The 50,097-nt window shown below is 69.6% G+C and carries 47 protein-coding genes (1 of these 47 cut by a window edge); 11 read left to right on the forward strand and 36 right to left on the reverse strand.

Annotation, left to right across the window (positions count from 1 at the left end):
- The 4 genes in view from dinB to gatC are tightly spaced (at most 49 nt apart) and all read right to left on the reverse strand, a layout consistent with a single transcriptional unit that may run on beyond the window.
- Positions 1-72, reverse strand: the 5' end (the start) of a protein-coding gene (dinB, locus tag ACFC3F_RS05870) for a DNA polymerase IV (protein ID WP_376127556.1). It extends 1,188 nt beyond the left edge of the window; 72 of the gene's 1,260 nt are visible here — the first part of the coding sequence; it begins with the start codon at positions 70-72; its stop codon lies beyond the left edge, outside the window.
- 49 nt (positions 73-121) lie between these two features.
- Entirely contained in the window at positions 122-1,651 is a 1,530-nt protein-coding gene (gatB, locus tag ACFC3F_RS05875; protein WP_376127558.1) for an Asp-tRNA(Asn)/Glu-tRNA(Gln) amidotransferase subunit GatB, read from the reverse strand.
- Positions 1,651-3,174 carry an Asp-tRNA(Asn)/Glu-tRNA(Gln) amidotransferase subunit GatA gene (gene gatA / locus ACFC3F_RS05880; protein ID WP_376127560.1) on the reverse strand — a complete coding sequence of 508 codons (1,524 nt, stop codon included), beginning with the start codon at positions 3,172-3,174 and terminating at the stop codon, positions 1,651-1,653. Before gatA ends, gatB begins: the two co-directional genes overlap by 1 nt.
- Entirely contained in the window at positions 3,171-3,470 is a 300-nt protein-coding gene (gene gatC / locus ACFC3F_RS05885) for an Asp-tRNA(Asn)/Glu-tRNA(Gln) amidotransferase subunit GatC (RefSeq protein WP_376127562.1), read from the reverse strand. Before gatC ends, gatA begins: the two co-directional genes overlap by 4 nt.
- A 55-nt stretch (positions 3,471-3,525) precedes the next feature.
- Between gatC and ACFC3F_RS05890 the strand changes: the two genes are divergently transcribed.
- On the forward strand, positions 3,526-5,226 hold the full coding sequence (locus tag ACFC3F_RS05890; protein ID WP_376127564.1) for a long-chain-fatty-acid--CoA ligase: 1,701 nt from the start codon (positions 3,526-3,528) through the stop codon (positions 5,224-5,226).
- Positions 5,227-5,379: 153 nt separating this feature from the next.
- Here ACFC3F_RS05890 and ligA read toward each other — a convergent pair whose 3' ends face one another.
- The 3 genes from ligA to ACFC3F_RS05905 form a co-directional block, all read right to left on the reverse strand.
- Positions 5,380-7,764: an NAD-dependent DNA ligase LigA gene (gene ligA / locus ACFC3F_RS05895; protein WP_376127566.1), complete on the reverse strand. Its 2,385-nt coding sequence runs from the start codon at positions 7,762-7,764 to the stop codon at positions 5,380-5,382.
- Between the two features lie 164 nt (positions 7,765-7,928).
- Entirely contained in the window at positions 7,929-9,026 is a 1,098-nt protein-coding gene (gene mnmA, locus ACFC3F_RS05900; RefSeq protein WP_376127568.1) for a tRNA 2-thiouridine(34) synthase MnmA, read from the reverse strand.
- Positions 9,027-9,098: 72 nt separating this feature from the next.
- Positions 9,099-10,262 (reverse strand): cysteine desulfurase family protein, encoded by a 1,164-nt coding sequence (locus tag ACFC3F_RS05905; RefSeq protein WP_376127569.1) that lies wholly within the window; start codon positions 10,260-10,262, stop codon positions 9,099-9,101.
- A gap of 53 nt (positions 10,263-10,315) precedes the next feature.
- Here ACFC3F_RS05905 and glgX point away from each other — a divergent pair, with 53 nt between their 5' ends.
- Genes glgX through glgB form a run of 3 tightly spaced genes read left to right on the forward strand, consistent with a single transcriptional unit; the run spans position 10,316 to position 16,716 of the window.
- Positions 10,316-12,403 carry a glycogen debranching protein GlgX gene (gene glgX / locus ACFC3F_RS05910; RefSeq protein WP_376127571.1) on the forward strand — a complete coding sequence of 696 codons (2,088 nt, stop codon included), beginning with the start codon at positions 10,316-10,318 and terminating at the stop codon, positions 12,401-12,403.
- A gap of 57 nt (positions 12,404-12,460) precedes the next feature.
- Positions 12,461-14,545, forward strand: coding sequence for a maltotransferase domain-containing protein (locus ACFC3F_RS05915; protein WP_376127573.1), 2,085 nt, complete (start codon positions 12,461-12,463; stop codon positions 14,543-14,545).
- Positions 14,542-16,716 (forward strand): 1,4-alpha-glucan branching protein GlgB, encoded by a 2,175-nt coding sequence (glgB, locus tag ACFC3F_RS05920; protein WP_376127575.1) that lies wholly within the window; start codon positions 14,542-14,544, stop codon positions 16,714-16,716. Before ACFC3F_RS05915 ends, glgB begins: the two co-directional genes overlap by 4 nt.
- Positions 16,717-16,724: 8 nt before the next feature.
- On the opposite strand, the gene ACFC3F_RS05925 is transcribed toward glgB, so the two are convergent.
- Positions 16,725-17,663 (reverse strand): tetratricopeptide repeat protein, encoded by a 939-nt coding sequence (locus ACFC3F_RS05925; RefSeq protein ID WP_376127577.1) that lies wholly within the window; start codon positions 17,661-17,663, stop codon positions 16,725-16,727.
- On the reverse strand, positions 17,660-19,492 hold the full coding sequence (locus ACFC3F_RS05930) for a glycosyl transferase (protein WP_376127579.1): 1,833 nt from the start codon (positions 19,490-19,492) through the stop codon (positions 17,660-17,662). Before ACFC3F_RS05930 ends, ACFC3F_RS05925 begins: the two co-directional genes overlap by 4 nt.
- A 167-nt stretch (positions 19,493-19,659) precedes the next feature.
- On the opposite strand from ACFC3F_RS05930, the gene ACFC3F_RS05935 reads away from it, so the two are divergent.
- Positions 19,660-20,727: an AI-2E family transporter gene (locus ACFC3F_RS05935; RefSeq protein WP_376127580.1), complete on the forward strand. Its 1,068-nt coding sequence runs from the start codon at positions 19,660-19,662 to the stop codon at positions 20,725-20,727.
- Between the two features lie 5 nt (positions 20,728-20,732).
- Here ACFC3F_RS05935 and ACFC3F_RS05940 read toward each other — a convergent pair whose 3' ends face one another.
- The 9 genes from ACFC3F_RS05940 to rpsB all read right to left on the reverse strand — a co-directional run bounded on the left by ACFC3F_RS05940 (position 20,733) and on the right by rpsB (position 27,505).
- Positions 20,733-21,455: an alpha/beta hydrolase gene (locus ACFC3F_RS05940; RefSeq protein ID WP_376127582.1), complete on the reverse strand. Its 723-nt coding sequence runs from the start codon at positions 21,453-21,455 to the stop codon at positions 20,733-20,735.
- A gap of 1 nt (position 21,456) precedes the next feature.
- Entirely contained in the window at positions 21,457-21,741 is a 285-nt protein-coding gene (locus ACFC3F_RS05945) for a hypothetical protein (protein WP_376127584.1), read from the reverse strand.
- Between the two features lie 10 nt (positions 21,742-21,751).
- The gene (locus tag ACFC3F_RS05950) at positions 21,752-22,348 is read right to left on the reverse strand and encodes a transglycosylase SLT domain-containing protein (RefSeq protein ID WP_376127586.1); all 597 of its coding nucleotides are present in this window, start codon (positions 22,346-22,348) and stop codon (positions 21,752-21,754) included.
- A gap of 197 nt (positions 22,349-22,545) precedes the next feature.
- Positions 22,546-23,109, reverse strand: a complete 564-nt coding sequence (locus ACFC3F_RS05955) for a DivIVA domain-containing protein (RefSeq protein ID WP_376127588.1) — start codon at positions 23,107-23,109, stop codon at positions 22,546-22,548.
- On the reverse strand, positions 23,106-24,158 hold the full coding sequence (locus ACFC3F_RS05960) for a phosphatidate cytidylyltransferase (protein WP_376127590.1): 1,053 nt from the start codon (positions 24,156-24,158) through the stop codon (positions 23,106-23,108). The genes ACFC3F_RS05955 and ACFC3F_RS05960 overlap by 4 nt, the downstream gene beginning before the upstream one ends.
- 7 nt (positions 24,159-24,165) lie before the next feature.
- The gene (gene frr / locus ACFC3F_RS05965; protein WP_376127592.1) at positions 24,166-24,720 is read right to left on the reverse strand and encodes a ribosome recycling factor; all 555 of its coding nucleotides are present in this window, start codon (positions 24,718-24,720) and stop codon (positions 24,166-24,168) included.
- Positions 24,721-24,771: 51 nt separating this feature from the next.
- Positions 24,772-25,491, reverse strand: coding sequence for a UMP kinase (gene pyrH, locus ACFC3F_RS05970; protein ID WP_376127594.1), 720 nt, complete (start codon positions 25,489-25,491; stop codon positions 24,772-24,774).
- A gap of 91 nt (positions 25,492-25,582) precedes the next feature.
- Complete coding sequence (gene tsf / locus ACFC3F_RS05975; RefSeq protein ID WP_376127595.1) at positions 25,583-26,410, reverse strand: translation elongation factor Ts; 828 nt, start codon at positions 26,408-26,410, stop codon at positions 25,583-25,585.
- Positions 26,411-26,506: 96 nt separating this feature from the next.
- Positions 26,507-27,505 (reverse strand): 30S ribosomal protein S2, encoded by a 999-nt coding sequence (gene rpsB, locus ACFC3F_RS05980; protein WP_376127597.1) that lies wholly within the window; start codon positions 27,503-27,505, stop codon positions 26,507-26,509.
- 300 nt (positions 27,506-27,805) lie between these two features.
- On the opposite strand from rpsB, the gene ACFC3F_RS05985 reads away from it, so the two are divergent.
- Complete coding sequence (locus ACFC3F_RS05985) at positions 27,806-28,330, forward strand: peptidoglycan DD-metalloendopeptidase family protein (RefSeq protein WP_376127599.1); 525 nt, start codon at positions 27,806-27,808, stop codon at positions 28,328-28,330.
- Between the two features lie 5 nt (positions 28,331-28,335).
- On the opposite strand, the gene ACFC3F_RS05990 is transcribed toward ACFC3F_RS05985, so the two are convergent.
- From ACFC3F_RS05990 to ACFC3F_RS06030, 9 genes are all read right to left on the reverse strand, one after another.
- Positions 28,336-29,238: a tyrosine recombinase XerC gene (locus ACFC3F_RS05990; protein WP_376127601.1), complete on the reverse strand. Its 903-nt coding sequence runs from the start codon at positions 29,236-29,238 to the stop codon at positions 28,336-28,338.
- A gap of 49 nt (positions 29,239-29,287) precedes the next feature.
- The gene (dprA, locus tag ACFC3F_RS05995) at positions 29,288-30,466 is read right to left on the reverse strand and encodes a DNA-processing protein DprA (protein WP_376127602.1); all 1,179 of its coding nucleotides are present in this window, start codon (positions 30,464-30,466) and stop codon (positions 29,288-29,290) included.
- Positions 30,463-31,989: a YifB family Mg chelatase-like AAA ATPase gene (locus tag ACFC3F_RS06000; RefSeq protein ID WP_376127604.1), complete on the reverse strand. Its 1,527-nt coding sequence runs from the start codon at positions 31,987-31,989 to the stop codon at positions 30,463-30,465. The genes dprA and ACFC3F_RS06000 overlap by 4 nt, the downstream gene beginning before the upstream one ends.
- Entirely contained in the window at positions 31,986-32,354 is a 369-nt protein-coding gene (locus ACFC3F_RS06005) for a YraN family protein (protein ID WP_376127606.1), read from the reverse strand. Before ACFC3F_RS06005 ends, ACFC3F_RS06000 begins: the two co-directional genes overlap by 4 nt.
- A gap of 96 nt (positions 32,355-32,450) precedes the next feature.
- Positions 32,451-32,774 carry a DUF2469 domain-containing protein gene (locus ACFC3F_RS06010; protein WP_376127607.1) on the reverse strand — a complete coding sequence of 108 codons (324 nt, stop codon included), beginning with the start codon at positions 32,772-32,774 and terminating at the stop codon, positions 32,451-32,453.
- Between the two features lie 48 nt (positions 32,775-32,822).
- Positions 32,823-33,482, reverse strand: a complete 660-nt coding sequence (locus ACFC3F_RS06015; RefSeq protein ID WP_376127609.1) for a ribonuclease HII — start codon at positions 33,480-33,482, stop codon at positions 32,823-32,825.
- Positions 33,479-34,249 (reverse strand): signal peptidase I, encoded by a 771-nt coding sequence (gene lepB / locus ACFC3F_RS06020; RefSeq protein WP_376127611.1) that lies wholly within the window; start codon positions 34,247-34,249, stop codon positions 33,479-33,481. The genes ACFC3F_RS06015 and lepB overlap by 4 nt, the downstream gene beginning before the upstream one ends.
- A 162-nt stretch (positions 34,250-34,411) precedes the next feature.
- Entirely contained in the window at positions 34,412-34,759 is a 348-nt protein-coding gene (gene rplS, locus ACFC3F_RS06025) for a 50S ribosomal protein L19 (protein WP_376127612.1), read from the reverse strand.
- Between the two features lie 181 nt (positions 34,760-34,940).
- Complete coding sequence (locus tag ACFC3F_RS06030; RefSeq protein ID WP_376127613.1) at positions 34,941-35,435, reverse strand: MFS transporter permease; 495 nt, start codon at positions 35,433-35,435, stop codon at positions 34,941-34,943.
- A 112-nt stretch (positions 35,436-35,547) separates the two neighbouring features.
- On the opposite strand from ACFC3F_RS06030, the gene map reads away from it, so the two are divergent.
- On the forward strand, positions 35,548-36,330 hold the full coding sequence (gene map / locus ACFC3F_RS06035; protein WP_376127615.1) for a type I methionyl aminopeptidase: 783 nt from the start codon (positions 35,548-35,550) through the stop codon (positions 36,328-36,330).
- Here the strand turns inward: map and trmD are convergent.
- Genes trmD through rpsP form a run of 4 tightly spaced genes read right to left on the reverse strand, consistent with a single transcriptional unit; the run spans position 36,327 to position 38,373 of the window.
- Positions 36,327-37,064 (reverse strand): tRNA (guanosine(37)-N1)-methyltransferase TrmD, encoded by a 738-nt coding sequence (gene trmD, locus ACFC3F_RS06040; RefSeq protein ID WP_376127617.1) that lies wholly within the window; start codon positions 37,062-37,064, stop codon positions 36,327-36,329. The two genes, map and trmD, sit on opposite strands and share 4 nt — an antisense overlap.
- 1 nt (position 37,065) lies before the next feature.
- Positions 37,066-37,716 carry a ribosome maturation factor RimM gene (rimM, locus tag ACFC3F_RS06045; protein ID WP_376127618.1) on the reverse strand — a complete coding sequence of 217 codons (651 nt, stop codon included), beginning with the start codon at positions 37,714-37,716 and terminating at the stop codon, positions 37,066-37,068.
- Positions 37,716-37,946, reverse strand: coding sequence for an RNA-binding protein (locus tag ACFC3F_RS06050; protein WP_376127620.1), 231 nt, complete (start codon positions 37,944-37,946; stop codon positions 37,716-37,718). The genes rimM and ACFC3F_RS06050 overlap by 1 nt, the downstream gene beginning before the upstream one ends.
- Positions 37,947-37,950: 4 nt before the next feature.
- Complete coding sequence (rpsP, locus tag ACFC3F_RS06055) at positions 37,951-38,373, reverse strand: 30S ribosomal protein S16 (RefSeq protein WP_376127622.1); 423 nt, start codon at positions 38,371-38,373, stop codon at positions 37,951-37,953.
- 189 nt (positions 38,374-38,562) lie between these two features.
- On the opposite strand from rpsP, the gene ACFC3F_RS06060 reads away from it, so the two are divergent.
- Entirely contained in the window at positions 38,563-39,720 is a 1,158-nt protein-coding gene (locus ACFC3F_RS06060; RefSeq protein ID WP_376127624.1) for a glutamate--cysteine ligase, read from the forward strand.
- Positions 39,721-39,755: 35 nt separating this feature from the next.
- Here the strand turns inward: ACFC3F_RS06060 and ffh are convergent, their stop codons facing one another.
- Positions 39,756-41,312: a signal recognition particle protein gene (gene ffh, locus ACFC3F_RS06065; protein WP_376127626.1), complete on the reverse strand. Its 1,557-nt coding sequence runs from the start codon at positions 41,310-41,312 to the stop codon at positions 39,756-39,758.
- Positions 41,313-41,488: 176 nt separating this feature from the next.
- Positions 41,489-42,460, reverse strand: coding sequence for a TetR family transcriptional regulator (locus ACFC3F_RS06070; protein WP_376127628.1), 972 nt, complete (start codon positions 42,458-42,460; stop codon positions 41,489-41,491).
- A gap of 52 nt (positions 42,461-42,512) precedes the next feature.
- Here ACFC3F_RS06070 and lipB point away from each other — a divergent pair, with 52 nt between their 5' ends.
- Together lipB and lipA are read left to right on the forward strand one after the other, a co-directional pair.
- Positions 42,513-43,169 (forward strand): lipoyl(octanoyl) transferase LipB, encoded by a 657-nt coding sequence (lipB, locus tag ACFC3F_RS06075; protein WP_376127630.1) that lies wholly within the window; start codon positions 42,513-42,515, stop codon positions 43,167-43,169.
- Complete coding sequence (gene lipA, locus ACFC3F_RS06080) at positions 43,166-44,182, forward strand: lipoyl synthase (RefSeq protein WP_376127632.1); 1,017 nt, start codon at positions 43,166-43,168, stop codon at positions 44,180-44,182. Before lipB ends, lipA begins: the two co-directional genes overlap by 4 nt.
- A 179-nt stretch (positions 44,183-44,361) precedes the next feature.
- Here the strand turns inward: lipA and ACFC3F_RS06085 are convergent, their stop codons facing one another.
- From ACFC3F_RS06085 to smc, 3 genes are all read right to left on the reverse strand, one after another.
- Entirely contained in the window at positions 44,362-44,862 is a 501-nt protein-coding gene (locus ACFC3F_RS06085; RefSeq protein WP_376127634.1) for a DUF2004 domain-containing protein, read from the reverse strand.
- Positions 44,863-44,934: 72 nt separating this feature from the next.
- Positions 44,935-45,807, reverse strand: a complete 873-nt coding sequence (gene ftsY, locus ACFC3F_RS06090) for a signal recognition particle-docking protein FtsY (protein WP_376127636.1) — start codon at positions 45,805-45,807, stop codon at positions 44,935-44,937.
- 52 nt (positions 45,808-45,859) lie between these two features.
- Positions 45,860-49,384 (reverse strand): chromosome segregation protein SMC, encoded by a 3,525-nt coding sequence (smc, locus tag ACFC3F_RS06095; protein ID WP_376127638.1) that lies wholly within the window; start codon positions 49,382-49,384, stop codon positions 45,860-45,862.
- A gap of 436 nt (positions 49,385-49,820) precedes the next feature.
- Between smc and ACFC3F_RS06100 the strand changes: the two genes are divergently transcribed.
- Positions 49,821-50,087 (forward strand): hypothetical protein, encoded by a 267-nt coding sequence (locus ACFC3F_RS06100; RefSeq protein ID WP_376127640.1) that lies wholly within the window; start codon positions 49,821-49,823, stop codon positions 50,085-50,087.
- Positions 50,088-50,097 lie beyond the last annotated feature (10 nt).

Here is a 50,097-nt window from a genome sequence, read left to right on the forward strand (position 1 = left end):
CAGGATGCCGGTGCCGGTGTCATCCGCACCCTGCGGTGACACCATCCGTCCGCTGCCGTCGCCTCGCCCCATGCGTCCATTCTCTCCTCGGGCACCGACATCCGGCGCCCGAGGAGAATGGTCATCCTGCCGCGCGCTCGAGGATCAGCTCGCGCACCCGCGCGGCATCCGCCTGTCCTCGCATGGCCTTCATGACGGCGCCGATCACGGCACCGGCGGCCTGCACCTTGCCGTCGCGGATCTTGGCGAGCACGTCCGGCTGCGCGGCGAGCGCGTCGTCGATGGCGGCGATGAGCGCACCGTCGTCGGACACGACGGCGAGGCCGCGCGCATCGACGATATGCTGCGGCGTACCCTCTCCCGCGATCATGCCCTCGAGCACCTGACGAGCGAGCTTGTCGGTGAGCGTGCCCGCGTCGACGAGCGTCTGCAGCTCGGCGACCGCCGCGGGCTCGACGAGCTCGGCGGGCTCTTTGCCCTCGGCGTTCGCGACGCGCGAGAGCTCGCCCGTCCACCACTTGCGCGCGGCGGCGGGAGACGCGCCGGCGGCGACCGTGGCCTCGACCTCGGCCAGGAGTCCGGCGTTGACGACGTCCTGAAGCTCGAGGTCGGTGAAGCCCCAATCGCCCTTCAGACGCCGGCGACGCACGGCCGGCGGTTCGGGCAGCGCTGCGCGCAGCTCGTCGATCAGCTCGAGCGACGGGGCGACGGGCAGCAGATCCGGCTCGGGGAAGTAGCGGTAGTCGTCGGCGTCCGACTTCGGACGACCCGGAGAGGTCGTGCCGGTGTCCTCGTGCCAGTGGCGGGTCTCCTGCGTGATCGTGCCGCCCGCCGCGAGGATCGCGGCCTGACGCTGGATCTCGTACCGGACGGCCCGCTCGACGGAGCGCATCGAGTTGACGTTCTTCGTCTCGGTGCGCGTGCCGAGCGGTGCGGCGGGCTCACCGGCCGCGACCCGGGGGCGCAGCGACACGTTCGCGTCGCAGCGCAGATTGCCCCGCTCCATGCGGGCCTCCGAGATGCCCAGCGAGATCACGATGTCGCGGATCGTCGCGACGTAGGCCTTCGCGATCTCGGGCGCACGGTGCTCGGCGCCGAAGATCGGCTTCGTGACGATCTCGACGAGCGGCACTCCGGCGCGGTTGTAGTCCACGAGCGAGTACTCGGCGCCCTGGATGCGGCCGGTCGCCCCGCCGACGTGCGTCAGCTTGCCGGCATCCTCTTCCATGTGCGCGCGCTCGATCGGGACGGTGACGATGTCGCCGCCGGCGAGCTCGATGTCGACGGACCCCTCGAACGCGATCGGCTCGTCGTACTGCGAGATCTGGTAGTTCTTGCCCAGATCGGGGTAGAAGTAGTTCTTCCGCGCGAACCGGCTCGAGGGTGCGATCGAGCAGCCGAGTGCGAGCCCCAGGCTGATCGAGTAGCGCACGGCGGTCTCGTTGACGGTCGGCATCGCCCCCGGCAGGCCCATGTCCACGGGAGCGACGAGCGTGTTCGGCGCCGCGTCGTGGTTCGCGGAGTTCGCAGGGTTCGCCGCCGACGAGAACATCTTCGTCTCGGTGTTGAGCTCGACGTGCACTTCGAAGCCGAGCACCGGCTCGAACTGCTCAAGCGCCTTGTCGAAATCCATCAGTTTGGCCTTCGCCATCAGAGAGCACCTCCGCTCGCATCGAGGGACGGTGCTCTGTCGAGAAGCGGTCCACCCCAGGAATCCACGAGAAGCGCCTCGACGGCGGCCCCCACTCGGTACAGGCGCGCGTCCTCGCGGGTCGGGGCGAGGAACTGGATGCCGACGGGCAGGCCGTCCTCGGCCGCGAGACCGGATGGGATCGAGATGCCCGGCACGCCCGCGAGGTTCGCCGGGATCGTCGTCACGTCGTTGAGGTACATCTGCAGCGGGTCGTCGATCTTCTCACCGAGCCTGAACGCCGTCGTCGGTGCGGAGGGCGTCGCGATGACGTCGACCTGCGCGAACGCCTCGTCGAAGTCGCGCTGGATGAGGGTGCGGACCTTCTGCGCCGAGCCGTAGTAGGCGTCGTAGTAGCCGGCCGACAACGCGTACGTGCCGAGGATGACGCGGCGCTTGACCTCGTCGCCGAAGCCGGCTTCACGCGTGGCGGCCATGACCTCTTCGACCGTCGCGGATGCGTGCGGCGTGACCCGCATGCCGAAGCGCACGGAGTCGAACTTCGCGAGGTTGCTCGACGCCTCGGCGGGGAGGATCAGGTAGTAGGCGGCGACGCCGTACTCGAAGTGGGGCGCGCTGACATCGACGATCTCGGCGCCCTGCGCCTCCATCGCCGCAAGCGCCTGCCGAAACGACGCCGCGACACCCGACTGGAAGCCGCTGTCGGGAAGCTCCCGGATGACGCCGACGCGCAGCCCCTTGAGGACGTCGCCCGATGCACCTTCGCGGGCGGCATCGGCGAACGACGGCCAGGCATCCGTGAGCGACGTGGAGTCGTGGGGATCATGTCCCCCGATGACGTCGTGGAGGAGTCCGGCATCCAGCACCGTCCGCGTGACGGGCCCGACCTGGTCGAGTGAAGAGGCCAGTGCGATCGCACCGTAGCGGCTCACGCCGCCGTACGTGGGCTTCATGCCGACGGTGCCCGTCACGTGTGCGGGCTGACGGATCGATCCGCCGGTGTCGGAGCCGAGCGCGAGCGGCGTTTCGAACGCCGCGACGGCCGCGGCGGACCCTCCGCCGGATCCACCCGGGATCCGCTCGAGGTCCCAGGGGTTGCGCGTCGGTCCGTACGCGGAGTGCTCCGTCGAGGAGCCCATCGCGAACTCGTCCATGTTCGTCTTGCCGAGCGGCACGAGTCCCGCCGCGCGTGAACGCGCGACGACGGTCGCGTCGTAGGGCGACATGTAGCCCTCGAGGATGCGCGAGCCGCTCGTGGACGGCATGTCGGTCGTCACCAGGACGTCCTTGATCGCGAGCGGGACGCCCGCGACGGGTCCGAGCCGCTCCCCCGCCGCACGGCGACGGTCGATGTCGGCCGCGACATCGAGCGCGTGATCGCTGACATGCAGGAACGCGTGCACATCGCCGTCGACGGCCGCGATCCGGTCGAGGTGCGCCTGCGTCACCTCGACGCTGGACACGTCGCCCGAGGCGATCCGGGCCGCGAGGTCTGCGGCGCTCAGCCGCGTGAGGTCGCTCACTGCTCCTCCCCCAGGATCGCCGTGACGCGGAAGCGGTCGTCCGCGGCATCCGGAGCATTCTGGAGCACCTGAGCGATCGTCAGCATGTCGCCGGGGACATCCGAGCGGAAGACGTTCTGCAGCGGAACGGGGTGACTCGTCGCGGGCACGTCGGGCGTCGCGACCTGCGACACCTTCGCGATGTTGTCGACGATGACGTCGAGCTGACCCGTGAGGCGCTCGACCTCCTCGTCGCTCAGCTGTATGCGGGCGAGCACGCCGAGATGGCGCACGAGATCTGGGGTGATTTCCGACACCCCTCCATCCTACGAGCGCGCGCGGCGCGCACCCGACCGGAATAGGCTGTCCGCCGTGACGACATACAACCCGCCCCGCCCGTGGATCGCCAGCTACGCCGAGGGAGTGCCTGCCGACCTCGATCCCGTCTCCGGCTCGCTCGTCGACATCGTCGACGCGTCGGTGCGGGACTATCCGGATGCCGTCGCCCTGCAGTTCTTCGGACGCGAGACGAGCTACCGGCACATGCACGAGCAGATCGAGCGCGCGGCGGCGGGACTCAAAGCGCTGGGGGTGCGCGCGGGTGACCCCGTCGCGATCGTGCTGCCCAACTGCCCGCAGCACATCGTCGCGTTCTATGCGATCCTGCGGCTCGGCGCCGTCGTCGTCGAGCACAATCCGCTCTACACGCCGCGAGAGCTGCGCAAGCAGTTCGAGGACCACGGCGCGAAACACGCCATCGTGTGGTCGAAGGTCGTCGCGACGGTGCAGGAGTTCCCGGCCGACCTCTCCGTGAGCTCGATCGTCTCGGTCGACGTCACGAAGGCCATGCCGTTCGCGACGCGTCTCGCTCTCAAGCTGCCGATCGCGAAGGCCCGCGAGGCCCGGACGGCTCTTCACGAACGCGTATCGGGGACCATCCCCTGGGATCAGGTCGTCGCCTCCGCGCCGCTGCCGGCGACGCATCCGCGGCCCGGTACGGACGACCTCGCGCTCATCCAGTACACGAGCGGCACGACCGGCACCCCCAAGGGGGCCGCGCTGACGCACCGGAACCTCCTGTCGAACGCCGCGCAGGCGCGCGCCTGGGTGCCGTCCATCGTGCGGGGTCCCGGATGCGTCGTGTACGCCGTGCTGCCCATGTTCCACGCCTACGGGCTGACGCTGTGTCTGACCTTCGCGATGTCGATGGGCGCGCGGCTCGTGCTGTTCCCACGGTTCGACCCCGACATGGTGCTCGAGGTCACGAAGAAGCACCCCGCGACCTTCCTGCCGCTCGTCCCGCCGATCGCCGACCGGCTGCTCGCAGCCGCGCGAGAGAGGGGCGTCTCGCTCGCGGGGACCGAGGTCGCGATCTCGGGCGCGATGGCGCTTCCGCACGAACTCGTCGTGCCGTTCGAGGAGGCCACGGGCGGCTATCTGGTCGAGGGATACGGCCTGAGCGAATGCTCGCCCGTCCTCATGGCCAATCCCGTCGCCGCCAACCGCGTGCCGGGGACGGTGGGGCTTCCGCTGCCCGGCACCGAAGCGCGCGTCGTCGATCCCGACGAGCCGACCGTCGACGTCCCGCCGGGCGAGCGCGGCGAACTGATCGTCCGCGGACCCCAGGTGTTCCAGGGCTACTACGGCAAGCCCGAGGAGACCGAACGGGTCTTCGCGGACGGGTGGTTCCGCACGGGAGACATCGTCCAGATCGACGATGCCGGCTTCGTGCGCATCGTCGACCGGATCAAGGAGCTCATCATCACGGGCGGCTTCAACGTCGCTCCGACCGAGGTCGAGATCGCCCTGCGTCAGCATCCCCAGGTCGAGGATGCCGCCGTCGTCGGGCTGCCCAGCGAACACTCCGGCGAAGAGGTCGTCGCGGCGATCGTCGTGGACGGCGGCGAGGACGTCGATGTGGACGCGATCCGGGAGTTCGCTCGCGGCATCCTCACGCCCTACAAGGTGCCCCGCCGTGTCTTCGTCGTCGATGAACTGCCGAAGTCCCTCATCGGCAAGGTGCTACGCAGGCAGGTGCGGGACCGGCTGCTCACCCTCACGTCCGGCTCCTAGTCGCAGCCGCCGCCCAGCGCCGAGACGAAGATCACTCGGACTCCATGAGCTTGTGCAATGTCTCCAGCCGTCGTGCGCGAGTATCCGCGTCCGATGCCCCTCTTCTCTCGATGGCAGAGGAGGAGACCATACCTACGACACAGGCTCGTGCCGCTACCCCGCGTCGGGGTCGAGCACGTCGAGGGCGGCGGGCCCCTGCTCGACGAGGATGCGGAACTGCGCCGCATCGATGATGCGCACGCCGAGGTCCTCCGCCTTGGCGAGCTTGGATCCGGCGCCGGGGCCCGCCGCGACGAAGTCGGTCTTCTTCGAGACACTCGACGCGGCCTTGCCACCCGCCGCGATGATCGCTTCCTGAGCGCCTTCGCGCGTGAAGCCGTCGAGCGATCCCGTCGCGACGACCGTGAGCCCCTCGAGCACACCGCCCGCCGAGACCGCACCCGGGCCCGGATGACCCGGCGTCGCCCACCGGACACCCGCATCCGACCACTGCCGCACGATCTCCCGGTGCCAGTCGACGGCGAACCAGTCTCGCAGCGACACCGCGATGATGTCGCCCACGCCCTCCACCGCGGCGAGATCTTCGAGGCTCGCGTCACGGATCGCGTCGAGCGACCCGAACCACTGCGCGAGCGCACGGGCGGCGACAGGGCCGACGTGACGGATGTTCAGAGATACGAGGAGCCGCCACAGCTCTTTCGTCTTCGCCTTTTCGAGTTCGGCGAGCAGCTTGAGCGCGGCTTCCGACGGGAGGACTTCTCGGTGGTCCTTGCGGATGCCCGCGCGACGCCGGGCTGCGGCATCCAGCTGTTCGCTCCCTGGCGGATACTGCGCAGGCCCGAGCTTCTGAAACGGCGTGCGCCGCACGGGCTCGCCCGTAGTCTCGTCGATCTTCGGCTGGCCCGTCTCGGCGTCGCGAACGATCACGGAGATCGGCACGAGGTCTTCGAGCGTCAGCGAGAACAGACCGGCCTCGGTCACAAGCGGTGCGACGGCCGGAGGCTCCGCCTGCGTGAGCGCGGCGGCCGTCACTTCGCCGAGGACCTCGATGTCGAGTGCGCCGCGCGACCCGATGTGCTCGACGCGACCGCGCACCTGGGCCGGGCACGATCTCGTGTTCGGGCAGCGCAGGTCGATGTCGCCTTCCTTCGCGGGGGCGAGCAGCGACCCGCACTCGGGGCACCGCTCGGGCATGACGAACTCGCGCTCCGTGCCGTCCCGCAGCTCGACGACGGGCCCGAGCACTTCGGGGATGACGTCGCCCGCCTTGCGCAGCACGACGGTGTCGCCGATCAGCACGCCCTTGGCACGCACGACGTCCTTGTTGTGGAGCGTCGCCTGACGCACGACCGATCCCGCGACGTGCGCGGGCGCCATGACGGCGAACGGTGTGGCGCGTCCCGTGCGGCCCACTGAGACGACGATGTCGAGGAGTGTGGTCTGGACTTCTTCGGGCGGGTATTTGTAGGCGATGGCCCAGCGCGGTGCGCGGCTCGTCGCGCCGAGCTCGGCATGATCGGCGAGGTTGTCGACCTTGACGACGATGCCGTCGAGTTCGTGCTCGATATCGTGACGGTGCTCGCCGTAGTGGGCGACGAAGTCGGCGACCTCGTCGATGCTGTCGCACACCTTCGTGCGCGGACTGGTGGGGAGCCCCCAAGCGGCGAGGAGTCCGTAGACCTCGCTCTGCGTCGCAACCGGCGGTTCCGACCACGCCCCGATGCCGTGGACATAGAGCCGGAGGGACTCGATCCGGATGATGCCGGCTTCGAGTTCGAGCCCTTCCTTCTTGCCGAGCTGCTGCCGCAGACCGCCGCTGGCCGCATTGCGCGGATTCGCGAAGGAAGGGAAGCGTCGGGCCGCTGCGATGCGTGCCTTCTCCTCGTCGAACGGCTTCTTCGCGGTCGTGCGGGCGTCCCACCGTGCGAGCGACTCGGCGAATGCCCGCTCGCGGAAGTCAGCCTGCGCCGCGTTGAGCTTCTCGAAGGCGGCAACCGGGATGAAGACCTCGCCGCGCACTTCGACGATCGGCGGATGCCCGGTGCCCGTCAGCCGCGCGGGCATCCCCGTGACCTTCACCGCGTTCTCGGTGACGATCTCGCCGACGCGTCCGTCACCGCGTGTGGCCGCCGATGTGAGCACTCCGTCCTCGTAGCGCAGGTTGATCGCGAGTCCGTCGATCTTGAGCTCGGTGAGCCACGCGACCTCGCGACCGACCGCCGCTTGGGTCTTGCCGGCCCACTCCCGCAGCTCATCGATCGAGAACACGTTGTCGAGGCTGAGCATGCGCTCGGCGTGCTCGATCGTGTCGAGGCCCGTCGATTCAGCGGCACCGACCATCTGCGTGGGTGAGTCCTGCCCCTGCAGCTCGGGATAGAGCCGCTCGAGCTCGGTGAGGCTCCGCATCCACCCGTCGTACGTGGCGTCATCGACGATCGACGTGTCGCGCCCGTAATAGGCGTCCTTCGCATCGAGGATGAGCCCCGTCAGGCGCTCAGCCTCAGCCCGGGCGTCTTCTCGCGAGATGTTCTCCGACACGTCCGCAAGTCTACGAGCGGGCTCCGACGCGAACGGAATGCTCAGAACCGCCGGTCAGGCCGTTCTCACCGGTGCAGCCCACGACGCGGCCGGAAGACCTGTCCGATGCCCTGCCCGATCCCGTCCATGCCCCGTGTCGTCGGTGACATCGAGGATCGGCCCTCTCACCCCGCGACGGGCACGGCGGACTCGGCCCGGTCGATCGTGAACTGACCGATGACGCGGGTGCCGTCGTAGAGCACGGCGGTCTGGCCGGTGGCGACGCCGTCGAACGGGGTGTCGGGCGTGACCGTCAGACCGGAGTCGTCGAGTACCGCGACAGCCGGCACGGGGTCGGCATGGGCGCGGATCTGCACGTGGCAGGGGAACTCCCCCGCGGCCTGCGGGCGACCCGCCCACGTGTACCGGTCGCCGCCGATGCGCGCGGTCGCGAGGGCTTCCTTCGGTCCGACCACAACGGTGTTCGAGACGGGCCTGACCTCCAGGACGAACCGCGGCTTGCCGTCGGGTGCGGGCACACCGAGCTTGAGGCCTCGCCGCTGCCCGACCGTGAAGGCGTGCGCACCGTCATGCGAACCGACGACGGCACCTTCGCGGTCCACGATCTCGCCGGTCTCGGCGCCGACGCGCTCGGCGAGCCAGCCGCGCGTATCGCCGTCGGGGATGAAGCAGATGTCATGGCTGTCGGGCTTCTGCGCGACCGTGAGCCCACGCGCCTCCGCTTCGGCGCGCACGAGCGCCTTCGACGGAGTGGCGCCGAGCGGGAAGTACGTGTGCGCGAGCTGCTGGGCCGTCAGCACCCCGAGCACATACGACTGATCCTTCGCCGCATCCGATGCCCGGTGCAGCTCGAGGCCGTCGGCACCGTCGACGAGCGTCGCGTAGTGGCCGGTGCACACGGCGTCGAAGCCGAGCTCGAGCGCGCGCTCGAGGAGGGCGGCGAACTTGATCTTCTCATTGCAGCGCATGCACGGGTTCGGTGTGCGACCGGCGCGGTACTCGGACACGAAGTCCTCGATGACGTCATCGCGGAAGCGCTCCGAGAAGTCCCACACGTAGAACGGGATGCCGAGCCGGTCGGCCGCGCGGCGCGCGTCCATGGCATCCTCGATCGTGCAGCAGCCGCGGCTTCCCGTGCGCAGTGTGCCGCCGGCTCGCGAGAGCGCGAGATGCACCCCGACGACCTCGTGGCCTGCCTCGACGGCGCGCGCGGTCGCGACGGCGGAGTCCACACCGCCGCTCATCGCCGCCAGAATTCGCATCGTTCCAGTGTAAGAGCTCGCCGATCGGTGTTCGCTGAGATCAGGAGATCCAACGTGGAGCCCGGGTACGGCTCAGCGCGCCGCGCGCGCCCGTTCGACGACCTCGGGGAGCACCGCGAGCACGGCCGAGATGTCGGCAGCGGTCGTCGTGCGGCCGAGCGTGAAGCGCAGCACCTCTCTCGCTTCGGCGTCGCTGCGACCGAGCGCCCGCACGACGTGCGACGGCTCGGGGACGCCCGCCTGGCACGCCGAGCCGGTCGAGACGGCGATGCCGCGCTGGTCGAGCAGGAACAGCAGCGTCTCGCCCGCGGCGCCGGGAAACAGCACGTGCGCGTTGCCGGGGAGGCGATCATCCGGATCACCGAGCAGCTCGACAGTCGGAACAGCCGAGCGGATGCCGCGAACCAGGTCGTCGCGCAGCGCTGCGAGCCGCGCCGCCTCCCGCCTCATCTCAGCCGCTGCGAGCTCTGCCGCGGTCGCGAACGCCGCGGCACCGGCGACGTCCTGCGTGCCGGCGCGCAGGCGGCGCTGCTGCCCGCCCCCGTGCACGAGCGGCGCGATCCGGGCGGTGCGTGCGGTCACGAGCGCTCCCGTGCCGACCGGCGCGCCGATCTTGTGGCCCGACACGCTGAGCGCGACGAGTCCGGTCGCCGGCGCGGCATCCCCCCGCCACGTCGAGAACGCGACGGGAACGTGACCGAACGCCGCGATCGCGTCGAGATGAAGAGGCACACCCGCCGCGGCCGCCGCCGAGGCGAGCGACGCCGCATCGTTGAGCGTGCCCGTCTCGTTCGCCGCGACGAGCGCGGTCGCCACGGCGGCTTGCGGCAGCGCGAGCCGCCACGCATCGATCGGGATGCGTCCCCATCCGTCGAGGGACACCGGTCGGATCTCGGCGTCCTGCGCCGCGGCGAGCCATTCGGCGACATCGATCGTCGCGTGGTGCTCGCCGTCGGGCAGCACGAGCGCATCGCGACCCGGCTCCCGCGCCCACCACAGGCCCTTGAGGCCGAGGTTGACGGCCTCGGTGCCGCCCGAGGTGAACACGATCTCGATGGCGTCGCAGCCGAGGACGACGGCGAGCCGCTCGCGCGACTCCTCGAGCAGTCGCCGCGCGGCCTGTCCCTCGCCGTGGATCGACGACGCGTTGCCCACGAGCTCGGCAGCCCGCAGCCACGCTTCGCGCGACTCGGGGCGCAACGGCGCCGTCGCCGCGTGATCGAGGTAGACCGTCATGGCCCCTCCCTTCCCGCGTCGGGCACCGGCGGAGCGTTACTACTCTAGAACGCATGCATGACCCGGACGCTCCCGACTCCGCCGTGCCCTCACCGGGCCTGCTGCGTCCTGAACTCGACCGCCTCGGCGTCACGCAGGGACCCGACGGCGGCACTCTGCGCGTATGGTCGGGCGCGGCCGACGCCGTCGAACTCGTGATGTTCGACAGCGGCGATCTGGACTGGATCACCGACGAACTGCCCCTCTCGCCCCTCGGCGGAGGCGTCTGGAGCGTGACGACGCCGCTGCTGCGCCCCGGCGCACGCTACGCGATCCGCGTCGACGGACCGCACGCGCCGGGCAACACCTTCAATCGGGGCACGCTGCTGGTCGAGCCCTACTCGCGGGGCTTGGACAGCGCGGGCTTCGAGGACTGGCGCTCGGTCGTCATCGACGGCGCCTTCGATTGGGGCGGAGTCGGCAAGCCGCACGTGCCGCTGGACCGCACCGTCATCTACGAGGCCCACCTCAAGGGCCTGACGAAGCGGCACCCCGCCGTGCCGCCCGCGCTGCACGGCACCTACGCGGGGCTCGGCAACCCCGCCATGATCGAGCACCTCGTCGACCTCGGCGTGACGAGCGTGCAGCTGCTGCCCGTCCACGCGTTCGCGACCGAGCCGCGTCTGCTGCAGCACGGGCTCACGAACTACTGGGGCTACAATTCGGTCAACTTCTTCACGCCGCATGCCGCCTACGCGAGCGAAGACGCCCGACGCGAAGGGCCCGAGGCCGTGCTCCGCGAGTTCAAGGGCATGGTCCGCCTCCTCCACGAAGCGGGGCTCGAGGTCATCCTCGACGTCGTGTTCAACCACACCTCCGAAGAGGGTCTCGGCGGCCCGCGCACGAGCCTGCGCGGCATCGACAACCGCGCGTACTACCGGCAGAGCGAGGACGGCGCCTACATCGACGTGACCGGATGCGGCAACTCGGTCGACACCGCGACGGATGCCGCCGCGCGACTCGTGCTGGACTCGCTGCGCTACTGGGCGAACGACGTGCAGATCGACGGCTTCCGGTTCGATCTCGCCACGACCCTGGGTCGCGACGCATCCCACGCCTTCACCCCCGACCATCCGCTGCTCCAGGCGATTCTGCACGACCCTGCGCTGGCGGGGGTCAAGAAGATCGCCGAGCCGTGGGACGTCGGCATGGGCGGCTGGCAGACGGGGAACTTCGGCGACGGCTGGCACGAGTGGAACGACCGGTATCGCGATCTGGTCCGGAACTTCTGGTTGAGCGACATCGACTACGCGCGTCGCGCTTCAACGTCACCGGTCGGCATCGGGGGCTTCGCGACACGGCTCGCGGGCTCGTCGAACACCTTCAGCGCCGAGCGCGGGCCGCTCGCGAGCGTCAACTTCGTCACGGCCCACGACGGTTTCACACTGCGCGATCTCGTCTCGTACGACGTCAAGCACAACCTCGGCAACGGCGAGCAGAACCGCGACGGCGCCGACACGAACCGCTCCTTCAACCACGGCGCCGAGGGGCCGACCGACGACGAGGGCATCCTCGCGACGCGCCGCAAGGCGATGCGCAACCTGATGGGCACGCTGCTGCTGTCCTCGGGCATCCCCATGATCACCGCGGGCGACGAGTTCGGGCGCACGCAGCGCGGCAACAACAACGCGTACTGCCACGACTCGCGCCTGACGTGGCTGTCGTGGGAGCACGCCCCGTGGCAGCAGGACCTGCACGCCCACGTGCGGCGGCTCACGCAGCTGCGCCGCGAGAACCCTGCGCTGCGACCGAGCCGGTTCGCGCGGCTCGGCGAGCACACGCCCTCGGCATCGGTCATGGAGTGGTACGACGAGCACGGTGAGACGATGTCGGGCGAACGCTGGACCGATCCCGCGCACCGCACGCTGCAGTACGTCGCGACGTCGACACCCGAGACCGAAGAGCTCAACCGCGTCCTGCTCATGGTCCACGGGTTCGAGCGACCGATCGACGTGACCCTTCCGCACATCGACGGGGTCACGCGATTCGTGTCGCTCTGGTCGAGCGTCGACGAACGCCCTGCCGGCGAGCACGACGTGCACGCGCCGGGTGAGACCGTCCGGCTCGAGGGCACCTCGATGCAGCTGTTCCGCGCGGAGTAGGCCGGCGCCCACCGCGAAGGCCTGTCGCGCGCGGAGGCGGTTCGATAGGTTCGAACCGTGGTGAAGCCGTCGCGTACCGAACCCTCCCGCTCCTGGCGGAGTGCCGACGAGATCCCGCTGCGCGAGACTGCGCACGGCTCGCCGGACCGCGACACCGTGACGGCGCGAATCCCGCTCTCGCTCCCCACGCCGGCTGTCCCCGGCGGCCGCTTCCGTCCGAAGGCGTTCCGCGGCGAAGTCGTGCCGTTCCGCGTGACGGCCTTCCGCGAGGGGCACGACCGCATCGGGGTCCATGTCCGGCTCAGCACCCCGTCCGGCGCGATGTCGCTGCACAGGCTCCGCCCCCTCGGCGACGGATTCGATCGCTGGGAGGCGCTGATCGCACCCCTCGAAGAGGGCGTGTGGACCTTCCGATTCGAGGCGTTCGGCGACGACGTCGGCACGTGGCGGCACGCCGCCGATCTCAAGATCGCAGCGGGAGTCGACGCACCCCTCATGCGTGAGAGCGGCGCGCTGCTGTTCGACCGCGCCGCCGGCGAGAAGACCAGGCCCGCCACCGAACGGCGCGCGCTGCGCGTGGCGGCGGCCTCGCTGCGCGACCCCGAGACGACGGATGCCGCGGCCCTCGACATCGTCCGAGACTCCGACATCGCCGGGTTCTTCGAGGCACGGCCGCTCATGTCGCTCGTCACGATCGGTGACGACCACGCGCTGCTCGTCGAACGCGAGCGCGCCGGCGTCGGCGCCTGGTACGAGTTCTTCCCGCGGTCGGAGGGCGCCGTGCGCCTTCCCGATGGGACAGTACGCAGCGGCACTTTCCGCACGGCGGCCGAGCGTATTCCGGCCGTCGCCGCGATGGGCTTCGACGTGCTGTATCTGCCGCCGATCCACCCGATCGGCAGGCGGAATCGAAAAGGGCCCAACAACACGCTCGAGGCAGGACCGACCGACCCGGGCTCGCCGTGGGCCATCGGCGCCGCGGAAGGCGGCCACGACAGCGTGCACCCCGACCTCGGCACGCTCGAGGACTTCCGGGCGTTCGTGCGCGCCGCCCGCGATGAGCGCGTCGAGATCGCGCTCGATCTCGCACTGCAGGCCTCACCCGACCATCCGTGGGTCACCGAGCATCCGGAATGGTTCACGACGCTTCCCGACGGGACGATCGCCTACGCCGAGAACCCGCCTAAGAAGTACCAGGACATCTATCCGGTCAACTTCGACAACGACCCCGAGGGTATCCGCGCCGAAGTCCTGCGCATCGTCGAGCACTGGATCGCACAGGGTGTCGAGATCTTCCGCGTCGACAATCCGCACACCAAGCCGCTGCAGTTCTGGGAGTGGCTGATCGATGCCGTGACCACGCGGCATCCGGGGGTCGTGTTCCTCGCGGAGGCCTTCACGCGCCCCGCCCCGCTGCAGGGCCTCGCGGCGGTGGGATTCCAGCAGAGCTACACCTACTTCACGTGGCGCAACACGAAGCAGGAGCTCGAGGAGTTCCTCACCTCGATCAGTCAGGACACGGCCGACTTCCTGCGCCCCAACCTGTTCGTGAACACCCCCGACATCCTCACCGAGTACCTCCAGTTCGGCGGACGTGCCGCCTATCGCATCCGTGCGGCGATCGCGGCGACGGCCGCACCCGCGTACGGCGTGTACGCGGGCTACGAACTCTACGAGAACGTGGCGCGACCGGGGTCGGAAGAGAACATCGACAACGAGAAGTACGAGCTGAAGGTCCGCGACTGGGCGGCGGCCGAAGCGGGCGGCGACTCCCTCGCGCCCTTCCTCACGCGTCTCAATGAGATCCGGCGAGATCACCCCGCGCTGGGTCAGCTGCGCAACCTCACGGTCCACTGGAGCGACGACGACGCGATCCTCGTGTACGCCAAGCACGTGGATGCCGCGCTCACGCCGACCGGCCGCAGCGACACGATCATCGTCGTGGTCAACGTCGATCCGCACTCGGCACGTCAGACGACGGTGCATCTGGATACCCGCGTGTGGGGGGTCGAACCGAATGAGCCCTACGAGGTCGAAGACCTCGTGACCGGCGCGACGTGGACCTGGACGGATCACAACTTCGTGCGGCTCGACGCATTCACCGAACCGGTGCACATCCTCCACGTCACGGAGCGCACATGATCGACGAGCACGTCCTCGACACCGTCGCGACCGGTTCGCATCACAACCCGCACGGGGTGCTGGGTCTGCACCCTGCGGCCGACGACGAGGGTGCGTCCGGCTGGGTCGTCCGCGCACGCCGGCCGCTCGCGCGCAGCGTCACCGCGGTGTTCGGCGACGGTACGCGCGTTCCCCTCGAACACGTGCGCAACGGGATCTGGGAGGGCACGCGCGGGGGTTCTGCGGGGGCGTATGAGCTGGTCACACACTACGAATCCGGTGCTGATCACGTCATCGACGATCCCTACCGGCACGGACCGACTCTCGGCGAGCTCGACCTGCATCTGATCGGCGAAGGTCGCCACGAAGAGCTGTGGCGGGTCCTCGGCTCGCACGTGCGCACGCTCGGCGACGTCACGGGGGTCGCGTTCGCCGTCTGGGCTCCGAACGCTCGTGCCGTCCGCGTCGTCGGCGACTTCAACGGCTGGGACGGCCGGGGCCACGCCATGCGCTCGATGGGCGCGAGCGGTGTCTGGGAGCTCTTCGTTCCCGGCCTCGGCGCCGGCACCGCCTACAAGTACGAGCTCCTGACGCGCGGCGGCGCATGGATCATGAAGGCCGACCCGATGGCGCGCTGGGCAGAAGTCCCCCCGGCCACGGCGTCGGTCGTGACCGAGTCGACCTACGCGTGGCGGGACCGCGACTGGATGGTCCGACGTGCCCGCACAGCCCCCGTGACGGAGCCGATGTCGGTGTACGAAGTGCACCTGGGTTCGTGGCGCCCCGGGCTGTCGTATCGCGACGCGGCAGAACCGCTCGTGGACTACGTCACCGAGCACGGCTTCACGCATGTCGAGTTCATGCCGCTGGCCGAACACCCGTTCGGCGGGTCGTGGGGCTACCAGGTGACGGGCTACTACGCGCCGACGAGCCGGTACGGCACGCCGGACGACCTCCGGTACCTCATCGATCAGCTGCACCAGGCGGACATCGGCGTGATCATGGACTGGGTTCCGGGGCACTTCCCCAAGGACTCGTTCGCCCTCGCGCGGTTCGACGGCGAACCGCTGTACGAGCACGCAGACCCCCGCCGCGGCGAGCACCGGGACTGGGGAACCTACATCTTCGACTACGGCCGACGCGAAGTGCGCAACTTCCTCGTCGCGAACGCCCTGTACTGGTTCGAGGAGTTCCACGTCGACGGGCTGCGCGTCGACGCCGTCGCGTCGATGCTGTACCTCGACTATTCACGGGAGCCGGGCGATTGGGAGCCCAACGTGCACGGGGGCCGGGAGAACCTCGAAGCGATCGCGTTCCTGCAGGAGGTCAACGCGACGGCGTACCGGCGCTATCCCGGGATCGCGATGATCGCGGAGGAGTCCACGAGCTTCCCCGGCGTGACGACGCCGACCCATCAGGCCGGCCTCGGGTTCGGGTTCAAATGGAACATGGGCTGGATGAACGACTCCCTCGAGTACATCGCCCGCGACCCGATGCACAGGTCGCATCACGAGGGTGAACTGTCGTTCTCGTTCGTCTACGCCTTCAGCGAGAACTACGTCCTGCCGATCAGCCACGACGAAGTGGTGCATGGAAAGGGCAGTCTGTTCGGCCGCATGCCCGGGGATCACTGGCAGAAGCTGGCGAACATGCGTGCGTACCTGGCCTATATGTGGGGCCATCCGGGCAAGCAGCTGCTCTTCATGGGCCAGGAGTTCGGTCAGCCCTCCGAGTGGTCCGAGGGCCGCGGGCTCGACTGGTGGATCCTGGAGCAGCCGTCGCACGCGCAGCTGCTGACCTTCGTCGGTGCGCTCAACCGCACGTACCGGGCCGAGCCGGCGCTGTGGTCACGCGACAGCGACGGGTCCGCGTTCGCACGCATCGGCGGTCCGACGTGGAACCCCGACGTCATCGCGTTCACGCGTCGGGATCGGCACGGCCGGACGGTCGCGATCGTGTGCAACTTCTCGGGTGCTTCGCTCGTCGGGTACCGGCTGGATCTGCCCGGACACGGTGTCTGGCACGAGATTCTGAACACCGATGCGCACGAGTTCGGTGGCTCGGGCGTCGGCAACGCAGGCGTCGTGCATGCCGATGCCGAAGGACGCGCCTCGCTCGCACTGCCGCCCCTCGGGGTGCTGTGGCTGCGCCACGAGCCCGACACGCACATCCCGACGCCGACACGTGGCTGACCGCGGCGTCAGAACATCAGGTTGGCCAGACGCCCCCGGGCGCGCAGAACACGAGAGTCGGCATCGCCGACCAGGTCGAAGAGCTCGAGAAGCCGCTCGCGCACCGGTCCGCGCTCGTCGGACGGCAGCGCCGCGAACAGTTCGAGCAGGCGCTCGAACGCGTCGTCGATGTGCCCGCCCGTGACATCGAGATCGGCGACGGCGAACTGCGCGGCGACACCCGTGGGCGCAGCCGCGGCCTCGGCGCGCGCCTGTTGCAGATCGAGGTCCTTGACCCGGTCGAGGAGGCGCACCTGACCGAGGCCCGCACGGGCATCGGCATCGCGGGGGTTCTCGTTCAGCGCCTGCTCGTAGGCGGCGATCGCGCGCGGGTAGTCGCCTTCTTCGATCGCGGCGAAAGCCTCGGCGTGCAGCGGCGGCAGCGGCGGTTCGACCTCTTCTGCCGGGGCGACCTCGTCGGCGTCCGCACCGGCGACGGGGACCGTGCCCGTCACTCCGTTCTGCGCCGCCAGCTGCAGCAGCTGGGCGAAGACGTCGCGCACCTGCTGCTCGGGCACGGCGCCGGTGAACAGGGGTACCGGCTGACCGCCCACGAGAGCGAGCACCATCGGGATCGACTGCGCCCGGAAGGCCTGCGCCAGCTGCGGGTTGGCGTCGACGTCGACCTTGCCCAGCACGAGCTTGCCGGCGAGTTCGGTGACGACCTGTTCGAGGATCGGTCCGAGCTGTTTGCAGGGTCCGCACCATTCCGCCCAGAGGTCGATGACGACAGGCACCGTGCGCGAGAGCTCGAGAACCTGCGGGAAGGTGGCATCGGTCACGTCGAAGACGAGCGACGGCGCCGCAGGCGCATCGCCGGACTCGGCGGTGGGGGCGGCGGGCCGGTTGCGCAGCGCGGACAGGTCGACGGCGCCGCGCAGTGCCGCGGCGGGAGTGGGATTGGTCAACTGATCACCTTCGCATCGAGGATGGCGGAGCCGTAGCCGAGGAGACGGATCTTCTCGGATGAGCCTTGGCCGGGGACGTAGAAGAACAGCTGGTCGCTGTAGGTCGTGCTGAATCCCGTCGACGACTGGTCGGCGCCCGCGAGCGTCTGCACGGTCGGGTTCGTCTCGAGTTTGATCACGGCGTCGGTATTGGTCGGCTTGACCGTGTCGACTTCGTGGATGTTCACAGCGACGATTGCTCCGCTCTCGAGCGTAGCGATCGCGAACGGCGGCTGCGCGCCGGCGACCGCCTCGAACGTGAGGCTTCCCGTGTTCGTCGCGGTCTGGTTGAACGCGTCGAGACGAGCCTGCCTGTCGGCGGCGATGCTCGTTCGGAACTGGTCTCCCTCGGGCTCGAACAAGCCGGCGAACTCGCTGTCCTCACCGTTGTCGACGATGTCGGCGTAGGCCGCCGCGAGCTTTTCGGGAGCCATGATGAGAAACGACGAGTCCGGCGGGATCTGCGATGCTCCGACGTACGATGCGGCCAGATCCGGCATGAGCGTCGCCGCCTCCAGGCTCGCCTGGTAGGTGAGCTTGTACGACGCCCAGGGGTCGGCCTGCGTCATGATCATGATGCTCGAGGTCTTGGACGCCTCGTCGTCGACGACCGCCATGATCGATCGCGGCCAGCCGTCGTAGGCCTGCGGCAGCAGGATCTCGACGGGCTTCGTGATGATCGGCTGCGGTGCCGCGTAGTCGGCGATCGCCCCCCGGAGGGTGTAGTTCGTCTCGCGTGTGGCCAGCACGGCGCCGTCCAGTCGCGTGGCAGCGAGCTCCGCGTCCATCGCCTGGTCCGCTTCGGCGACCGTCTCGCCGATGCGGGCCAGGATGCGCTCAGCCTGCGCCTTCGTCACGGCGGGAGACTGCTGCCCCTCCGGAACGATGACCGTCGGGGTCGGGGTGGGCGTGGGCGTCTCGCCCAGCTGCGGCCAGGCATCCGCGGTGCATCCCGAGAAGAGCAGGGCGGAGATCGTGACGACGGGAATCGCCGCGAAGGCGCGCCGCCCGCGCTCCACAGCACGGGGCTTCGGCTCGCCGGCGGAGATGACGCCCTTGTCGGGGTCCTCCAGCGCGAGATCGATCGGCTCGGTCACGGGCATGGGCAGTCCCTTGCGTCGCGGTCCGCGGGCGCGCCGCACGTGTCGGATGCCGAGGATGTACAAGACGATGCCGGCGGCCATGAAGATGCCGCCCACGGCGATGAGGGGTCCGGCCCACGGTGTGCTGTTGTCGATGGGCCACGAGATCGACACCGCGGATGGCGCGGGCTGCGTGCCGTCGGTCGCGACCAGGACGCTCATTTCGGCCGGCAGCTGCAGCGGCGCGATCAGCACGTCGCTCTCGAGGAACTCGTCGAGCCACAGATCCGATCCGATCGGCGATCGTGCCGGCGCCGCCTCGCTCTCTTCTGCTGCAGCGTCGTCTTCGGCCGTGGCCTCGTCGGATTCATCGACCACCGGCGGTTCGGGTTCGACGAGGTCGACGACGGGGGCGCCCTCGCTGTCGAGCGTGACGCTGTTGTACGGGGTCTCGGCAAGCCACGAGACCATGTCGGAGGTCCGGCCGTAGGCGGCGAAGATCTCGCCGGGGCCCTGCGTTCGCAGCGTCTGGGTGCCCGGCATCGCGCCGAGCACGCTGCCGTCGACGAGCAGATACGGCGCGTCTTCGCTCACCGATATCTCGGTCGTCGTCGTCTTCGGGCCCTGGAAGACCGTGCGCTGGGCGATGCCCGCGCCGATCAGCACGGCGGCAAGGACGAACGCCGCCACAGCCCATACGAAACGCACGAAACACACCTCTTCCGGGTCCGCACCTGGCCTGGCGAACCCACGATCCGACATTTCAGACTAGCGAAACACGGCTGGACATCCTCCGAGAGGGAGCAATCCCGTGGCTGAGGGTCTGCACTGCGTATCCTTACGGAAGCAATCGCAGGAAAGGCGGGCCGCCGACGATGAAGGTGCACAACCCATTCCGGACGGCGTTCGTGGCGACCCTGGGGGTCGGTCTCGGACTGGTGCTCATCGGGAGCATCGAGAACCTGTCGACGATCCTGCTCTACGTCGGAACCGCCCTGTTCCTCTCCCTGGGTCTGGATCCCATCGTCGGCTGGCTCGAACGACGCAAGATGCCGCGCTGGGCGGCTGTTCTCATCACGATCTTCCTCGTCCTGGCGCTGTTCGCGGGGATCGTGCTGCTCGTGCTGCCGATCATCCTGGCCCAGATCGCACAGCTCATCGAGGTCATCTCCGACTACCTGTTCAGCCGCGACTTTCCCCAGTTCCTCGAAGAGACCACGGCCTGGCTGCAGTCGATCTTCCCCGGGCTGGATCCGGCGTTCATCCTCGATGTGCTCGACAACATCGAATCCTGGCTCATGGACAACTGGGGTTCGATCACCGGCGGTGTCATCGGTGCCGGGATGACGATCGTCGCCGGCCTCATGGGTGCATTCATCGTGCTCATCCTCACGATCTACCTGACGGCGTCGACCCCGAGCCTGAAGCGTTCGGTCTACCAGCTCGTCCCGGCATCCAAGCGTGAGCGGTTCGTCGACCTCGGTGAGCAGATCACCGATTCGGTCGGCTACTACGTCATCGGGCAGCTGAGCCTCGGCGTCATCAACGGCATCCTGAGCGCGATCTTCCTCACGATCATCCAGGCGCCGTTCCCCGCCGTGCTCGCGGTCGTCGCGTTCTTCTTCTCGCTCATTCCGCTGGTGGGAACCCTCACCGGATCGACCATCATCGTGCTGACGTGCCTCATCCCGGGCCTCGGTTCGCCCGCCACCGCCATCACGGCGGCCGTCTGGTACCTCATCTACATGCAGGTGGAGGCCTACATCGTCTCGCCGCGCATCATGAACCGCGCCGTCTCGGTACCCGGTGCGGTCGTGGTCATCGCGGCCCTCGCCGGCGGCTCGCTGCTGGGCCTGCTCGGGGCGCTCATCGCCATCCCCGTCGCCGCGAGCCTGCTCATCATCTATCGGCAGGTGGTCATACCCCGGATGAACGAGCGCTAGCTGCCCTACGCGCCTTCGGCCGGCTCCCACGTGGTGGGCAGGGGCAGCGCGTCGGGGTTGACGGCGGCGACGATCTCGGTGAGCACCCGCCGGGTCTGGTTCTCGCCGACCCACAGGTGCTTGCCGCCCTCGACGGCGATGAGCTCGGCGTCCGGAACGCTCGCGAACTTCTCGGCGGCAGCATCCGGTCGCAGATAGTCGTCGAGCTCGGGCACGAGGATGACGAGCTTGCGCGGGTCCGCGTGCCACGCCGCGACCTCATCCGGCGTCGCGCGGTGCAGCGGGGGCGAGAGCAGCACAGCGCCCTCGACGTCGTGGTCGCGCCCGTACTTCAGCGCCAGTTCCGTGCCGAACGACCAGCCGACGAGCCACGGCCGGGGAAGCCCGCGCTCGGTGACGAACGCCATCGCTGCGGCCACATCGAACGCTTCGGCCGCCCCGCCGTCGAACTCGCCCTCGCTCGTTCCGCGAGGCGACGTCGTGCCTCGCGTGTTGAAGCGGAGCACGGCGAGGTCGGCGAGTGCCGGAAGCCTGCCGGCGGCCTTGCGCAGGATGTGCGAATCCATGAAGCCGCCCGCCGTGGGCAGGGGGTGCAGCGTCACGAGGGTGGCGACGGGTTCGCGCTCGAGGGGCAGCGCCAGTTCGCCGACGAGCGTCAACCCGTCGAGCGTCTGCAGCTCGATGTCCTCGCGCCGCGCGGGGAGCATGATCGGTCCGCGGATCTCCATGTCAGCTGATCCTCCAGCAGTGTTCGTGCCAGTGTCGCCGTGCCGCCAGATCGGCCGCATCGCCCATGACCCCGCCGCTACGCCACGCCACGACATGCGCCGTGCCGGACTCGATCGAGCCGCGGCATCCGGGGCACGTGTAGGCCTTGAGCGACTTCGCTGCAGCGACCGGCTGCACGCTCCATTCGACTCCGCGACGCGTCTCGGTGCGCTTCCACCCGGCGAGGAGGCGCTCGAACGACTCGTCGCCACCATCATCGCGCCGACGGCGGTTGGACCTGGGCATCGTCAGCCACCTACCACCAGTGATTGCGGATCCAGAAGTCGTGCGCGCCTGCCCAGCTGCCGTAGCGTCCCGTCGCGTAGCCGTTGGCCCACGTGAGGTTCACCACCGGGTCGTAGGCGTTCGCGAGCTTGCCGCAGGGATAGACCTGAACGAGGCCGCATGCGCCGGAGGAACGGTTGGTCGCGTTGGGATTCCAGCCGCTCTCCCGTCCGACGATGAAGTCGACATAGCCCCAATCCGCTTCGGCGATGCCCGCAGCGGCCATCCATTCGGCGGGTGAGCCGCCGCCGCTGTACACGGGAGGAGGAGCCGGAGCGGCAGGAGCGACGCCCTCGCGTGCCGTCGGCGTCGGTGTCGGCGTCGGCGTCGGCGTCGGTTTGGGGGTGACATACACCGAGTAGCCGTCGCGGCCGAGATCGAGAAGCCCCTCCGCCTCGGCGGCGCTGGCCGTCATGACGCCCTCGTACGTCTGCACGTGCTCGAGCGATGCGGCGTACAGCGACGACGCGGGCTCTTCGGCGTTGGCCTGCGAGACGGCCATGCCCGCCGTGCCCGCGTATGCGGCGACGAAACCCACGGCGGCGAACGCCGCGAAGACTCCGAGCACGCCCCGCCTTCGCGACCAGCGCGGCGTCATGGCTGACGAGCGACGCGACGGTGGCGCAGAAGAAGCGGTCGCGACGTCCTGGCGGGCGGAACGCCGCGCGCGGAACATCTCATCGCCGGTAGTCACAGTGCCGCCGAGTCTACCGGCCGGTCCGGCGCCGTGCCATTCGCGTGCGGATGCTGCGCATGAGCGTCCTCTCACGTGACGGCGAGCATGACCTCGACGACCGCATCGAGCACGGCGTCGACCTGCACTTCGCGATATCCCCCGCGCTGCATGCGGAACGCGACCGAGCGCACCTGTTCGATCGTCAGCGGCTCACCTCTCTCGAGGTAGCGCGCCAGCTTGTCGGCGACGAGGTCGACCTCGTCGATGCGGTACCCGTACCGCAGGACGCCGACGGTCGCGAACCGCTTGCCGTTCGGACGGGACAGCCGGTCGAGCACGACCTGAGCGGTCTCGCGCGCGTGGTCGACCCAGGCTTCCGCGCCGAGCCGGGCCAGAGCCGCCTCCCGCTCGCGGACGGCGAAAGCGTCTTCGATGCGGCTCAGCGCCGCATCGACCGCCGCTATGGAATAGCCCTTGCGGACCAGCGGGAAGGCGACCTGGCGCACCTCGGCTGCCGTGACCCGGCCCGGGTCGTCGTCTTCGAACGCGCGGCGGGCGCGCGCGAGGAAGGCGTCGACGGCGCGCTTCTCGTAGCCTTTCGCCCGGCCGCGGCTCTGCGGGAACGCGGTCGGTGTCGTCTCGGTCGTCGTCATGAGGCCACCAACGGAGTGAAGAGGTAGTAGAGCGCGAGCGCCGCCGTCGCGGACGGGAGGATCGAGTCGAGCCGGTCGAGGACTCCCCCGTGTCCGGGAAGCCACGAACTCATGTCCTTGATGCCGAGATCGCGCTTGATCATCGATTCACCCAGGTCGCCGATCGTCGCGGTGGCGAGGATGACGAGGCCGAAGACCACGCCCATCCACCATTCGATGCCGATCATGAACATCGCGATGAGCACGCCGGCGACGACGGCGGCGACCACGGCTCCGCCGAAGCCCTCCCACGTCTTCTTGGGGCTGATGCGCGGTGCCATCGGGTGGCGCCCGAAGCTGATGCCGGCGACGTACGCACCGGTGTCCGAGGCGACGGCGACGATGATGAAGCCGAGCACCCACCATTCCCCGCCGTCCTGGCGAAGCAGAACGAGCGCGAGGCTTGCGAAGAAGGGCACGTAGAGCTGGACGAACGCACCGACGAGCACGTCGGTGAGGACGTCACCGTACGTGCGGCCGTCGTGCGCGGTCATCTGCGCCAGGAGGCGCCAAATCACGATGACGGCGATGGCGACGAAGACGACGACCCACAGCAGCCACGCGTCGAGGAAGAAGCCCGCCGCGATGACGGCGGTCGCGGAGATCAGCTGCGGGATGACATCGATCCGCCAGCCGGCGGCGATGAGAGCGCGTGAGAATTCGAAGACCGCCAAGAGAGCGGCCGCGAGCGCGAAGACGGCGAAGCCCCACGAGAACAGCAGCAGCGACGCCAGCAGAACGCCGCCGATCGCGACCGCGATGACGATGGCGACGAGCAGGTCACGCCCCGTGCGCTGCTTGATACGCTCGTTGACCTCTTCGAAGTCGGTGCGCGCCTGCGCGATCTGATGCTCGAACTCGCTGCGCGCGGCTCGCACGTGCGATTGGAAGACAGCGGTGGGATCCGCCCCGTCGTCAAGGTGTCGGCGAGACTCCGCGGCATCCTTCCGCGTCTGCGGCGGAACCGGAGCCGGGGTGTCTCCCGGGTCTGATCCGGATGCCTCGGTCATGGGTTCGTCAGACCTCGAGCAGCTCTGTCTCTTTGCGCTTGAGCGCATCGTCGATCGCGTCGACGTGGGTGCGTGTGAGCGCGTCGAGGTCCTTCTCGGCCCGCACGAGTTCGTCCTCGCCGACGTCTCCCTTGAGCGCGTCGAGCTCGTCCTTCGCCTTGCGACGCAGTCCGCGCACGTGCACCTTCGCGTCCTCGCCCTTGCTCCGCACGAGCTTGACGTACTCCTTGCGACGCTCCTCGGTGAGCTCGGGCAGCGTGACGCGGACGATGTTGCCGTCGTTGGTCGGGTTCGCCCCGATGTTCGGCTGGTCGCGGATCGCCTGCTCGATGGCCTTGAGGGCCGACTTGTCGTAGGGCGTCACGATGATCGTGCGCGCCTCGAGGTTGTTCAGCGACGCGAGCTGATCCAGCGGAGTCGGAGTGCCGTAGTAGTCCACCGGGATCTTCTGGAACAGCTGAGGATTCGCGCGACCGGTGCGAACCGTCGCGAAGTCCTCCTTCGCTGCCTCGACGGCGCGGTCCATGCGCGCTCCGGCATCGGTCAAGACGTCCGCGATCACAGTGTCTCCTTCGCGTAGTGGTGCGGGGGCAAGTCTATCGGCGTGGTCCCGTCACGCCGTGACGAGTGTGCCGATCGGTTCTCCGAGCAGAGCGCGCGTGACGTTGCCTGCCGGCTCCATGCCGAACACGCGCATGTCCATGCTGTTGTCCATGCACAGGCTGAACGCCGTCGAATCGACGACCTTGAGGCCGCGCTGAAGCGCGTCGAGGTAGGTGATCCGGTCGATCTTGGTCGCCGTCGCGTCGGTCTTGGGATCCGCCGTGTAGACGCCGTCGACGCCGTTCTTGGCGACGAGCACCTCACGAGCGCCGATCTCGAGCGCGCGCTGCGCCGCGACGGTGTCGGTCGAGAAGTACGGCAGGCCGGCGCCGGCACCGAAGATCACGACGCGTCCCTTCTCCATGTGGCGCTCGGCGCGCAGCGGGATGTAGGACTCGGCGACCTGTGTCATCGAGATGGCGGACTGCACGCGCGTGGCGGCGCCGGCCTGCTCGAGGAAGTCCTGGAGCGCGAGCGCGTTCATGACGGTTCCGAGCATGCCCATGTAGTCGGCCCGGCCGCGTTCCATGCCGCGCTGGCTGAGCTCAGCGCCGCGGAAGAAGTTGCCCCCGCCGACGACGATGGCGATCTCGACACGGTCGACCGCCGCGGCGATCTCGCGTGCGATCTGGCTCACGACGTCGGGGTTGACCCCCAGCTGCCCCGCTCCGAATGCTTCGCCCGACAGCTTCAAGAGGACGCGGCGGCGTCCCGTGGCTTCATCGATCACTGTTTTCCTCTCGCCGTGTACAAACTACCCTCCGCGAACTCCGTGCATGCGAAGGGCCCGCATCGCCGAGGATGCGGGCCCTTGCGATGTCTTACGCGCCGACCTTGAAGCGGGCGAAGCCGGTCAGGGTGAGACCGGCCTCTTCGGCGACCTTCGCCACCGAGAGCTTGTTGTCCTTCGCGTAGTCCTGGTCGAGCAGCGACACCTGCTTGACGAAGGCGTTCACGCGACCGTCGACGATCTTCGGGAGCGCAGCCTCGGGCTTGCCCTCGTTGCGCGAGATCTCCGTGACGATCTCACGCTCGCGCTCGATGTCGGCGGCGGGCACCTCATCACGCGACAGGTACGAGGGGTTGGCGAACGAGATGTGCTGCGCGATGCTGCGCGCCGTCTCGGTGTCCGATCCCGTGTACGCGAGGACGACGCCGACCTGCGGGGGCAGGTCCTTGCTCGTCTTGTGCAGGTAGATCTCGAAGGCGTCACCGGTCAGCGTGCGAACGCGACGCAGCTCGACCTTCTCGCCGATGATGGCGGCCTCGTCCGAGATGAGCTCGGCGATCGTGCTGTCGCCGGCGGGCGCGGCGAGAGCGGCCTCGGCCGAGTCGGCGCCGGCGGCGATCGCGGCGTCGAGAACCTTGTCGGCGAGGGCGATGAAGCGCTCGTTCTTCGCGACGAAGTCGGTCTCGGTGTTCAGCTCGATGATCGTGACGGTGTCACCGGACTGCTTCGCGGCGACGAGGCCTTCGCTCGTGGAACGATCGGCACGCTTGGCGTTGCCCTTCGCCCCCTTGAGGCGCAGGATCTCGACGGCCTTCTCGAGGTCGCCGTCGGCCTCCTCGAGCGCCTTCTTGGTGTCGACCATGCCGGTGCCGAGCTGCTCACGCAGCGTCTTGATGTCGGCGATCGTGAAGTTTGCCATGTGGCGGCTCCTTGGTTGTGTGAGTTCTCGGGGATGTCCCGGGCCGGGTGGGGGCGGTGCACCGCACCCGGCCGGGACCTCGTCGTGTGGGGAGTCTTACTCCGCTGCTTCCTTGACGGCCTCTGCCTCGTCGGCGGCGACCTTCGCTGCGGCCTCGTCCTTGACGGGCGCCGCGGCGTCCTGGCTCGCCTCGTCGGCGGCTTCGGCAGCCTCCACGGCAGCCTCGGCCGGCGCGGCTCCGGCAGCGGCGTCGTGCGCGGCAGCACCGGCAGCGTCGGCGGCCGACTCGGTCGCGGCGATCTCGACGGCGGCGACGTCGGTCTCGACCGGCGCACCCTGCTCGAGCAGCTCGCGCTCCCACTCGGCCAGCGGCTCAGCGGCCTCTGCGGTCTCGCCCTGCGGCTGGTGACGCTGGATGAGGCCCTCGGCTGCGGCATCCGCGATGACACGCGTGAGCAGGCTCACCGAGCGGATCGCGTCGTCGTTGCCGGGGATCGGGTACTGGAACTCGTCGGGGTCGGCGTTGGTGTCGAGGATGCCGATGACGGGGATGCCGAGCTTCGTGGCCTCGTTGACCGCGAGGTGCTCGCGCTTCGCGTCGATGACCCAGATGGCCGACGGCGTCTTCTGCAGGTTGCGGATGCCGCCGAGCGACTTGTGCAGCTTGTCGAGCTCGCGCTTCTTGAGCAGCAGCTCCTTCTTGGTGAAGGGGCTCGAGGCCGGGTCGTCGAAGTCGAGCTCTTCGAGCTCCTTCATGCGGGCGAGGCGCTTGGACACCGTCTGGAAGTTGGTGAGCAGGCCACCGAGCCAGCGCTGGTTGACGTAGGGCTGGCCGACGCGGGTCGCCTGCTCGGCGATGATCTCCTGCGCCTGCTTCTTCGTGCCGACGAAGAGGACCGTGCCACCGCGGGCGACCGTCTCCTTGACGAACTCGTACGCCTTGTCGATGTACGACAGCGACTGCTGCAGGTCGATGATGTGGATGCCCGAGCGCTCGGTGAGGATGAAGCGCTTGACTTTCGGGTTCCAGCGGCGGGTCTGGTGTCCGAAGTGGACGCCGCTGTCGAGCAGCTGGCGGATCGTGACGACGGCCATGGCCGTTCTCCTGTTCTGGCGCTCGCGCGCCTCTTGCGGTTGTTTTCCGCCGACATAGGTCGGCGAGCCTGGTGCCCGGCGCACGCCCGCTCTTCATCGAAGAGACCGGTGGGAGTGGATGCCGCGCCGTCCGGTTCCGGGGAATCGTCGGCGCTCTGGGCACGCGTAGTCATCTCGATAGACGAGATGCGCCTCCAGTGTAACAGCCGGCGCTCCTCCCCAACGGGCCGTCGGACGCCGTTTCGCACGGGTTCCGGAGTGCTCGCATCTGCCGTTCGCGACGCCGCGAGAATCATCCGGGTGGAGACGAAGGCGGATGCCGCGCGCGCGAGGCGCGTCGTCGCGTTCGTGTTCGTCCTCGCGTGCTGTCTCGGCGGTGCGCAACCCGTCGGCGCATCCGGCCCTGCCGCGGACCCGTTCGATGGGTGGGACTGGCCGCTGGCCGCCTCGCGCATCGTGGCGCCGTACGCGGCTCCCGAGCACCGCTACGCCCCCGGTCATCGCGGCATCGACGTGCGGCCCGTCGGCGACGCGACCGTCGTCGCTCCCGAGGCGGGCGTCGTCGCGTTCGCGGGCGTCGTGGTCGACCGCAGCCTCATCACGATCGATCACGGTGGCGGGGTCGTGTCGACCCTCGAGCCGGTGGAGCCCGTGGTCGCGGTCGGCGCCGTCGTCGAGCGCGGCGCGATCATCGGTGCGGTGTCGGCGGGCGGACACGCGGCGACGGGAACGCTCCACCTCGGGGTCCGGGTGGACGGCGAGTACGTCAATCCTCTGCTGTTCCTCGGCGGCGTGCGTCGCGCCGTGCTCCTCCCCTGCTGCTGAGGGTGTCAGGCGCGGGGGTGGGCCTGACGGTAGCTCGCCGTGAGCCGCTCGCTCGACACGTGCGTGTAGATCTGGGTCGTACCGAGGCTCGCGTGACCGAGCAGCTCCTGCACGGCGCGCAGATCAGCCCCGCCATCGAGCAGGTGCGTGGCCGCCGAGTGCCGCAGCGCGTGAGGCCCGACCGTTCCGCCGGCGATCGGCGACACTGCTCGGGCGACGACATCGTAGACGGCGCGGGGTCCGACCCGTCCTCCGCGGGCACCGAGGAACACGGCGCGTGCGGGGCCGGTCTCGGCCCGCGCCGCCAGCACGGGGCGCGAGCGGACGAGGTAGGCGTCGAGGGCGTTCGCGGCGGGAACGCCGTACGGCACGACGCGTTCCCGGTCGCCCTTGCCCACGACGCGCGCCGTGCGTCGCTCGCGGTCGACGTCGTCGATGTCGAGCCCGCACAGCTCGGCGACGCGCATGCCCGAGCCGTAGAGCAGCTCGAGCACGGCGTGGTCGCGCAGGGCGAGCGGGTCGCCGTCGGCGGCGGCCGCGCGCGCGGCATCCAGCATCGACGCGAGGGCGTCCGCGGCGGCCACCCGGGGAAGCGTGCGGCCGCGCTTTGGTGCGACGAGTCGCACCGTCGGGTCGGCGGTGCACAGGCCGTTCTCGAGCGCCCACGCGAAGAACCCGCGGACGGACGCCGTGCGCCGTGCGATCGTCGACCGCGCGTCACCGCGCTTGGTCGCGTGCCAGAGCCATTCCCGCAGCTGCTCGAGGTCGATCCCGGCGACATCGACCTCGCCGACGACGCGCGCGAGGTCCGCGAGATCCGCGCGGTACCCGCGCACCGTCGCGGGAGACAGTCGGCGGACGTCGGCGAGATGCCGCGCCCACCGGTCGATCGCCTCGTGCACGTGCATGTCCCCAGCATGCGGGGCACGGACGGCGCGATCGCGGCGGCTCGCCGTCTCACCGCCGGCAGCCCGACACCATGCGCCAGCCGCGTGCGTCGCGCTCGACCTCTCCCGTCAGCTGAAGCAGGCCGAGGACGGACTCCACCTCGCCACCGCTCATGCCGGTGCGCCGGGCGACGTCGGCGGCGTCGCGCCACGAGCGCGTGCTCAGCGCGTCGCGGACGCGGCTCGTGTCGTCGGTCGGCGGGCGGTCGTCCGGCGGCACGTCCGGCAGCATCGCGCGGTAGCCGAGCATCTCGAGCACGTCGGCGCTGCTCGTGATGCACTCGGCATCGAATTCGCGCAGCAGTCGATGGCAGCCCACCGACGACGCGCTCGTGACCGCGCCCGGGACGGCACCGAGCGGCCGGCCCATCGCTGCGGCGTGCCCTGCCGTGTTGAGCGATCCGCTCCGCGCCCCCGCTTCGACGACGACCGTCGCGTCGGCCAACGCGGCGATGATCCTGTTGCGCTGCAGGAAGCGCCACTTGGTGGGTGCGGCGCCGCACGGCACTTCGCTCAGGAGCGCGCCGGATCCGGCGATCGCGTCGATGAGACCGCTGTGCCCGCGAGGATAGGCCTGATCGACACCGCCGGCGAGTGAGGCGATCGTCGTGCCGCCCGCGCGCAGGGCGGCACGGTGCGCGCTGCCGTCGATCCCGTAGGCGGCGCCCGAGACGATCGTGACGCCCTGACCGGCGAGCTCCGCCGCGAGCTCGGTCGCCACATGATCTCCGTACGAACTCGCCGCGCGTGCTCCCACGATGGCGACCGACGGCGCCCCGCTCGCGAGCAGGCGCGGATCGCCGCGCACCCACAGCGCGAGCGGCGCGTGCTCGCCGAGGTCAGCCAGCGCTGCCGGCCACTCCGCGTCGGAGGGCACGATCAGGCGTACGCCGGCGGCCGCGGCGTTGCGCAGCGCGTCGGTGATCGGCCGCTGAACCAGGCGCGGCACCCAGCGGCCGATGTCGGCATCGCTGCGCGCCGCGTCGGCCCGTGCGCACACGTGACGCAGAGCGCCCACGGCACCCTCGGCGGCGACGATGCGTCCGGCCGCACCGTCGCCGGGTTCGACCAGGCAGGACCACACGGCGCGGGCGTGGCGTTCCATGACGACCGCGTCATCGTCGCCGTCGCGAGCGAGCGAGGTGAGGGCGGCGCGGGCGGCATCGGGCGAGAGATCGATCCGGCTCACAGCATGAGACCTTTCTTCAGATAGAGGGCGCGTCCGACGTCGTCCAGCCCGAGCTGAGCGCGCCCGGCGAGGTCGGCGAGACTCCAGGCGACGCGCAGCACGCGGTCATAGCCGCGCAGAGTGATCCCGCCGCGGTGCAGCGCCGTATCGAGCGGTCGGCGCACCGTCGGCGACGGAGCGTGCGGGCCATCGCGCAGCCACGCGCCCGAGACGGCGACGTTCACGGTCCAGGGCGTGTCGCGCAGACGGTGCGCGGCCCGCGCCCTCGCGGCGATCACGCGCTCGCGCGCTTGCACCGTCGTCAGCCGAGGATGCCGCGAGTCCCGCGTCGCGACCGAGACGCGTTCGAGGTGCAGCTCGATGTCGATGCGATCGAGCAACGGCCCCGACAGGCGCCCGAGATACCGCCTGATCGCCATCGGCGTGCAGACGCACGATCCGCCGCGCACGCCGTACTGTCCGCACGGGCACGGATTGGTGGCGAGCACGAGCTGGAATCGCGCCGGGAACGCCGCCGTCACGCCGGCCCGATGGATCTCGATCGCTCCCTGTTCGATCGGTTGGCGCAGCGCATCGAGTGCGGAGCCGGCGAATTCGCCTGCTTCGTCGAGGAACAGGATTCCGCCGCTCGCACGAGCGATCGCGCCGGGCCGCACGACGCGCGACCCACCGCCGACGAGCGCGGCCATGCTGGCGCTGTGATGCGGTGCCTCGAAGGGCGGCGTGCGGGACAGCTCGGCGACGGGCCGCCCCGAGAGCGAGAGGATCGACGCGCATGCCAGCGCCGCACGATCGTCGAGGTCGGGCAGGATGCCGGGCATCCGACGCGCGAGCATCGTCTTGCCGGCACCGGGCGGTCCGGACATGAGCACGTGGTGCCCGCCGGCCGCCGCCACCACGATCGTCTCGACCGCGTCGGCCTGCCCCACGACATCGACGAGATCGAGGGGCGCTGACGGGGGCGTCACGCGCGCATCCAACGCGACGGGCGTCTCGTCATGCGCTTCGACGTCGGCGCCGTGTCGCGCGGCGACCGCGGCGAGGTTTACCGCGCCGTGCACGTCGATGCCGTTGACGAGCCGCGCCTCGGCGAGGTTCGCGTGGGGCACGACGACGCGCTGCATCCCCGCGCGTGCTGCGGCCACGACGGCCGGCAGCACACCCGGGACGGGGCGAAGACGCCCGTCGAGGCCGAGCTCGCCCACGTGCACGGTGGACGCCACCGATGCCGCGTCGAGACCGCCCTCGGTCGCGAGGGCGGCGACCGCGATCGCGACATCGAAGCCCGAGCCCTGCTTGGGCAGTGCCGCGGGCGAGAGATTCACCGTGAGACGGCGGCGGGGAAGATCGAGCCCGCTGTTCGCCGTCGCGTTGCGCACGCGCAGCACGGCTTCGCCGAGCGCCTTGTCGCCCAGGCCGATGATCCGGAAGTCGGGAGTCTGATTGGTCAGATCGGCCTCGACCTCGACGAGATGACCGTCGAGTCCCGTCAGCGCGACCGCCCACGTGCGCGCGACGGTCACGTCAGGTCCAGATCGTCGATGAGCTCGAGCCGACCGCGCGCGGGGTCGTCCCCCACGATGCCGACCGCGGCGAAACGCAATCGACGCCCTTGGACGAGCTCGCGATGCCCGGCGATCCACGCCATCGCGAGCCGCCAGAGGCGGGCGCGCTTGCGCGCGTCGATCGCTTCGAAAGGATGCCCGAATCCCTCGCCGCGTCGCGTCTTCACCTCGACGATGACGATGTCACGGGCCGTCAGCGCGACGAGATCGAGCTCACCCCCGCGGCACCGCCAGTTCCGGTCGACGATCGTGTACCCGAGGTGTTCGAGGTGCTGGGCCGCGCGTGCCTCTCCCGCGCGCCCGAGGTCGTCTTTGGCAGCCATCGACCCAGCATCGGCCGTGCGCCATCACCGCGAACGTCGTCGGCGAGATCGGTGGACCGATTCGCGAACCGGCCGCCTCGGGAGGAACCGTTGTGGTCAGCTGTCGAGCGAGAGCTCGTCGGGGAGCTGGAAGTCGCGGCGCGTGAGCTCTTCGACGTTGACGTCCTTGAACGTCAGCACCCGCACGCTCTTGACGAACCTGTCGGCGCGATAGATGTCCCACACCCACACATCGCTCATCGAGATCTCGAAATAGAAGTCGTGCTCGGTATCGCGGCGAACGACGTCGACGTCGTTGGCGAGGTAGAACCGACGCTCGGTCTCGATGACGTACTGGAACTGCGAAACGACGTCGCGGTACTCCTTGTAGAGCGCAAGCTCGAGCTCGCGATCGTAGTCCTCGAAAACGTCGTCATCCATGGTGGCTCCAGCTTAGACGCGCCGCGCCGAGGGGGCGGCATCCGTGGCTCAGAACAGCGCAGGCGCGTCGGCGATCGACCAGGATGCGCGATGGTGCGGGCTGATCCCGTGCGAGCGGATGGCCTCACGATGGCTCGGGCTCGCGTATCCCTTGTTGCGGGCCCAGTCGTACTGGGGCAGCTCATCGTGCAGCCGTGTCATGAGGGTGTCGCGGGCGACCTTCGCGATGACGGATGCCGCGGCGGCGCTGGCGCAGTCCCGGTCGGCCTTCACGACGGGTCGAACCTGCAGTCCGACGGCACCCGCCGGCGTGATGTAGTCGTGGTTGCCGTCGAGCAGCACGATCGCCTCTTCGGGGACGACCCCGTGCGCACGCAGGTCGGCGAGGGCGCGGATCGTCGCGAGGCCGAGTGCGCGCATGATCCCGATCTCGTCGATCTCGGCGGAGCTCGCCCATCCGACCGCGCTGGCGGAGACCCACTGCGCGGCACGCGCGGCGACGGCTGGGCGGCGAGGCTCGGAGACGAGCTTCGAGTCGCGCAGCCCCTCGGGCACCCGCTGACGCGAGCGCCGGGCGTCGATGACGGCGGCGCCGACGGCGACGGGACCGGCGAGTGCCCCCCGGCCGACCTCGTCGCAGGCGATCACGAGCGCGTGCTCTTTGAGCAGCCGCCGTTCCAGCGTGAGACGCGGTGCGATCACCGTCACGGCGCGTCGACCTCTTCGTCGTCGGGCACACCGGAGAAGACATCGTGGTGGAAATCCAGCAGCGAGAAGCGATCGAAGGGCCACGTGATGACGAACGCGCGGCCCACGACGTTGTCCAGCGGAACGAATCCCTTGCCCGGCTGGTTCGTGTTGTACCGCGAGTCCTTCGACCGGTTCCGGTTGTCGCCGAGCACCCACAGGCTGTCTTCGGGAACGACGACATCGAACGTGTCGGCCGAAGCGGGGCTCCCGCCGGGCAGCTTCGTGTACGACGTCTCGTCGATCGGAACGCCGTTGACGGTGAGCTGGCCGAGGGCATTGCAGCAGACGACGTGGTCCCCCGGCAGCCCGATGATGCGCTTGACGAGGTGGTCGTCGCTGTCGGGCGCGGTCAGTCCCACGAAGCCGAGGATCCCGTCGATCGCCTCGATGAACGGCGACCGTGCCGGCTGCGTCGTCAGGGGCAGCCAGCCCCCCGGATCGCGGAAGACGACGATGTCGCCGCGCTCGTAGCCGGTGAAGCGCGGCGTGAGCTCGTCGACGAAGATCCGATCGTTGACGACGAGCGTGTCTTCCATCGAGCCGGACGGAATGTAGAAGGACCGTACGACGAACGTCTTCACGAGGAAGGACACGAGCACCGCCACGAGCACGATCACGATCACGTCGCGCAGGAAGATGAGCCATCCGCGGCGACCGCCGCTCTCACTCGCCGCGTCCGCCGATGACCGAAGCGGTTCAGCCGGCGCCGTCTGCTCGGTCGTCATGGAGATCCTTCGCGGGGAGAACGCCGGGCGGCGGCGGAACCGTCCTCCAAGGTTCGCATACTCGGAGGCCGGGTGACGGCCAGGCGCGATGGATTCGGCCCGTTCCGGTCGCAGAGACGACGATGCCCCGGACACGCGGTCCGGGGCATCGTGACGGGAACGTCAGTTCTCGCGCTTCTCCTTGATCTTGGCCTTCTTGCCACGGAGGTTGCGCAGGTAGTAGAGCTTGGCGCGACGCACGTCACCGCGGCTCACGATCTCGATGTGGTCGATCACGGGGCTGTGCACCGGGAAGGTGCGCTCGACGCCCACCTGGAAGCTGATCTTGCGGACCGTGAAGGTCTCGCGCACGCCGTCGCCCTGACGGCCGATCACGATGCCCTGGAACACCTGGATGCGCGAGCGGCTGCCTTCCGTGATGTTGACGTGCACCTTGACGGTGTCGCCGGGGGCGAAGGCGGGAATGTCGGAGCGCAGCGATGCTGCGTCGACGGAATCGAGGATCTGCATGATCGTATCTCTCTGCGGCCGCCACAGGTCGACCGCGGGAAGGAATGGAAAGGATGTCGTGTGTCCGAAGCCATCGGCATGGATCCGAATGGCGGGCTCCCCTGAGGCAGAGCCGGATCAGGACACAAACAGCTATTCTGCCACGAATGACGGATGCCGCCAAAATGAGGCGGCCGCGAGGTCAGCCGCGTGTCGTGCCGGGCTTCTCGGTGATGATGATGACGTCCTCCGGCTCGGGGTCGGACCTGGTCGTCGTGGGCGGGATGTAGCCCACCCCGCTCGTGGTGCGCAGCAGGAAGCCCGAGGGCTTGGCCTGACTCCACAACTGGGACAGCTCGAACCAGAACAGACCAAGGCCCACGACGATCGCGGCGACGAGGGTGAGCGCCCACCAGTTCGGATCGAAAAAGCCCAGGGCGATGACGAGCAGGTGCCACACCGTCAGACCGGCGACGTCGGGCCAGGTCACGGCGCGATGCGCGCGGACGGTTCCGCGCGCACGGATGAGCAGGGTCAGCACGAGCTGCCAGACGAACACGCCGGGGATCGCGAGGAAGAGCACCCAGAGGAAAGCCCACGCGCCGGCATTGAAGACGCCCCACCCGATGAGCAGCCACAGGGGCAGCACGAATGCGGCCGGGATGAGCCAGCCGAAGAACGCGCGTCGCAACCACATGTCCTCGATGCTACGCCGCGCTCGAGGCGTGCGGCGCGGTGCGCCGGCAAGGACACAGCAGATTCCCCGCGATGCGTCCGACAGAATGGACGAAGTCGATGAGAGGACACCCATGATCGAACTGCGCACTCCCGCCGAGATCGAAGCGATGCGACCGGCAGGACGATTCGTCGCCGAGACCCTGGCGACGTTGCGTGACGAGACCAGGGTGGGCACGAACCTCCTCGCGATCGATCGCCGCGCGCATGAGCTCATCCGCCGCGCCGGAGCCACCTCGTGCTACATCGACTACCACCCCTCGTTCGGCGCCAGCCCGTTCGGCAAAGTGATCTGCACGTCGATCAACGATGCCGTGCTGCACGGTCTCCCCCACGACTACGCGCTGCGCGACGGTGACCTCGTGTCGCTCGACTTCGCGGTCTCGGTCGACGGCTGGGTCGCCGACAGCGCCATCTCGTTCGTCGTCGGCACGCCCCGCGACGAAGACCTCGCCCTCATCGACACGACCGAACGCGCCCTGAGCGCAGCGATCGCCGCGGCGGGCGTCGGGCACCGTGTCGGGGACATCTCCCACGCGATCGCCGAGGTCGCTCGCGCGGACGGCTATTCGATCAACACGGATTTCGGCGGCCACGGAGTCGGCCGCATCATGCACGGCGACCCGCACATCCCCAACGACGGCAAGCCCGGTCGTGGATACCCGCTGCGCGCGGGCCTCGTGGTCGCGCTCGAGCCGTGGTTCCTGCAGACGACCGACAAGCTCGTGACCGATCCGGACGGATGGACCCTGCGCTCGATCGACGGATCGCGCGGTGCGCACTGCGAACACACGATCGCCGTCACGGAGGACGGACCGGTCGTGCTCACCGACCGCTCGTTCCTCGGCGTCTCCTAGTCGGCCAGCAGGTCGGGCCGACGTTCGCGGGTGCGTTCGAGCTGCTGATCGCGGCGCCACTGCGCCACTTTGCCGTGGTGGCCGCTCAGCAGGACGTCCGGGACGTCGTGCCCCCGCCACGATGCCGGCTTGGTGTAGGACGGGTACTCGAGCAGCCCGTCTTCGTGCGACTCCTCGACGAGACTCTCGGGGTTCCCGACGACGCCGGGGATGAGCCGGCCGGCGGCCTCGATCATCGCCATCGCGGCGACCTCTCCCCCGTTCAGGACATAGTCGCCGAGGCTCACCAGCCGCACCTCGCCGAGGGTCGCGGCATACGCGAAGACACGCTCGTCGATGCCCTCGTAGCGACCGCAGCCGAAGACCAGGTGCGGCGCGGCGGCGAACTCCCGTGCGGTCGCCTGACTGAATCGCTCGCCGGCGGGCGACGGGAACACGAACAGGGGTGCGGATGCGGCATCCGCGACGATCGCATCGAGGGCGTCGCCCCACGGCTCGGGCTTCATCACCATGCCCGCACCACCGCCGTACGGTGTGTCGTCGACCGTGCGATGACGATCGTGCGTGTGCTCGCGCAGGTCGTGCACGCGGATATCGAGCAGGCCCGCGCCTCGGGCCTTGCCCAGCAGCGAGACCTCGAGCACGTCGAAGAACGACGGGAAGATCGAGACGACGTCGATGCGATGTGCTGAGCTCGCCGAAGTGCGATGTGCTGAGCTCGCCGAAGTGCTCACGTCAGTCCTCCGCGGACTCGTCCTCGGCGGCGGGCTGAGCGGCCGCGTCGTCGACCGTGAGGTCTTCGAAGAGCCCGGCGGGCGGTGTCACGACGACCCGCCCGGCGGCGATGTCCACATCCGGCACGATCGCCGACACGAAGGGCACGAGCACCTCGCGGCCGTCGACGAGGCCGACGACCAGCAGATCCTGCCCCGGCAGATGATCGACGCGCACCACGCGACCGACGACGGTCGCATCGCGCACGACGTCGAGGCCGACCAGCTGGTGGTCGTACCAGGCATCGTCTTCGGCCGAGACCGCCGCGGCATCCTGATCCACCCAGAGGATCGCGCGGATGAGCTCTTCGGCGGCGGAACGGTCATCGACGCCCTCGAAGAAGGCGACGGGGTGCGAGTTCATCCACCGGAACTCGCGGACGGTGAGCTGCTTGCCGTGCCACGGGGAGGAATCGGGCACCTGCAGCGTGAAGGCCGCTCCTGGAACGAACCGCCCGTCGGGGTCGTCGGTGTAGAGCTCCAGCTTGAGAGCACCCTTGAGGCCGTGCGCCTTGACGAGGCGGCCCACACGGAGCTGGGTGCGGCCAGCGGGTGCCGCGGGCTTGGGCGAGCGGTCGTCGTGCGCCGGGGTCGCCGTGGGTTCCTCGGTCATCAGTCGTCCGCGACGTCGACGCGCACGCGGCGTCCGTCCGCGAGCGACGAGATGAGCGTGCGCAGCGCCTTGGCCGTTCGGCCGCCGCGCCCGATCACACGCCCCCGGTCGTCCGGGTGCACGCGCACCTCCAGGACGTCGCCTCGGGGCGACGTGGACGACTGGATGCGGACATCGTCGGGATGATCGACGATGCCCTTGACGACGTGTTCGAGCGCGGCGGCGAGCAACGTCTTACTCTGCGTCGGTCGCGTCGGCGGCGGGCGCTGCGGCCTCGGCCTCGGCCGCGGGCTCTTCGGCCTTCTTCTCGGCCTTGGGCTTGACGACGGACTTCTTGGAGGCGTCGATCTCGAACGGCACCTTCTCGGCAGCCGTGCGCACGGTCGACACGGCGTTCGCGTCGCCCTTGAACTTGCCCCAGTCGCCCGTCAGCTTGAGCAGCGCGAGGACCTGCTCGGTCGGCTGCGCGCCGACGCTCAGCCAGTGCTGGGCACGGTCGGAGTCGACCTCGATGATCGAGGGCTCCTCGGTCGGGTGGTACTTGCCGATCTCTTCGATGACACGGCCATCGCGCTTGGTGCGCGAGTCTGCGACGACGATGCGGTAGTAGGGCGCACGGATCTTGCCGAAACGCTTGAGACGGATCTTGACAGCCACGATTCTCCTGAAGTGTGGAAGCGGATGAACGTCGCCTGGAGCGTGGGGTGCACACCCGGCGGGAGCTCGGAGGTGGATCGCCGCATCGGATAGAGGGTCGAATGAGGCGTCCAGCCCTCTATTCTGCCAGATGACACGGGATGCCGCGAAACCACGGAGACGCGTGTCGACGCGTGCGAGACTGAGCGGATGACGGTGGCCTTCGCGACATCTGCCCGTTCTACTGTCGGGCTCGAATGGGAGCTCATGCTCGCCGACCGGGAATCGGGTGATCTCGTTCCCCGGGCGCCCGCGGTTCTCGACGCGCTCGGCGACTCCACGGCGCTCGAGCGGCACACCGTCACGGGAGAACTGCTCACGAACACCGTCGAGATCACCAGCGGCATCGGGAGCACGGTCGCCGCCGCGGTCGACGACATCGCCGATGCGATCGCCGCGATCCGCACGGTCACCGATCCGCTCGACATCGAGTTGCTGTGCGCGGGCAGCCATCCGTTCGCGCAGTGGTACGACCAGCAGGTCACCGAGAAGACCCGCTACCAGACGCTCATCGAGCGCACCCAGTGGTGGGGCCGCAACATGATGATCTGGGGCATCCACATCCACGTCGGCGTCGACGACGTCACGAAGGTGTTCCCCATCATCAACGCCCTCTCGGTCTACCTTCCGCACCTGCAGGCGCTGTCGGCCTCGAGCCCCTTCTGGGCGGGTGAGCGCACCGGCTACGCATCGAACCGCAGCCTGGTCTTCCAGCAGCTTCCGACGGCCGGACTGCCCTGGCCGCTGCGCGACTGGGCCGAATACGAGGAGTACCTGCGCGGGATGATCGCGACCGGCGTCATCGCCGACCCGACCGAAGTGCGCTGGGACATCCGGCCCGCACCACGCTGGGGAACCATCGAGGTCCGCGCGTGCGACGGCATGTCGACGCTTCCCGAGCTGGCCGCTCTCGCGGCCCTCGTGCAGACCCTCGTCGAGCACTTCTCGCGCGAGCTCGACGCCGGTCGGGAGCTCACGACCCTCCCGCCCTGGTTCACGCGCGAGAACAAGTGGCGCGCGGCCCGCTACGGCCTCGAGGCCGATGTCATCATCGACCGCGAGGGCACGCAGCGTCCCGTCACGGAGCATCTGCGCGAGACGATCGAACGCCTCGACGACGTCGCCGTCGAGCTCAAGTGCGCGCGCGAGTTCGGCGGTCTCGAGTCGATCCTCAGCGAGGGTTCGAGCGCAACGCGCCAGACGCTCGTCGCGGATGCCTCCGACGGCGACCTGCGCGCCGTCGTGCAGCACCTCATCCACGAGTTCCGCACCGGCCCGACGCTGCGCGAGCACCTGGCCCAGCACTGAGGATGCGCTGAGCGCGCAGCATCCGGAATGCGAGGTCAGCCGCGGCCGAGCATCTTCTGCAGTTCGGCGAGATCCTCTTCGCTCGGCGCGCCCTTCGCGCCGCCGAGCCCGAACCCCGAGCCCGTCGGAGCGGACGGCTCGGCCGCGATCCCGGCATTCTCGGCGGCGCGCTTGGCGGGGTTGCCCGAACGCGAGCCCTTGGCCTTCTGCTTCTTGCCGCGCTTGGACGTCGCGCCGGGACGACCGCCGCCGGGGACGGGACCCATGCCCGGAATGCTCGGCACTCCCCCGCGCGCGACGGTCTTCATCATCTTCGCGGCCTGGTCGAAGCGCTGCACGAGCTGGTTGACGTCGGTCACCGTCATGCCGGAGCCGCGCGCGATGCGCAGCCGCCGCGATCCGTTGAGCACCTTCGGGTTGCGGCGCTCGACCGGCGTCATCGAGCGGATGATGGCCTCGGTGCGATCGATCTCGCGCTCGTCGAAGTCGTCGATCTGCTGCTTCATCTGGCCCATACCCGGGAGCATCCCGAGCATCTTCTTCATCGAGCCCATCTTCTTGATCTGCTGCATCTGCTCGAGGAAGTCCTCGAGCGTGAAGCTCTCGGTCGCGAGCTTCTCGGCCATCTTCATGGCCTCGTCCTCGTCGAAGGCCTGCTGCGCCTGCTCGATGAGGGTCAGGATGTCGCCGAGGTCGAGGATGCGCGACGCCATGCGGTCGGGGTGGAACGCCTCGAGGTCGTCGAGCCCTTCACCGGTGGAGGCGTAGATGATGGGGCGGCCCGTGATCGATGCGACCGACAGCGCGGCGCCACCGCGGGCATCGCCGTCGAGCTTGGACAGCACGACGCCGGTGAAGTCGACGCCGTCCTGGAAGGCCTTGGCCGTGTTGACGGCGTCCTGGCCGATCATGGCGTCGATGACGAACAGGACTTCGTCGGGATCGGTCGCCTTGCGGATGTTCGCGGCCTGCTTCATGAGCTCGGCATCGACGCCGAGGCGACCGGCCGTGTCGATGATGACGATGTCGTGCTGCTGGCGCCGCGCGACCTCGACGCCGTCCTTCGCGACCTTGACGGGGTCGCCCACGCCGTTGCCCGGCTCGGGCGCGTAGATGGCGGCGCCCGCGCGCTCGGCGACGACCTGCAGCTGATTGACGGCGTTCGGGCGCTGCAGGTCGGCGGCGATCAGCAGCGGCGTGTGGCCGTCCTTCTCGAGCTGGTGGGCGAGCTTGCCGGCGAACGTCGTCTTGCCCGAGCCCTGCAGGCCCGCGAGCATGATGACGGTCGGCGGGTTCTTCGCGAACTGCAGGCGGCGCTGCTGACCGCCGAGGATGGCCACGAGCTCCTCGTTGACGATCTGCACGACCTGCTGCGCGGGGTTGAGCGCGCGGTTGACCTCGTCGCCGAGTGCGCGCTCGCGCACCTTGGCGGTGAAGTCCTTGACGACGGGCAGCGCCACGTCGGCGTCGAGGAGCGCCCTGCGGATCTCGCGGACGGTGCCGTCGACGTCGGCCGGAGTGAGCTGTCCCTTCTTCCGGAGATTCCGGAAGGTCTCGGTCAGCCGGTCGGAGAGTGTGCCGAAAGTCGCCATGATGCCCCAAGTTTACGCGTCCCCGCACCCGACCGCCGAGCCACCCTCCGTTCGCTCACGTGCCACCGGTCGCTGAGCCTGCAGAAGCGTCGTCGGCGAGCAGCTCGGGGGTCATGCCGCCGTCATCGTCGGGGTGATGCCACCCTGTCGGTGTCCGGCATCCCGGGTTCGTCCGGTTACGCGGGTCCGAGCTCCTGGAAGAGGGTGAGCTGCAGATCGGCCGGGCCCCGCAGACGGGCGTTGAGCGAGCGCCACGGTGTCTCGCGAGCGGATGCCTCGACCTCGGCGCCCGCGGCGGCCAGTCGTTCCACGGCACCGGCCGCGTCGTCGACCTCGAGCGCGACGCGCAGTCGATCGCTCGTGCCGTCGTCGGTCTCGACCCCGTCGATGAACGAGACCTGAGCGGAGTTCGCGAGCTCGAGCGTGGCCCTTCCCGCGTCGAGGATCACGACCCGGGCGCCGCCGTCGGCTTCGTAGGCCTCGGCCTGCGGCATCCCCACCTCATCCCGATAGAACGCGAGCGCCTCGTCGAAATCGGCCGCGTGCACGACGAGCCGGAGCTGCCGGACAGCACCCTCCGATGCGGGTGGGAGGGTGCGCGCCGCCACATCGCACGCGAGCACGAGGAATCGCGCGAGCGACGTGCGCCCCGCGCCATCGAGCGCCCAGGTCTCGAGGGCTGCGAGCACGGCGCCTCCCCACGCGGCCCCGGCGACCTCCGCGGTGACCCGGTCCGCGCCGTGCGCGTGCAGGTGCGTCGCGACGGCGCGCGCGATGCGTGCCCGGCGGAGGGCCGCTTCGCGCGGCAGTTCGTCCTCGAGCCCCATCGCGGACGTGTTGATGACGGCCAGCGCGAGCGAGTCCGGCACGAAGCCGTCTGCGAGCGAGAGGACGGATGCCGCGAGTCCCGCGGGCCCGCACGTCTCCAGCAGCGACTCCAGCCGGCCGATCCTCTCGTCGAGCCCGGCCCACAGCACGTCGGACTTGGAGGAGAAGTAGTTGAAGAAGCTCGACCTGCTGACGCCCGCACGTGTCGCGATGTCGACGATCGAGGTCGCCTCGAATCCCCGCTCGAGGAACAGTTCGCACGCCGCCTCGGCGAGGGTCTCCCGCGACGAGGCCTTCGGTCTGCCGGAACCCGCTGCCATGCGTTCAGGGTACGACCCTTCCTGCGGGAGTATTGTTGGACGCAATCCATCAATGCGCCAGAGGAGTACCGTGCTCGACATCGACGTCGTGGGAATCGCCCCCGTCTACATCCCGTATCTCGACGGCTGGGAGCTGCAGCGCCGGGTTCACGCCGACGTCGTCGCGCGGCGCCGGCCCGACACGATCCTGCTTCTCGAACATGAGGCCGTGTACACGGCGGGCACGCGCACGGAGGACCATGAGCGTCCGCTCGACGGAACACCCGTCATCGACGTCGACCGCGGCGGCAAGATCACGTGGCACGGCCCCGGTCAGCTCGTCGGGTATCCGATCGTGCGCCTCTTCGAGCCCGTCGACGTCGTGGGGCACGTGCGCCGGCTCGAGCACCTGCTGATCGACGCGCTGCGCGTGCACGGCGTCGACGGCTACCAGGTCGCGGGGCGCAGCGGCGTGTGGGTTCGTCGCCCCCTGTCCGAGGACAAGGTCGCGGCGATCGGCGTGCGCGTCGAGAAGGGGGTCACGATGCACGGCTTCGCCGTCAACTGCGACAACACGCTCGCGGGGTTCCGCGGCATCGTGCCGTGCGGGATCGCGGATGCCGGGGTCACGACCATCAGCGAGGTGGTGGGCGCCGACGTCGCTCCTCGCGACATCCTCGACACGATCACGGGCGCCTTCGAAGCCGAGTACGCGGGGGTGCTCGCGTGAGCGGGTGCGGCGCGCCGGCACCGGCGAACACGGCGCCCGACGGCCGCAAGCTCCTTCGACTGGAGATCCGCAACGCGCAGACGCCGATCGAGCGCAAGCCGGAGTGGATCAAGACGCGCGCGAAGATGGGGCCCGAGTACTCGGCGCTGCAGTCGCTCGTGAAGGACGAGGGCCTGCACACCGTGTGCCAGGAGGCCGGCTGCCCCAACATCTACGAGTGCTGGGAGGACCGCGAGGCGACGTTCCTGATCGGCGGCTCGCAGTGCACGCGCCGCTGCGACTTCTGCCAGATCGACACCGGCAAGCCGGCTGACTACGACACCGACGAACCCCGGCGCGTCGCCGAGAGCGTGACGCGCATGGGCCTGCGCTACGCGACCGTCACGAGCGTCGCCCGTGACGACCTGCCCGACACGGGCGCCTGGCTCAACGCCGAGACGGTGCGGCAGATCCACGCCCGCAATCCGAACACGGGCGTGGAGCTGCTCGCGAACGAGCACAACGGCGACCCCGCGCTGCTCGGGGAGATCTTCGGCGCACGCCCGGAGGTCTTCGCGCACAACGTCGAGACGGTGCCGCGCATCTTCAAGCGCATCCGCCCCGCGTTCCGCTACGAACGTTCGCTCGACGTGCTGACCCAGGCGCGAGCGGCGGGCCTCATCACGAAGTCGAACCTCATCCTCGGCATGGGCGAGGAACCGCACGAAGTCGTCGAAGCGCTGCACGACCTCCACGAGGCGGGCACCGACATCATCACGATCACGCAGTACCTGCGTCCCACGCCCCGGCACCTGCCGGTCGCGCGCTGGGTGAAGCCGGCGGAGTTCGTCGAGTTCAAGCTCGAGGCCGAGCGCATCGGATTCCTCGGCGTGCTGGCCGGTCCGCTCGTGCGCTCGTCGTACCGCGCGGGGCGCCTGTGGGCGCAGTCGATGCTCGCGAAGGGTCGCGAGATCCCGCCGCACCTCTCGCAGTTCGCCGAGACCGCCGAGACCGACTTCGCACAAGCCGTCTGACCCCACCCCGCCGCGCACAGCCGGTGAAGCGCGATCCCGCGAGCGCTGACCCCGCGAGCGGGACCCGGCGAGCACGATCCCGCGAGCACGATCCCGCGAGACTGCAACCGACCGCCGAGACTGCGGGTGGAGCCCGCTCTCTCGGCGCCCCGTTGCAGTCTCGCGGTAAAAGGGTGCTGTCAGTCGGCGCTCGTGACCGAGAGCACATCGCCGTCGGTGCCCAGGTTGACCAGCAGAACGTCGTCGGTGGAGTCGGGATCGAGCGCGTACTCGAGCACGGCGAACGGGTCGGATCCCCCGTGCTCGTCGGCGAGGATCGTCATGCTCATGAGCTGCAGCGAGCGGATCACATCGATGTGCACATCGCCCGAGATGTCCACGAGCAGGTCTTCGAGTTCGTCGCCGAGCTCCTCCTGCTGCTGCAGGATGTACTCGATCACTTCGCTCGTGCGGTCATCGAGTTCGGCCACCATCGCGTTGCGGGCGCTGCGGTCGATCGTCTCGAGTCCCGAGATGAGCCCTGCCGCGACGTCGAGCGCCGCCGGTGACACGTCGGACTGATCGGGAGCGGTCAGATCGACCGTCACCGTCTGATCGCCGAGGTCGACCGTCTCGGACCAGAAGATCGAGCCATCGGGTCCTGATTCGAGGAGCCCGAAGTAGTCGTGTTCGATCGCCATGTCCCCATGAAACCAGCACGGCGCGCGGTGCGATAGTCCCGCACGGCGAGTCGAGGATGTCGGATGCCGCGCTCAGTCGACCAGCGACGCGGCGAAGACGTGCGGGGTGAAGCCCGTGAGGTCGCCGATGCTCTCGCCCTGCCCGAGGAGCTTGACGGGGATCCCCGTCTTCTCCTGCACGGCGAGCACGAACCCGCCCTTGGCGGACCCGTCGAGCTTCGTCAGAACGAGGCCCGTGACGCCGGCATGTTCGAGGAACGACTGGGCCTGCATCACGCCGTTCTGGCCGGTCGTGGCATCCAGCACGAGGAGCACCTCGCTGATCGGCGCCTGCTTCTCGATGACCCGTCGGATCTTCGAGAGCTCGTCCATGAGGCCGCCCTTCGTGTGCAGGCGGCCGGCCGTGTCGACGAGCACGATCTCGGTGCCGGTGCGCTTGGCGTACTCGATGGTCTGGAAGGCGACGGATGCCGGATCCTGACCCTCGTGCTCGGGTCGCACGATCGCGGCTCCCCCGCGCTCGGCCCAGGTCGCGAGCTGGTCGACAGCGGCTGCGCGGAACGTGTCGGCGGCGCCGACGACGACCGACCGCCCATAGCGCTGCAGGAACTTCGCGAACTTGCCGATCGTCGTCGTCTTCCCGACGCCGTTGACGCCGACGACGAGCACGACGGCCGGGCGCTCGGTGAGTCGCAGCGTCGTGTCGAACTTGGCGAAGTGCTCCTCGAGGGTCTCGCGGAGCATCCGCTGCAGATCGGCCGGATCGGTCGTGCGGAACTTCTCGACCTTGTCGCGCAGTTCGTCGACGATGTTCTCGGTGATGTCGGGCCCGAAGTCGGCCGTCAGCAGCGCCGTCTCGAGGTCTTCCCACGTGTTCTCGTCGATCGTGGGCTTGACGAACATGCCGCGCAGCGCGCGACCCAGCGACCAGGAGCTCTGTGCCATGCCACCAACTCTACGAGGCCGCGACCGCCGCCCCGCGCGCGCCGGCCCGGTGTCAGGACGCCGTGCGCTCCTGGATGCGCTGGCCCACGACGGCCGAGACGCCGTCCTGGCGCATCGAGACGCCGTAGAGGGCGTCGGCGATCTCCATCGTGCGCTTCTGATGCGTGATCACGATGAGCTGACTCGAAGCCCTCAGCTGCTCGAACACGCCCAGCAGCCGGCCGAGGTTCGCGTCGTCGAGAGCGGCTTCGACCTCGTCGAGGATGTAGAACGGACTCGGCCGCGCCTTGAAGATCGCCGTCAGCAGAGCGACGGCGGCCAGTGAGCGCTCTCCGCCCGACAGCAGCGACAGCCGCTCGATCTTCTTGCCGACCGGCCGCACCGACACCTCGATGCCGGTCGTGAGCGGTTCGTCGGGGTTCGTGAGCGAGATGCTGCCGGTTCCTCCGGGGAACAGGATCGGGAACACTTCGCCGAACGCGACCCTGGTGTCCTCGAACGCGGCGAGGAAGATCGTCTGCATCCGCTCGTCGAGCTCTTCGATGATGGTGAGCAGGTCCTTGCGCGTCTGCGACAGGTCGGCGAGCTGCTCCGTGAGGAACAGGTGTCGCTGCTCGAGCGCCGCGAACTCCTCGAGGGCGAGCGGGTTGACGCGTCCGAGCTGGGTGAGCTTGCGCTCCGCCTCCTGCAACCGGCGTCGCTGCTGCGCGCGGTCGTACGGCACCGTCTCGACCTCGGCGGGTTCGTCCGACGACATGCCCGTATCAACGGGCACGGGCTGATCCGGACCATATTCCGAAAGCAGAATATCCTCGTCGAGCCCGAGTTCGGATGCCACGCGCTCGACGACGCCCGTCACGTGCAAGCGCTTCTCGTGGATCTGCAGCTCCAGGCTGTGCACGCTCTCGGTGAGGCCCGCGAGCCGTTCCCGCAGACCCGCCTCTCGCTCGCGCAACTGCACCAGCTCGGCCGTGAGCGCCGTGCGGGCCGCTTCTGCCGCAGCGAGTTCGACGCGCGCCTGCGCCATCGAGCGATCGACCGAATCCAGGACCGCGGGAAGCTGCGCGGCCACGCCCTCGGCGACGTCGCGCTGAGCGCGGCGGATGACGGCGCGCCGCGCGGCCTCGGCCGCAGCCTCGCGCTCGCGCTCTCGTTGCCGCACGAGCTGCGTGACGCGGGCTTCGCCGGCGCGGATGCGCTCGCGGAGGGTCTCGACGTCGAGGCGGGCACGCATCTCGCCGTCGCGTGCGGCCTCGAGCGCCGCGAGCATGCCGTCGCGGGCGGAGGCGTCGAGCATGGGCCGGGGCGCTTCGAGCGCTGTCGTGAGGCGCTCGTCGGCGACGCGGGCGGAATCCTCCGCCTCGGCGACCGCGGCTTCGGCCTGCGCGAGTCCCGCCGCGAGTCGATCGCACTCGGCGACAGCCGACTCGTGCCGCACCGTCGCTCGGTTGACCTGCTCGGCGTGGGCCGCGAGCGCCGCGTCGTGCTCCCGGAGCGTGGTGAGGGCGGCCTTGGTGTGCTGACGCGCGGCGTCCAGCCCGCGGTTCGCGTCGCCGAGGGCCTCGCGCAGCGAGTCGGCGACGACGGTCAGCTCGTCGCGCCGCTCGGCGGCGGCATCCCGCTCGGCGGCGAGCTCGATGCGGGACCTCGATGCCCCTGCGCCGGCGCGCAGCGAGTGCGGCGTACAGACTTCGCCCGCGCGCGTCACGATCGTCACGGGACGCGCGGACTCCAATGCCGGCGCCGCCGCGCGGGCGGCCGCGAGGTCGTCGGCGACCAGCACGAACGACAGGATGCCGCGCAGGCCGTCGGGTCCGCTCACGACATCGCGTGCGGGCGTGAGGCCCGCCACCGGCGACGCGCCGACATCGGGCGCGGCGGTGTCGGCGATGACGATGTCGACGACGCCCAGATCGGCGTCGCGCAGTTCGTCGGCGAGCTGGAAGGCGGTGTCGGAATCATCGACCAGGATGCCCTCGGCAACGGGCCCCAGCACGGCGGCGATCGCGGCCTCGAAGCCCGATCGCACCTGGATCGCGTCGCCGACGAGCCCCCGGAGACCGTCGCGCGCTTCGGCGAGCACCGAGGCCGACGCGCTCTTGATCTCGAGAGCGCGTCCGAGCGCCGTCGTCTGCGCCGTGAGGGCTTCGACTTCGCGCTCGGTCGCGTGCAGGCGGTCGCGCAGTGCCGCGACCTCGGTCTCGGCGTCGGTCGCCTCGCGCTGCGCCCGCTCGTACGCCGCGGCGTGTTCGGCGGCCGACCCCTCGGGCGCGAGGTCGGGCCGTACGCCGGCGAGCTCCTGCTCGGCTTCGGCTCGCCGGACGAGCGCGGCATCGAGTGCCTTCTGCTGACGTTCGACCGCCGAGCGGACGGCCGTCAGCGCCGACGCCGCGGCCTCGGCAGTGCCGCGAAGCGCCGTCAGACGCATGTCGTGCTCGGAGACGAGCGCACTCTGCGCAGCGATGTCGACGTCGAGGGCGTCGAGTTCGGCCCGTGCCCGCTTCACGTCGCGCGAGGCATCGGCTGCGGCATCCTGCGCTTCACCGAGACCGGCGCCGACGTCGTCGATCTCGGTGCGCGCGTCGTCGATCATCTCCTGCGACACCGTCGTGAGCTCGATGCGCTCGTCGTCGGCGTCGCCGAGCAGCGCGAGACGCTGCCCCGCGAGGGTGTACAGCCCGCGGACACGCTCCTGCACCCGCTCGAGGTCGAACGCGACCCGTCGGGCCGCGTCGACGGCCTCGGAGCGCTGGTCGGACTCGAGTTCGCGGATCCGGGCCCGCACGTGGTCGACCTGGTCCTGCAGCACGAGCCGCTCGGCATGACGCTCCTGCTCGTTGCGGGTGTGATCGGCCAGCTGCGTGCGCAGCGACGCGAGGTCGTCGGCGAAGAGACGCGCCTTCGCGTCGCGCACGACGGCGGCGATAGTCGCCGCCTCACGCGCGATCTCCGCTTGTCGCCCGAGCGGTTTCAACTGGCGGCGCAGCTCGCCGGCGAGGTCGCTGAGGCGCGTCAGGTTGCCTTCCATCGCCGACAGCTTGCGCAGCGTCTTCTCTTTGCGACGGCGGTGTTTGAGGATGCCGGCTGCTTCTTCGATGAAGCCGCGTCGATCTTCGGGAGTCGCCTGCAGGACGTTGTCGAGCCGGCCCTGCCCGACGATGACGTGCATCTCGCGGCCCAGACCCGAGTCGCTCAGCAGCTCCTGCACGTCGAGGAGCCGGCACGCGTCGCCGTTGATCGCGTACTCGCTGGCACCGTTGCGGAACAGCGTCCGGCTGATGCTCACTTCCGCGTACTCGATCGGCAGCGCCCCATCGCTGTTGTCGATCGTCAGCTGCACTTCGGCTCGTCCGAGGGGTCCGCGCGTTGCGGTGCCCGCGAAGATGACGTCCTCCATCTTGCCGCCGCGCAGCGTCTTGGCCCCCTGCTCGCCCATGACCCACGCGAGCGCATCGACGACGTTGGACTTGCCGCTGCCGTTCGGACCGACGATGCACGTCACGCCCGGTTCGAAGGCGAACGTCGTGGGCTGTGCGAACGACTTGAAGCCCTTGATGGTGACGCTCTTCAGATGCATGCGCGCGGCTCCGGGATGGACATTCCGTCAAAAGTAGCCGAACAGGCCCGGGATGCTGCGGCGGCGAGCCGCGACCAAGAGAGATCTCATCGCGACACGCCGAAAGTGCTTGACGCGCGTTTTCCGCGTGCGCTAGCGTGATCGACCGCGTGAGAAGTCGAAAGGAGGTCGCCATGATGATTCGCATGATCGCAGCCGGCAAGGTTCCCGCTGCCCGCCGTGCTCTCGCAGGAGCAGTCGCCTCTGCACCGGCGACCGCCTCCTTCTGCGTGTTCCTCCCCACCTTCGGCTGAGCCGACCAGGGGATGACTCTGCCTTCGGGCAGACCGGCAGCAGCTCTTCGAGCTCCCCTCGTGGCGGCCTCTGCGCCGCACCGCGCCGTCCGCGCACCACGGATCTTTCGATCCTCCGCATCCTTCCGATTCGAAAGACGACCATGTCCAAGCATCTCGTCGACGTCCGCACCCTCGATGTGCACACGTCACCCGTCCATGCCGCGTCCGTCAGCGCGTCGACGCGACCGGTTCGCCTCGCCGATCGGCTCGCACTGCGCGTCGGCCTCTGGCTGCTGCTGCACAGCACCCGCCGTGAACGCCGCGACGGCGACCGCGAGCTGCACACCCGCAGTCTCGCCAACGAGCGCAGCCGCTCCGAGCGGGAAGCCGCTCACCTGCGACAGCATCTGCTGTCACCGCGTCCGTGAGGTGGTGCGA

The organism is Microbacterium sp. NPDC055910 (genome assembly GCF_042271185.1).
In the GTDB taxonomy this organism is placed as follows: Bacteria; Actinomycetota; Actinomycetes; order Actinomycetales; family Microbacteriaceae; genus Microbacterium.

Coding starts and splice junctions, on each gene's coding strand:
- ACFC3F_RS06085 (WP_376127634.1), bottom strand. CDS start 44,862: ATGGCGATCGAACACGACTACTTCGGGCTCCTCGAATCAGGACCCGAT.
- ACFC3F_RS05935 (WP_376127580.1), top strand. CDS start 19,660: ATGAAGGTGCACAACCCATTCCGGACGGCGTTCGTGGCGACCCTGGGG.
- glgB (WP_376127575.1), top strand. CDS start 14,542: ATGATCGACGAGCACGTCCTCGACACCGTCGCGACCGGTTCGCATCAC.
- ACFC3F_RS05940 (WP_376127582.1), bottom strand. CDS start 21,455: ATGGAGATCCGCGGACCGATCATGCTCCCCGCGCGGCGCGAGGACATC.
- tsf (WP_376127595.1), bottom strand. CDS start 26,410: ATGGCAAACTTCACGATCGCCGACATCAAGACGCTGCGTGAGCAGCTC.
- lepB (WP_376127611.1), bottom strand. CDS start 34,249: ATGACGACCGAGCAGACGGCGCCGGCTGAACCGCTTCGGTCATCGGCG.
- rpsB (WP_376127597.1), bottom strand. CDS start 27,505: ATGGCCGTCGTCACGATCCGCCAGCTGCTCGACAGCGGCGTCCACTTC.
- ACFC3F_RS06100 (WP_376127640.1), top strand. CDS start 49,821: ATGTCCAAGCATCTCGTCGACGTCCGCACCCTCGATGTGCACACGTCA.
- ACFC3F_RS05990 (WP_376127601.1), bottom strand. CDS start 29,238: ATGCACGTGCACGAGGCGATCGACCGGTGGGCGCGGCATCTCGCCGAC.
- ACFC3F_RS06030 (WP_376127613.1), bottom strand. CDS start 35,435: ATGTGGTTGCGACGCGCGTTCTTCGGCTGGCTCATCCCGGCCGCATTC.
- rimM (WP_376127618.1), bottom strand. CDS start 37,716: ATGACCGAGGAACCCACGGCGACCCCGGCGCACGACGACCGCTCGCCC.
- rplS (WP_376127612.1), bottom strand. CDS start 34,759: ATGCAGATCCTCGATTCCGTCGACGCAGCATCGCTGCGCTCCGACATT.
- mnmA (WP_376127568.1), bottom strand. CDS start 9,026: ATGCGAATTCTGGCGGCGATGAGCGGCGGTGTGGACTCCGCCGTCGCG.
- ffh (WP_376127626.1), bottom strand. CDS start 41,312: ATGGCGACTTTCGGCACACTCTCCGACCGGCTGACCGAGACCTTCCGG.
- ACFC3F_RS06070 (WP_376127628.1), bottom strand. CDS start 42,460: ATGGCAGCGGGTTCCGGCAGACCGAAGGCCTCGTCGCGGGAGACCCTC.
- smc (WP_376127638.1), bottom strand. CDS start 49,384: ATGCATCTGAAGAGCGTCACCATCAAGGGCTTCAAGTCGTTCGCACAG.
- ACFC3F_RS05960 (WP_376127590.1), bottom strand. CDS start 24,158: ATGACCGAGGCATCCGGATCAGACCCGGGAGACACCCCGGCTCCGGTT.
- ftsY (WP_376127636.1), bottom strand. CDS start 45,807: ATGGCACAGAGCTCCTGGTCGCTGGGTCGCGCGCTGCGCGGCATGTTC.
- ACFC3F_RS05945 (WP_376127584.1), bottom strand. CDS start 21,741: ATGCCCAGGTCCAACCGCCGTCGGCGCGATGATGGTGGCGACGAGTCG.
- ACFC3F_RS06005 (WP_376127606.1), bottom strand. CDS start 32,354: ATGGCTGCCAAAGACGACCTCGGGCGCGCGGGAGAGGCACGCGCGGCC.
- map (WP_376127615.1), top strand. CDS start 35,548: ATGATCGAACTGCGCACTCCCGCCGAGATCGAAGCGATGCGACCGGCA.
- ACFC3F_RS06060 (WP_376127624.1), top strand. CDS start 38,563: ATGACGGTGGCCTTCGCGACATCTGCCCGTTCTACTGTCGGGCTCGAA.
- glgX (WP_376127571.1), top strand. CDS start 10,316: ATGCATGACCCGGACGCTCCCGACTCCGCCGTGCCCTCACCGGGCCTG.
- gatB (WP_376127558.1), bottom strand. CDS start 1,651: ATGGCGAAGGCCAAACTGATGGATTTCGACAAGGCGCTTGAGCAGTTC.
- ACFC3F_RS05905 (WP_376127569.1), bottom strand. CDS start 10,262: ATGACGGTCTACCTCGATCACGCGGCGACGGCGCCGTTGCGCCCCGAG.
- ACFC3F_RS06010 (WP_376127607.1), bottom strand. CDS start 32,774: ATGGATGACGACGTTTTCGAGGACTACGATCGCGAGCTCGAGCTTGCG.
- lipB (WP_376127630.1), top strand. CDS start 42,513: ATGCGCCAGAGGAGTACCGTGCTCGACATCGACGTCGTGGGAATCGCC.
- ACFC3F_RS05955 (WP_376127588.1), bottom strand. CDS start 23,109: ATGACGACGACCGAGACGACACCGACCGCGTTCCCGCAGAGCCGCGGC.